We start from the raw sequence: 57,051 nt of genomic DNA, 5'->3' as shown, positions 1-57,051 counted from the left end.
TTTTCATAGTTTTTCCTTATCCGGATACTGTGTAGCCAGACTTATTCGTTAGAAATAAGAATTTTTTACGGGCCGTTTTATTTTTATTCTCTTAGCCAAAACAGGGAGTTTAATAGTTGAAAATAAGAAGTAAACGGTCAGAATTGGGTACGTGTTTGCCAGATATGGAAAGATAATGGATCTCAACGCGACAAAACTCTTTATTGCAGTCGTTCAGGCAGGCAGCTTTTCAGCGGCAAGTGAGAGAACGGCTATCCCCATCTCTACGCTGGTGCGGAAAGTGAACGAGCTGGAGCGGGCACTGGGTGTGCAGTTACTGGAGCGATCAAAGAAAGGGGTCAGGCCGACCTACAAAGGACAACAGTTCTTTGAGCAATCGCGACCTGGCCTGGAATTGCTGGAAGAGGCCACCAAAACGGTCAGGTCTGCGCACAAACTGGCGGGCAAACTGCGAATATCGGTGCCGCCTGACTTCACTATCTGGTGGGAGTTACTGCATGCGTTTCAGCAACGCTATCCTGATATCAAAGTGTTTTGCCACTCAGGGGAAAGAGTGGTGGATCTGTTTGAAGATGGCATTGACGTGGCACTCAGGCTGGGCGAGTTGCATACCGAGGATGTAATTGCGAAACCGGTTATGAATGTCGAGGCATGGTTTGTTGCCACGCCTGAACTGGCTGAACGCTTTGGACATCCGCAGACGCTGGCGGCGCTGGCGACGTATCCGATAGCCAGCTGGGAAGGGCTTAACAGTGGTTCCTTTGAGTGGGTATCCGGAGACGAGAAGGTAAAGTTTGAGCCGTTTTTTTCCTCCAACAACACGCAGGGCCTGCGCCACTATGCACTGAGCAGTGCCGGGGTATCGCTGTTGTTTGATTTTTTAGTTAAACCTGATGTGGAGGGCGAAAAGCTGGTGCGACTGCTGCCTGATTATCCGACTCACTCGATGCCCTTACATCTGGTCTATGTCCGGCACAAACATCCTTCAGCCATCACACTCGCGTATCTGGAGTTTTGTGCTGAATGGGTGAGTCAATACAAGATCGGCTAGGGGCTACACAAAAGGGGCAGAGGCAAAGATGTCCGGCAAACCAGCGCACAGGCGCTGTGGCCTCACCGATGAATGAAAGGGATAAACACAGAAAAAGAAAAGGCGCCCTGAGGCGCCTCTGATAGTGACCCTGACGCCACTATTTACACCAGCTGCTGTGCCGTAGTTTCCACCAATGTCAGCAACACTTTGATATCTTCCAGCGTCACTGTCGGATTCAGCAGGGTCATCTTCAGGCAGGTCACGCCATCGAACTCGGTCACACCAACGTTGGCGCGGCCCGACTCCAGCAGGGCATCACCGATACGCTGATTCAGCAACGCAATATCCGCACTGCTGAAGTGCGCCAGATGCGCCGGACGATAGCGGAACAGCACGCTGGCCAGCTGCGGTTTCATCACCAGCTCCAGCGCAGGCTGCTCATCAACGTACTGTGCAACCTGCTGCGCCAGTGTCACACCGTGATCGATGATTTCGGCATACTGTTTCTGACCCAGCGCTTCCAGACCCATCCACAGTTTCAGTGCATCGAAACGGCGGGTGGTCTGAAGCGATTTGGACACCAGATTCGGCACACCCTGCGCTTCATCAAACTCAGAGTTCAGATAGGCCGCCTGGTAGCGCATCAGCTCATAGTGACGGGCTTCCTTCAGCAGGAAAGCACCACAGCTGATGGTCTGGAAGAACTGCTTGTGGAAGTCCAGGGTAATGGAATCGACCAGCTCAATGCCATCCAGATAGTCACGATACTTTTCTGAGAGCAACAGCGCGCCGCCCCAAGCCGCATCGACGTGCACCCAGATGTTCTCTTCGGCCGCCAGCGCCGCGATTTCGCGCAGGGGATCGATTGCACCGGCATCGGTAGTACCCGCCGTGGCAACAATCGCCAGAATGTTTTCGCCGTTGGCTTTGGAGGCTGCCAGCTTGTGGCGCAGGTCATCCATATCCATGCGGGCAAAGCGATCGCATTTCACTTGCGTCACGGATTGATAGCCCAGACCCAGCAGCGCCATGTTCTTCTGAACCGAGAAGTGCGCATTCTCTGAACAGAAGACTTTAATCTTCTTCAGGTCGCCGGTTAAACCATCCTGCTGAACAGAATGACCCTGGCGGGCAAACCAGGCATCACGCGCCAGCATCAGACCCATCAGGTTACTCTGGGTGCCGCCGCTGGTGAATACGCCCGCGTCGCCGGGCTGATAACCGACCTGGGTACGCAGCCACTCGATCAGCTTCATCTCAATCAGGGTGGCTGAAGGTGCCTGGTCCCACGAATCCATACTCTGGTTGGTGGCATTAATCAGGACTTCCGCCGCCTGGCTGATAACCAGGCTCGGGCAGTGCAGATGCGCCACACACTGCGGGTGATGAACCGACAGGCTGTCTTTGAGGAAGTACTCAATGGCGCGTTCAATCGCGGCCTGGTTGCCCAGGCCCTGAGGATTGAAGTCCAGCTTAATGCGCTCGCGCAGCTCTGCGACGGTTTTTCCCTGATACATCTCAGGTTGTTCCAGCCACTTCACGACGGCCGCGCTACTCTGGGCAATCGCCTGCTGGTAGGCCTCGGTACTCTGTGCTGAGGCCGCCAGAATCGGGTTTAACCGGGACATTGCATTCACTCCACTCAAACTGGTTTCACGCCAGCTGACAGCAGGGCGTTTTCAAATTTATCCATAAACACGTCCAGTTCTGCATCTGTGATCAGCAGGGAAGGCAGCAGACGTAATACGCTGCCGTGACGTCCGCCACGCTCCAGAATCAGGCCGTTCTCAAAACATTTTTTCTGTACCAGCGCGGAGAGCTCGCCGTCTGCCGGGAAGCTGCCCATGTGATCAGCGGCTTCGTCAGGTTTCACCAGCTCAATGCCGATCATCAGTCCCAGACCACGCACGTTGCCGATTACCGGGTAGCGCTGCTGCAGCTCGCCCAGTTTGCCTTTCAGCCATTCGCCCTGTGCAGCAACTTTGTCAGCGATGTTGTTATCTTTCAGCAGTTTCAGCGTAGTCAGGCCGGTCGCCATTGCGAGCTGGTTGCCACGGAAGGTGCCGGTGTGGTGGCCAGGAGACCAGGCGTCGAACTCTTTCTTAATGCCCAGTACCGCCAGTGGCAGACCGCCGCCGACCGCTTTTGACATCACGATGATGTCCGGCTCAATACCGGCGTGCTCAAAGGCGAAGAATTTACCGGTACGGGCAATGCCCGCCTGCACTTCGTCGATGATCAGCAGAATGCCATGCTCTTTGGTCACTTTACGGATGCGCTGCAGCCACTCAGCCGGAGCCGGGTTAACACCGCCTTCGCCCTGAACTGCTTCCAGAATGACGGCTGCCGGTTTACGAACGCCGCTCTCAACGTCGTTGATCAGGTTTTCGAAGTAGTAGGTCAGCGCTTTCACGCCCGCTTCACCGCCAATGCCCAGCGGGCAGCGGTAGAGGTGCGGATAAGGCATGAACTGCACTTCCGGCATCAAGCCGTCGACGGCTTCTTTCGGTGACAGGTTGCCGGTAACCGACAGCGCGCCGTGGGTCATGCCGTGATACGCACCAGAGAAGCTGATGATGCCGGAACGACCGGTGTGTTTTTTCGCCAGTTTCAGCGCCGCTTCAACGGCATCCGCGCCCGACGGGCCGGTAAACTGCAGGCAGTACTCTTTGCCCTGGCCCGGTAATAACGAGAGCAGATACTCAGAGAACGCATCTTTTAACGGCGTAGTTAAATCAAGAGTATGTAACGGCAAGCCGCTGGTAATGACATTTTGAATGCTCTGCAGAACGTCTGGATGGTTATGACCCAATGCCAGCGTTCCGGCACCTGCAAGACAGTCGAGATACTGATTATTCTCGACGTCTGTGATCCAGACACCCTGTGCTTTCGCAATCGCGAACGGCAATTTGCGAGGATAACTTCGAACGTTTGATTCAAATTCAGCCTGACGGGCTAAATAGGTTTCATTGGTTGCGTTTAAGTTCTGTGCATTCAAACTATCAATACGGACTTTATCCGTCATCATATCTCTCCTACAACCGGGACGGGCGTAGCGTCGCAGTTGAATAAATGTATTTAAATTGGGGTATGTGTTTTAAGCGCGGCCAATATAGGTGTTTTTAAGGTCCGACTCAACGTTTAATTTTATCGGCAGATAACAGATTCTTTGCTATAGGAATCAATCATTTGGTGAGTTTGTGAACGTATACATTATTGCCGCTTCGCTAGTCCGTTGTTAATAAGTGGCGTAAAAACACCAGCTTACCCGGCGCGGGGCGTGCTAAGTCAATGATAATAATCTGTGTAAATAGCTGTTTCCGGGGCAAAACGCTATCAAAAAGGGGCCTTTTCAGATGGAAAAAGCATAAGTCAGTTTGACTGAAGAAGCTGCATTTATAGCGGGTTAAAAGCGCAGACCAATTAAAATAATAAACCTTTTATTAACATTTAATTAAAATCTGGCGTTGTTAAAGCCTTTATAACGCGTCAGATCCACGTTACGACAGGAGATGATCAATAAACTGCGTTAAGTCAGCCATCCCTTCGCTTGCCTTTTTCTCCGACGGATTGATGGTCAGCAAATCGGCATAGCCGTTAAGCATCGCACTGATTTGCCGGGCGGTACGTGGGATATCGGCACAACGCAGCGTTCCGTCTGTGACGCCGTCACGAATTATCTCCTCCACGAGTGCCTGCCACGCAGCCGTCATTTGTTCTGCCAGCGCGGCATAGGCTTCGTGATGCGCAGCCATCTGCCAGAATGAAGCATAAAGTTGCCAGGTTGCATCCGGTGCGCTCGGCAGATGACTTTCGAACAGCGTCAGCAACCTCTGGCGGGGTGTGAGTAGAGTCAGGGAGTCAGCAAAATTTTCTAAATCCACGTGCATAAAGCGTTCAAGCGCTGCCAGGCAGAGCGTCTGCCAGTTGCTGAAATAGTGATAAATATGACTGCGTGAAATGCCCACCGACTCAGTGAGTTCCCGAGTGGTCACTTTTTCGATCCCTTTCTCGATAAATAACACTATCGCGGCATCCAGGATTTTGGTTCTCAGTGCTTCAGCTGACTCTTTCATCTCTCTCTCAATGAGTGTCACGTTGACTTTGAGCAACTGCTCAAATAGACTGCTTTTCGTTCTTGAGCAACCGCTCAAGACTCATGATATCAGAAACAGAAACTATGCATTCCTCAAAAACGATCCTGCCGGTAGCAAAACCCCGCAGCGCTATTCTGACATTAAAAATGCTCGGCCGTCGCCATAGCCGCAAGCTGTTCCTCACGCTGCTGCTGGTGGTGGCGGAAAATGTCATGTATCTCCTCTATCCGCTGCTGGCGGGCTTCGCTATTAATGCGATTCTCTCCGGCAGGACCTGGCATGCGGTGCTCTATGCGGTGATGGTGTTTACCATGTGGGCCATCGGAGCGGCACGACGCAGCGTCGATACCCGCACCTTTGCCCGTATTTACGCCGGGCTGGCCGTGCCGGTGATTGTGGCACAGCGTAACGAAAACCAGAGCGCTTCCACCATTGCCGCGCGGGTGGCCTTGTCACGCGAGTTTGTCGACTTTTTTGAGAAACATCTGCCGGTGCTGATTACCTCGCTGGCCTCTATGACCGGCGCCGCGGTGATGCTGCTGGCTATCGAGTTCTGGACCGGCGCGGGCTGTCTGGCGATCCTGCTGTTCTTCGCCTGTTTCCTGCCGGGATTTACCCGCAAAAACGATATGCTGTTTGGTCGTCTGAATAACCGGCTGGAGAAAGAGGTGAGCTTTGTCAGCAACGCTAACGCTGCGTCACTGGACCGTCATTATGGCGTGCTGGCCAGCCTGCGGATCCGTCTCTCCGATCGGGAAGCCTGGGGTTATCTGGCCATCGGTAGCGTGGCAGCGCTGCTATTTGCTGTCACCATTGCGGTAATGTCGAACCGTGGCGGGACCAATGCGGGTCACATCTATTCGGTGATGACCTATATGTGGATGTTTGCCATGAGCCTGGATGATGGCCCACAGCTGCTGGAAAAATATTCCCAGCTGAAAGACATAGGTCGCCGGGTAAATACCGGCACGCACTGATTTGGCCGATTCAGGCGCTGCCTTCTTTTTGGGCGTTGTCTCAGTTGAGGGCTGAAGCAGCCGCCGGAGGGACCGGCGGCAACGGAGGTGAAGAATAACGAGCCGACTCGGGACCGAAAGCGATCACGGCTCAGGGAGGGGCTTAATAATCCAGCTCACCTGGCGCAAATGCTCTGAAAGCGTTATCAGACGGCGTATAGCCCAGCACTTCTCGCGTCTGTGTCAGATCAAAGCGTTTAAAACGGTTATCGGAAATGCCGTAGCCAATAAAGAAGGTGATCTTCTCTGCCTCTACCGCGCCAGTCAGCAATCTGACGGCATCTTCCGGACTCAGCCATGCGCTGTAATCCCGTGCATTATGCAGGCTGTTATCCAGTGCAGGTTCAAACGCCCCGATTCTTAATGCCACACAGCTCAAGCCGTGCTGGCTGGCATAGAAGGCGCAAAGTGCTTCACCATAACATTTGGTGACGCCATACAGATTCGCGGGAGAGACGGCCATGCCGGGATGTATCTGGACATCCGCCGGGTAGCCCTCAATGGTCTGCGCACTGCTGGCAAAGACCAGACGACGACAACGGTGCTCAGCTGCTGCCTTGAGTATCCAGGTCGTAGAGAGAATATTGGCGGGCAGCAGATCGTCGAAACTGGCCTGCGCATCCGGGATACCGGCGAGGTGGATGACGGTATCGACAGGCTCTTCAGCCAGTAATTTCTCCGCCGCACCAGGTTGTGACAGATCCGCCACAATAAAACGATGGGGTGCGGGTATCGTGTAATCCGGCTCACGTAAATCGGTCAGGATAAAACGGTAGTTGTTCTGGCTGGCCGCAAAGAAAGTGCGCCCGATGCGCCCGCTGGCACCGGTAAGAAGGATAACTCTGGTCGTCATCTGCTGATTCCTGTTATGCAAAAGAAGCGCTGAGAGGTCAGTTAAACAGAGATTCACGACTCAGGCCTGCGTAGCTTTCCGGATTGTGATCTTAAACAGGTCGCTATGCGCCAGAGTTGCACGGATAAAGACCCATGTTACCGCAGCCTTCACTGTGCGCCAGATCACATAAATGGGTTGCTAAGCGCAGCCTGACTTTTTATAGTCTGCCCGCTTCAACCGGACGGGAACACGCTCTGCTTTCTCTCTCCGCCTCACTTCAGTTTTTTCAGTTCTGGCCATTGGGAATCAATTTTGTTAAGAAAAAATCATAAAACCGACGATGCCGGTTTTGTCCGCTGGGCATTACTGGCCCTCGCGCTGGGCGGCTTTGGCATCGGTACCGGTGAGTTCATCATGATGGGCCTGCTGCCAGATGTTTCACGCTCCCTTGCGATTACCGAGCCGCAGGCGGGCAACGCCATCGCCAGTTACGCACTGGGCGTGGTGGTCGGTGCGCCGTTTATTGCGGTGCTGGCGGCGCGAATGGCACGTAAATCGCTGATGCTGATCCTGATGGCGCTGTTCAGTATCGGTAATGTTGCCAGCGCGATGGCTGACAGCTATCACGGCCTGCTCGTGGCGCGTTTTCTGACCGGGCTGCCTCACGGCGCCTACTTTGGTGTGGCGTCGCTGGTAGCCGCCTCGCTGGTGCCGATTGAACGTCGTGGCCGCGCGCTGGCGTCACTGATGCTGGGACTGACGGTGGCGACCCTGATTGGTGTGCCGCTGGGCTCCTGGATAGGTCAATTATTTAGCTGGCACGTGGTGTTCACCTTTGTGGGCGCAATTGGTCTGCTGACCTGCCTGCTGATTGGCCGCTATGTCCCTTACACGCCTGGCGATGTGGATGCGCATCCGCTGCGGGAACTGGGCGCGCTGAAAAACGCGCAGGTGCTGCTGACCCTGCTGGTGGGGGCGGTAGGATTTGGCGGGATGTTCGCTATCTTCAGTTATATCGCGCCGACGCTGATTAACATTGCTGGCATCTCTCCCTCGCTGATCCCCTGGGCGATGGTGGCGTTTGGGCTGGGAATGATCATCGGTAATCTGGTGGGTGGCCGTCTGGCTGATGGCCCGGTGCTGAATATTATTGGCTGGACGCTGTTATGGAACGTGCTGGTGATGCTGGCCTTCCCGGTGCTGGTTCAGCATGTGGCAACCGGCCTGCTGGCCACGTTCCTGATCGGCACCTGCTCAGTGCTGCTGCCGTCGTTGCAGATTCGCCTGATGGATGTCGCCAATGAGTCGCAAACCCTGGCGGCTGCGATGAACCACTCGGCGCTGAACATTGCCAATGCGATGGGCGCGTATCTTGGGGGCCTGACGGTGTCGCTGGGCTATGGCTGGATCTCCACCGCGTGGGTGGGTGTTGCGCTGGGCGTGGCCGGTCTGATGGTCTTTGTGCTCACGGCGCGACATGCTGCCCGTCAGCAGACTCAACTGGCCTGATATGAGTAAAGCAGGGCGCAGCGATACTGTTTATCGCTGCGCTTTATTAGTACAGGGCCGCCGTATTATTTTTCAGCAATGATTAACCGCACTATTATTTACTCTCTGACCGTTCAGCGAAAATTATCATTCTGTCATCCCTGATATTTCAAAATGCTCGGAAAATCAACAAGGGCGCTCCGGACGTCTGGATGTTAAAAGTAAATTAAAATAATGTTTGCTAATGTCGGTGAGGCGTGGCTTAATAGCGTCATCGGTTTGGAACACAGACCTTATCAAAGCAGTTTTAGTAAAGCAGTCCTCAGTGCAAGCGATATCACAAGATACCCTTATTCATGAGTCTCCTCCTAAAAGCCTGGTAAGTTACCTTCTGAAAGACAGGCCATCTTCGCCACTTTGTGGCTCATAAATTAAGGAATTATCGATGTCTAATAAAATGACTGGTTTAGTAAAATGGTTTGACGCTGGTAAAGGTTTCGGTTTTATCTCTCCTCAGGATGGCAGCAAAGATGTATTCGTACATTTCTCTGCAATTCAGAGCAACGATTATAAAACTCTGGACGAAGGTCAGCAGGTCGAATTCACTATTGAAAACGGCGCTAAAGGTCCTTCAGCGGCAAACGTTGTCCCTATGTAAGCCTTAATTATCAATGGTGCTTATCAATGCGTGATGGCAATAGCCTCAGCAGATAAGCCTGATATTGATAATTAATTAAAACCCGCCTTGTGCGGGTTTTTTGCGTTTATGATTTGCCTGATGCTTACGCGATGTTTTTTGCCCGCGCCAGATATCGGCGCAGGCCAGTAAAAAAATGTTCAGCGCACGCTGGCGACCAGCCACTGCTGCAATTCTGTCAGCTCCGCGCGTTGCTCCGGAAAATCCGCAATAAGCTGATTCAGCACCGGTTCAAGGGCATCGGGCCGATAGGTCACACCCTGCAACCGCTGCGCCAGCGCTTCCAGCGGCGCAGGGTTGAGGCTGTCGCTGAAAATCTGACAGCGGCTGATCACGCCGCGTTCTACATCGAAATGAATCTCCACACCACCCCAGACAAAACGCTGGTCCAGCAGATGCGAGAAATCGGGTGCCTGACCGAAATTCCACTCCCAGCTACTCTGCTTTGCGGACTGCTCTCTGAAACCCGGCAGATCGGGCAGGGCGTCGGGAGAGATCCTCTCTGGCTCACAGCGCTCACCGTAATAGTTGAAAAATGCGTCCGTCACCGCGGAGCAGATCGCCTGATAGCCGATACCCGGCGTTAACTCCGCCAGATTGGTCACTCTGGCGCGCACTGAGGTAATCCCCTTCGCCTGCAATTTCTTCACATCCGGATTAAGGTAATCCGCCAGGCGGGAGAGGTCGGCATCCATCAGAATAGTGCCGTGATGGAAACCGCGATCCGGCGTTTCACGGTAGGCTGAACCGGATATTTTGCGCAGCCCGTCAGCGGTGTTCACCACTAAGTCATTACGGCCAGAGGCCTCCGCGGGTACGCCAAGCGAAGTCAGTGCGCGCAGGATGATCTCAGTCGAGACGCTTTTATCATACTCCGGCTTGCCGGCCATAAAGGTAAAACAGCAATTGCCGAGATCGTGAAACACCGCGCCACCGCCGCTGCTGCGACGTGCCAGCCGGATGCCATCTTCCGCCATGCGTCGGGTATTGCACTCTTTCCACGGATTCTGTGCCCGCCCGATCACCACCGTTTCCGCATTACGCCACAAAAACAGCACCCGCTGGGTGGCCGGCATCTGGCGGAAAATGCACTCTTCTACCGCCAGGTTAAACCAGGGATCGTTGGATTCAGATAACAGTAAACGCAGCGTGGACATCGGTGACTCCCGTTCCTTAAGAGAAGAGGCCCATAAAGCAGGGCAGAAGGCAGAGTGTACCAGCCGGGAAACGGGACTACATGCCTCTTCATGCCGTGATGCTGCGGCAAAAAAAGATAAAATGCCGTCTGCAGAGTAATCGCGGCAGATTGGTGTACGACATTATGACAATATGGATAAGGAGTGTGCTGATTCCCCTGCTTATTTTCCCTTTTGAGAGAACAAAAATCGTATGAACGCTTCCGCTGGCATAGCGATGAAGATCACCGCTGCATTAAGTAGCACGCTGATGCTGGCCTGTGTAAAAGAACTCGATGGGGCGATACCGGTCGGCGAAGTAATATTTTTCCGCTCGCTGCTGGCACTGGTGCCGCTGTTAATCTGGTTGCGCTTGCAGGGCAGCGTGCTGGATGGCATTCGCACCCGCAATATCCGGGGGCATTTTGTGCGCGGGCTGGCCGGAACCGGTGGACTCTATTTCAGTTATCTGTCGCTGCTCTACATTTCTCTGACCGACGCCACGGCTATCAACTATGCCGCGCCGCTGTTTACCGTGCTGCTGGCGGCGCTATTTCTGCGCGAAAAAGTGCGTCACCATCGCTGGGTCGCGGTCTTTACCGGTTTCAGTGGCATTATGGTGATGTTCTCCGGGCATCTCACACTGACGCGCCAGGCAACATTTTCCCTTTCTGCATCGGCGGGTATTCTGCTGGCGTTGATGGCGGCCTTCTGTACCGCCTGTGCGCTGGTGCAGATCCGCTTTCTTAACGGCAAAGAGAAGCCGGGCGCCATCGCTTTCTGGTTCGCTATCACCACGGCCTTAACGTCGCTGGTCACGCTGCCAGGCGGCTGGGAAGTGCCGCATGGCAATCAGCTGGCGTTACTGGTGGGATGTGGGCTGCTGGGCGGTATTACTCAGATTCTGATGACTCTGAGCCTGCGCTATGCTGAAGCGTCGTTGCTGGCCCCGTTCGACTACACCACCTTAATCTGGTCAGTGGCGGTGGGTTATCTGCTGCTCGGCAATCTGCCAACCTCCACCACGGTGATGGGTGCGATTCTGGTGGTGGCAGGCGGCCTTTACTCGGTGCTGTATGAGCGTTATCGCTTCCGTAAAGCGCGGATAGTTAATGCCAGTCGCTGATCGGCCCGCCCGGCATCGCCTTATTATTTCCAGAGTGATAACGCAGAGTTAATAATTTGTGATCGCGGCGAAGGAACAGTCGGCTGCATTTGTTTACGTTGTGAGCAATCAGAATGTAATCGATTACTTATTCGTGAGGTTCCCATGATTGCAACAGTGCAGGAGAGAGCAAGCCAGCAGATGCAGCATAAGCTGCTGGTGCCGCGCCTCTCTCTGATGATGTTTATGCAGTTCTTTATCTGGGGCAGCTGGTCGGTGACGCTGGGGCTGGTAATGACCCGTCACAACATGCCGTTGCTGATTGGGGATGCGTTTTCGGCCGGACCTATCGCCTCAATTCTCTCGCCGTTTGTGCTCGGCATGCTGGTAGATCGCTTTTTTCCCTCGCAGAAAGTGATGGCGGTGATGAACCTGGCGGGCGCAGCGATTCTCTGGTTCGTGCCCCAGGCGCTAATCGCGGAGAACGGGGCGCAGCTGATCGCACTGTTATTTGGCTATACGCTCTGCTTTATGCCGACGCTGGCGCTCTCAAATAACATCGCCTTTCACAGCCTCGCCAGCAGCGAGAAAAGCTTTCCCATCGTCAGAGTCTTCGGCACCATCGGCTGGATCGTGGCGGGGATCTTTATCGGTGTAACGGGCATTGCTGACAGCGTGGCAGTGTTCCAGCTGGCGGCGCTCTGTTCGGTACTGCTGGCGATCTACAGCCTGACGCTGCCACATACGCCGGCTCCGGCCAAAGGATTGCCGTTAAAAGTTCGCGATCTCTTCTGCGCCGATGCCTTCGCACTGCTGCGACTGCGTCATTTCCTGGTCTTCGCTATATGTGCCACCCTGATCTCTATTCCGCTCGGCACCTACTACGCTTTTACCGCCTCCTGGCTGGCGGATGCCGGTATCCGGGAAGTCAGCACCCTGATGTCACTGGGTCAGATGTCTGAAATTGTTTTCATGCTGATCATTCCACTGCTGTTCCGCCGTCTTGGCGTAAAAGTCATGCTGCTGATTGGCATGACAGCGTGGTTTGTCCGCTATGCACTGTTTGCGCTGGGCATGAGTGATGAGACGCGCACGCTGATTTATCTGGGCATTCTGCTGCATGGCGTCTGCTATGACTTCTTCTTTGTGGTTGGATTCATCTACACCGATCGGATCGCCGGTGAAAAGGTCAAGGGGCAGGCGCAGAGCATGGTGGTGATGTTCACCTACGGCATCGGCATGCTGCTGGGATCGCAAATCTCCGGTGCGCTCTACAATCAGCTGGTGGCGGGTAACGCCAGCGCAGAGAGCTGGGCAATATTCTGGTGGATCCCTGCCGTGGCTGCTGCGGTGATTGCGATTATTTTCTTCTTCTCATTCAAATACCGTGATTAAGCGGTAACTGAAATCAGGAGTCACAGATGAAAACAGTTAAGGGACCCGGCATCTTCCTGTCACAGTTCATCACCACCCAGCCGCCTTTTAACTCGCTGACGGGGCTGGCGGAGTGGGCCGCCGGGCTGGGATACCGGGCACTGCAGATCCCCTGCCACCAGCCCGCTATTTTCGACCTTGAGCAGGCAGCGGTCAGCCAGACTTACTGCGACGAGGTGCTGGGAACACTGGCCGGTTTCGGGCTGGAGATCAGTGAGCTTTCAACGCATCTGGAAGGGCAACTGGTTGCCGTGAACCCCGCATACGATCTCGCTTTTGATAATTTTGCGCCTGCCGCGCTGCGAGGCGATCCCGCCCGGCGCACCGACTGGGCCATCGCTACGCTAAAGCGTGCGGCTGCCGCTTCTGAAAAACTCGGCCTGCGCGCACATGCCACTTTTTCCGGCTCGCTCGCCTGGCCCTGGTTCTATCCCTGGCCGCCGCATCATGAAGCCCTGTTTAATGAGGCGTTTGCTGAGCTGGCGCGCCGCTGGCTGCCGGTGCTGGATAGTTTTGACCATCACGGTGTGGACCTCTGCTATGAGATTCATCCCGGCGAAGACCTGCATGACGGTGTCACGTTTGAGCGATTTCTGTCAGAGGTGAATCACCACCCGCGCTGCAATATCCTGTTCGATCCCAGCCATCTTCTTCTGCAACACATCGACTATCTGCAGTTCATCGACCTCTATCATCCGCGTATCAAAGCTTTTCACGTTAAGGATGCGGAGTACCAGTTAAATGGACGCAGCGGAGTATATGGCGGATATCAGCCGTGGCTTGCGCGCGCCGGACGCTTTCGCTCGCCGGGCGATGGCCAGATCGACTTCAGCCGCATTTTCAGCAAACTGGCCCAGTACGACTATGACGGCTGGGCGGTGCTGGAGTGGGAGTGCTGTCTGAAGGATGGCGAGACCGGGGCGCGTGAAGGGGCGGAATTTATCCGCCGGCATATTATCCCGGTGGCTGACCGCGCTTTTGATGATTTTGCTTTAGCAGAGAACGCCCCTTCGGTGCGCCATCAGCTGGGTCTGGATCGCGACGTCTGAGGCGGCATGGATTCAAAGGTTTTCTGTGGGTGAGTTTTAAAACAGAGGGATCGCTATGTCTATTCAGAAAATCGCCCGGATGGCGGGTGTGTCGGTCGCCACCGTTTCCCGTGTGTTGAATAACAGCGACAGCGTAAAACCGGCTAACCGGCAGAAAGTCCTTGAGGCAATCGAAGAGAGCAACTATCAGCCTAATCTGCTGGCGCGCCAGCTGCGTACGGCGCGCAGCTCGATGATTCTGGTTCTGGTTTCCGATATCTCTAACCCGTTCTGCGCAGAGGTGGTCAAAGGCATTGAGGAGGAGGCGGAGAAAAATGGCTATCGCATCCTGTTGTGTAACTCGGGCGCCGATATTGCCCGTTCGCGATCCAGCCTGCAACTGCTCTCCGGTAAGATGGTGGATGGCATTATCACCATGGATGCATTCAGCAAGCTGCCGGAGCTGAGCCAGCTGATAGGCAGGGCACCCTGGGTTCAGTGCGCCGAACATGATGATAATGGCCAGATCTCCTGCGTCGGGATTGATGATGACGTCGCTGCGCAGTCAGTGGTGCACTATCTGGCCGGACAGGGACGTCAGCGCATTGCGCTGATCAATCACGACCTCCGCTACCGATATGCCCGCCTGCGTCAGCAGGGCTACGCACATCAACTCAAAGAGCAACAACTGGCATGGCAGGCCATCGCTTACGCCAGTGAGTTAAGCTTCAGCGCCGGAAAAGCCGCGATGAATCAGCTGCTGGCGGGCGAGACACGACCTGACGCCGTGTTTGCGGTTTCCGATACGCTGGCAGCGGGTGCCATGGCGGCGATACAGCAGGCGGGTCTGCGGATACCTCAGGACATTGCCGTGGTGGGATTTGACGGCAGTGAACTGGCCGACATGGTATCGCCGCCGCTGACGACTCTGGCTCAGCCCTCCAGGGAGATTGGCCGTCGTGCCTGTGAGCTGGTGCTGCAAAAAATCATCCGGCCAGACTCTCCGCCACAATGTGTGATCATGCAGGGAGAGCTGGTGGTGCGAGCAAGTAGCTGAAGGATTAATCCGCAAAACATATTCCCGCCATAACGTCGTCTTTATTGTCTACTAAAACGCGACAGTCATTGCCAGTTCACGCCATTGTGTGACTACATGGTTTACTTATATGCTGTTTCCATCGAAGGGCATTCGCACTTCCCGAATCAACGAAGGGGCAGAATATGATTGAGCAAAGATTGTCAGAGCAACGCGGCGTGGGCGATCACGGCTGGCTGAATTCACGTCACACCTTCTCTTTTGCAAATTACTGGGATCCAAAGCAGGCGGGCTTCTCAGATCTGCTGGTGATCAACGATGATCGGGTAGCCAAAGGTCGCGGTTTTGGCGCCCATCCTCACAGCAACATGGAGATTATCTCCTATGTCCTGGAGGGCGCGCTGGAGCATAAAGATTCTATGGGCACCGGCTCTGTGATTGTTCCCGGGGATGTGCAGTTGATGAGTGCCGGTAGCGGTGTGACTCACAGTGAGTTCAACCACTCGGGCACCGAGGGTGTTCACTTTCTGCAAATCTGGGTGGTGCCGGCAGAGAAAAATAGCCCGCCAGGCTACCAGCAGGTCTCCGTCAGCGAAGCGGATAAACGCGGTAATCTGCGACTGATTATTTCGCCGGAAGGTGAAAACGGGGCATTGCGGGTGCGCCAGGATATTCGCATCTATGCGGGACTGTTCCAGGGGGATGAGCAGCAGACAATCACTCTGCCGGACGACCGCTATGCGTATATTCATGTGGCGCGCGGCAGTGTCAGGGTAAATGGCCTGCAATTTAATGCCGGAGACGGTGCGCGGGTTCGCAATGAGAAAACGCTGTCGTTCAGTCACGGTGAAGGAGCGGAGGTGTTGTTATTCGATCTGCGTCCCAACGAAGTGAATCATCCAACCCGTTAAAATGAAAACTGCGCGGCTTCCACCGCGCAGTTTTTTTGCATCACTGCGCGTTAAGAAACGCCAGCAGATCCTGATTCAGTTGATCCTGATGCGTCACCGCAAAACCGTGCGGCGCATTGTCATAAACCTTGAGTTCAGCACCTTCAATCATCTCCGCTGCCACTTTGCCGGTGGATTCAAACGGAACGATCTGGTCGTTGCTGCCATGAATCACCAGCGTCGGCACATTCACTTTCGCTACATCAGCACGGAAATCGGTCTCAGCAAAAGCGGTGACGCAATCAACAGTGCTCTTCAGCGAAGCGAGCAGCGCGATGTTCAGCGTTTGCGTCATGACGCCATCAGAAACGGTCTGTCCGGCATTGGTACCATAAAACGGCGTAGCGAACTCTTTGATAAACTGCGCGCGATCCTTAAGCAGGCCATCACGAATCCCTTCAAACACCGACATATCGACACCCTGCGGGTAGTCTGCCGTTTTGCCAAAGATTGGCGTGACGGCACCGAGAAGCACCAGTGCCGCGACGCGATCGCTGCCATAGCTGCCGATATAGCGTGTGACGTCGCCGCCACCCATTGAGAAACCCACCAGCGTCACATTCTGCAGGTCAAGATGGGTGATCAAATCGTTGATGTCAGAAGCAAAGGTATCGTAGTTATTACCGGTCCAGGGCTGATCAGAACGACCAAATCCACGACGGTCAAAGGCGATAACCCGATAACCGTGCTCCGCCAGGAAGTTCATCTGGCTGTCCCACATATCGGCATCCAGCGGCCAGCCGTGGCTGAACAGAACCGGCTTACCGGTGCCCCAGTCTTTAAAGTAGATCTGTGTGCCGTCGGTCGTTTTAAAGGTGCTCATGGTATTGCCCTCTGTATGACGTGATGGATGAAAAGATGGTGTGCCAGTCACGCTGGCGCCACCAGATAGCGAACCTCGGGTGAATGTTCACCCTGATGAAAAGCGAAAACCCGTCGCTCTATCTTTTTGTCGTTGATGGTGTAGCGCTCTTTCTGACGCAGATGCTCAACCCAGGAGCCGACGACAAACGTCTCAACGAAAATGCCGGGCTGCAGAATATCTTCATACAGTGACCAGTTGATGGCGCCACCGCGACGCCTGACCCGCCGCATATCCTGCATGCAGACGGTAAAGGCATGTGCATCATCAATAGTAATCCGGTATTCGTAATTCACCATCACCGGGCCGCGTTCATGACGAATATCCAGTGCGGGCGCGTTGACGCCATCACCAATCATATCGAGATTGAGGTCGGGATCCTGGTCGAGACGCCAGCGCCAGACGGTGCTGCTGGCCAGCACCATGCCCAGTGCGGCGATGCAGAGCGACAGCGGAATGCTGAAGTGCGAGGCGAGCTGTCCCCAGAGTGCGCTGCCGGCGGTCATGGAGCCGAAGAACACCGTCAGATAGACCGCCAGCGCGCGGGCTTTCACCCATTTCGCGGCGCTGCGCTGTGCGCCGAGATTCAGCGTCGAGAGCACGGCAATCCAGGCAAATCCGGTAAAAAATTCAAACGCATTCAGTAGCCAGAAGTGACGTACAAAAGCCAGAGCCAGCATGGTCAGGGCGAAAACAAGACTGGCGAGTACCATCAGGCGATCGGAGCTCAGGCGACGACGCAGGCGTGGCAACAGCACCGCGCCGGAAATCGCGCCAACACCGATACAGGCCAGCATGATGCCGTAGCCGCCAGGGCCCAGGCCGAGTTCACGACGCGCCACCAGCGGCAGCAATGCCCAGCCCGCACTGCCAAACAGGAAGAAGGCAAAGGTTCGCACCAGCACATTACGCAACACCGGTGCCGCGTGAACGTAGCGCAGTCCGGCACGTACCGCCGGAAAGAAGTGTTCGGGCGGGAGGCGCTGCACGCTCGGCTCCGCCTTCCAGCGCCAGAGCACCCAGGCGACGCCCAGCACTGATAGCGCATTGAGCAGGAAGACCATCCAGGGACCAGTGAACGAGAGGATCAGGCCACCCAGCGCCGGGCCGATGGCACGACTGATATTAATACCGAGTGAGTTAAGGGCAATGGCCGCGCCCAGCTCCGGTTTCGACACCAGATCCGGCACTACCGCCTGAAATGGCGGTGAACTCATGGCGGCACCGGCGCTCAGCAAGAAGGCTGCCACCAGCAGCACCTCGGGAGTGACATGGCCGGTCCAGGCGAGCACCGTCAGTCCACAGGCGGCGATAAAGGTCCATAGCTGGGAAAACAGCAGATATTTGCGGCGGTCAACGATATCCGCCATCACGCCTGATGGCAGCGCGAACAGGAACATCGGCAGGCTGCTGGCCGCCTGCACCAGCGCCACGGCCAGCGGATCGGCACTCAGCGTCAGCATGCTCCAGTTCACACCCACATCGTTCATCCATGAACCGATATTGGAGACGACGGTGGCGATCCACAGCATGCGGAACACCGGCCTGCGTAGCGGCTGTAACGGCGAAATCTCGCCAGCGGCCTGAACCTCAGGCTGCTCCTGCTCCAGCTGGTGGATATCATTAACCTGCGCCATGACGAACCCCCTGATGTTTCACCGCGCCGATTCGCCAGCCGCCAGGCCCGGTCAGCGCCAGCGTGGTAAAGATAATCAGCAGCAGCCAGCCGAACTGGCCTTCTGCCAGTGACCAGCCAGGGTGTACCACCAGCATCGCGACCAGCAGCACCGCGATGATCGGCAGGCAGGCAATCCGGCTACCCCAGCCGAGAATAATAAAGATCGGGCAGATGACTTCTGCCACTATCGCTGGCAGCAGGCTCATCATCGGTCCCAGACCAAACGGGTCTTCTATACGCGTCAGTTCTTCGCTGAAATGCAGAATTTTCGGCAGTCCATGCACCTGTAACAGCAGCAGACTGCCGGTCAGGCGCAGGAAGAACAGCCCCGCGTTGATGCGGGGCGATTGAGTGATAGCGTTATTCATGATTAAAACGCGAAGCAGCTGCAGCCGAGCGCGCCCCAGAAGGCGTTATCTTCGGCAACCGGAACGCTGGAACCATGGGCGATCTCATGCGAGTGGCGATGAACACCGCAGGGGCCGCTGCATTGGTGCACAGCGGGCATCATACCCGCACGGCTCTGCGCAACCGGCGGAGCGCTGCGATAGTGACCTGGCACATTCACTACCGGTGACCACTCAGGCAGAACCGGAAGAGCGGGCGGCGCATCCGCGCTGAACGATCCGGCAGCATAGACAATATTGCCATCCACCACCGTCAGCACTGACTCAATGCCTTTAATTTCCTCTTCCGGCACGCTGAAGAAGTCTTTGCTCAGCACGGCCAGATCCGCCAGAAGACCTACCTGAATCCGACCTTTTTTATTTTGTTCGCTGGAGAACCAGGCGCTGCCCTGAGTCCAGAGCATCAGCGCCGTTTCGCGGTCAAGGCGGGCATTGACGTCATACATCTGCATGCCGCCCACGGTGCGTCCGGAAACCAGCCAGTAGAGCGCGGTCCAGGGGTTATAACTGGCGACGCGGGTTGCATCGGTGCCGAGTCCGACCGGGACGCCGGTTTCCAGCATTTTCTGAACCGGTGGGGTATGGCGGGTGGCTTCAATGCCGTAGCGTTCGGCAAAGTATTCGCCCTGGAATGCCATGCGATGCTGCACCGCAATGCCACCGCCCAGCTCTTTGATACGATCGATATTGCGCTGAGTGACGGTTTCCGCGTGGTCAAAGAACCAGTGCAGACCATTGAACGGGATATCGCGGTTGACCTTCTCAAAGACATCCAGCATCCGGCTGATCGACTCGTCATAGGTTGCATGCAGACGGAAAGGCCAGCGATGTTCCACCAGATGACGCACCACGCGCTCCAGCTCATCCTCCATGCCAGGCGCTAAGTCCGGACGTGGCTCCAGGAAATCTTCGAAATCGGCGGCCGAGAACACCAGCATTTCGCCTGCGCCGTTGTGACGGAAATAGTCGCTGCCCTGGCCTGGCGTCAGCATATCCGTCCACTTCTCAAAATCTTCCAGTTCATGCCCCGGACGCTGAGTGAAGAGGTTGTAGGCGATACGCAGCGTCATCTGCTTTTTCTGATGCAGTTCAGCGATCACTTCGTAATCTTCGGGATAGTTCTGGAAGCCGCCGCCCGCATCAATGGCGCTGGTCAGACCCAGTCGATTCAGCTCGCGCATAAACTGACGGGTCGAGTTGATCTGCTGTTCCAGCGGCAGTTTCGGTCCTTTGGCCAGGGTGGCGTAGAGGATCATCGCATTGGGACGGGCGATCAGCAGGCCGGTGGGATTGCCGTTGCTGTCGCGCTGGATTTCGCCACCCGGCGGGTTCGGTGTCTCTTTGGTGTAGCCGACGACTTTCAGCGCTGCGCGGTTGAGCAGGGCGCGGTCATAAAGATGCAGCACGAAAACTGGCGTGTCGGGGGCCGCTTCGTTGATCTCATCCAGCGTCGGCATCCGTCGCTCGGCAAACTGGAACTCGGTCCAGCCGCCTACCACACGCACCCACTGCGGTGACGGCGTGCGCAGCGCCTGCTCTTTCAGCATTCGCAGCGCATCGGCAACCGACGGAACCCCTTCCCAGCGCAGCTCAAGGTTGTAGTTCAGACCACCACGTATCAGGTGCAGGTGGGAATCGTTCAGGCCCGGCACGGCGGTGTGACCTTTCAGATCGATCACTTTAGTGCCGTCGCAGTAATACTCCATCGCCTCTGCCAGTGTCCCTACCGCAACGAATTTGCCATCACGAATCGCAACGGCTTCTGCCACCGGATTGCTGCGGTCAACAGTATGAAATTTGCCATGGGTCAGTATCAGTTCTGCTTTACCCAGCGTAACCATAGATCCTCCTCAACGGGGTTGTCCGACATAGTGCGGGACAGGAAGTGCCGCAGATAACAGGGCACGAATAAGCCGGATTATGGTGAGCGGGTTAATGCGTCGTCTAGTTATACAGAGGGATACCTATACCTTCGTATAGTTATACGCAGAGATAATAGTTTGCCTTCGCCCGTCGCCCTACACTGCGACCAGACAGCCAGCAGCAGGACGTTAAACCTGCACTGACCGTCCTTTTGCTCCGCGCCAATTGGCGAAAATTCCGTTACATAACCTCTATGGGTGAACGCATGTCCAACGCTAAGCTTGAAGTCCTCACGCCACATAACAGCCAGATTATTTTCATCGACCAGCAGCCGCAGATGGCCTTTGGCGTGCAGTCGATTGACCGCCAGGTGCTGAAAAACAACACCGTTGCGCTGGCGAAGGCGGCGAAAGTCTTCAATATCCCTGCCATCATTACCACCGTCGAAACCGAAAGCTTCTCGGGCCACACCTATCCTGAACTGCTGGATGTGTTTCCGGGTCAGGACATTCTGGAGCGCAGCTCAATGAACTCCTGGGATGACCAGAAAGTGCGTGATGCGCTGGCCGCGAACGGCAAGAAAAAAGTGGTGGTGTCCGGTCTCTGGACGGAAGTGTGTAACAACAGCTTTGCGCTGTGCGCAATGCTGGAAGGGGATTACGAGATCTATATGGTGGCGGATGCGTCAGGCGGCACCACCAAAGAAGCGCACGACTACGCGATGCAGCGCATGATTCAGGCGGGTGTGGTGCCGGTCACCTGGCAGCAGGTCATGCTGGAGTGGCAGCGTGACTGGGCGAACCGTGACACTTACGATGCGGTGATGAACATCGCCAAAGAGCATTCAGGTGCCTATGGCATTGGTGTGGATTATGCCTACACCATGGTACACAAAGCGCCGTCACGTCAGAAAAGTGAACACCGTACCCTGGCACCGGTTCACGCACCGGTCCGCTAAGGGGCGTCCTGCTGATCGGCTTACGTCTGCCGGTCAGCAGGCATAACAGGAGTCCGGTTATGAATCCTTTACTGCTTTCTCTGGCTGCAGGGGTATTGATTGGCCTGCTTTACGGCCTGCTAAAGGTGCGTTCACCGGCTCCGCCCGCGATTGCGCTGGTGGGGCTGCTGGGGATGTTGCTGGGTGGGGCGCTGGTGCACGCAGTCTTGCCCGCAGAGCATACGACCACCCTGCAGCGATCGGATGCGCCGTTTGTTACACCTGTTTCGCGGGTAAGCTGAACATGTTGAAATCCTACATTATTTCTCTCACGGTGGGGCTGCTTGCCGGGGTAATCTATGCCCTGATCAACGTGAACTCTCCGGCACCGCCGGTTATTGCTTTAGTGGGACTGTTTGGCATGCTGGTGGGCGAGCAGTTGATCCCGCTGGGTACGCGTCTGTTCCGCCGGCAGCCGGTGACGCTGAAGTGGTTTCGCCATGAGTGTGTGCCAAAAATCAGTGGGACACCGCCACCCGATGGCGATGACCACCCTTAAGTCCTCGCGTGCCGTACGATGAGGCGTTTCAGAGGATAACTGCATGGCGCTGTCACAGCGTATTGTCATTGTGGATGATGAACGCGCGGTCCGCAGTGGACTCAGCAATCTGTTGCATTCAGACGGCTATTCGACCCGATTATTTGAGTCAGGTGAGGCGCTGCTGAGCGATGACGATGCGCTTTCAGAGGTGGGCATGCTGATCATCGATGTCGGACTCAAGGGCATGTCCGGCTTTGAGCTATTCACTATTTTGAAACAGCGGGCAGGTCTGCCACCGGTGATTTTTATCTCAGCAGATCTGGAAGAGACCACCCTGTGGTATGCCATTGCCTTGGGTGCCGTGACTTTTTTGCGAAAGCCGATTGATGTTGATACGCTGCTGACACTGATCCGTTGCGAGTTATCTCAGGGAAAGGTGCGCTGATGAGCATGCTTTCGGTTAATTTTCAGGAGAGTGACGACGCAGGGATCGCGATTGAAGATTTCGACACGCTGACGCCGCTGGCGCAGGATGGCTGCCTGCTCTGGATGCTGGCGCGCCGTCACTCAGGTGAGTCGCTGATAATCGCCACCGGACAGAGTGACGACGTCACGTTTCAGGCGACGCAGCGGCTGAAAAATGAGCGAGCGCTGGCCGCTTATCTTTCGCCCCGCTGGGCCATCACCGCGACGGGCACCACCCGTTACCTCAACCGCTATGCGCTGATCTACCCCACGTTTCCGTTTCGCAGCCTGGCGAATAACCTCGCGACCCCTCCCGATAAAATCGCTGACTTCCTGCAGGTTGCATTGCAGCTTTGCTACACGCTCGGCCAGGCGCATCATCAGGGCATAGTGCATGGGGATATCAAGCCGGGCCATTTTTTTATCAGCGACGATGGCCGGTTCCGGCTGGGCGGGTTTGGTCTCGCCTCGCTGGCGGCGCAATCGGCGGAAAAAAACAGCCTGCGCGTCTCAGGCGGTACGCTGGCCTATATGTCACCTGAACATACCGGCCGCACACCGCATCCGGTCAGTAGCCTCAGCGATCTCTACAGTCTGGGTGTCGTGCTGTATGAGTATCTCACCGGTAAGTTGCCGTTTGGCTCACCGGATGCGGGGGAGGCGGAGTGGATTCATCATCACATCGCCAGTGCACCCCGGCCAGCCGGACAGGTCAGAGAGGATGTGCCGCCGATGCTCTCTGTGATTCTGCTGCGTCTGCTGGCAAAGTCACCTGCTGACGGGTATCAGACCGTGCAGGGGCTGATGGCTGATTTACGCCGCTGTCAGGCGACGCTGACCGCAGAAAACACCATTGCGCCGTTCACGCCCGGTCTGCAGGAGCGGTTCAGCACCAGTTTCCGGCCCGAGACACTGTTCACGCAACATCCGCAGGCTCGCGTACTGTTGACGACGCTGGATGCGGTCAACCGTACCGGCACGCAGAGCCTGGTGATGCTGAGCGGTGCGCCCGGCTCGGGTAAGTCCGCCATTATCGCTTCCGCCCTGAAAACCCTGCAGCACCGACAGATTCTGCTGGCCGCCAGCAAGGCCGATCAACATTCGCCTGCCGCACCTTATGCCGCAGTCGCCTCAGCGTTTCGCACAGTCACGCTTTATCTGCTGGGATTGTCAGCCCTGGAGCTAAGCAAATGGCGGGTTCGCCTGTTGCGCTTGCTGGGTGGCTATACCGATTTAGCCATTGAACTGGTGCCTGAACTAAAACAGCTGCTGAATATCCGGACAGTGCAGCCGGTGGTGCGCCATGCCCCGGACGCCCGCGAGCAGTTTAATCAGATGGCGTCTGCGCTTATCCAGGCCTTTGCCACGCCGGGCCGTCCGCTGGTGATGCTGATTGATGATGTTCACTGGGCAGACAATGCCACGCTGCAACTGCTGGAAAATCTGATTACCCGTAATGAGCATCTGCCTTTTATGCTGGTGCTCGCCTTCCGGGAGGGTGAGTCGATGCCCTGTCCGATGATTGCCGGGTTTCTGCTGCGCCTCAGAGCATCAGCGGCACGTGTCGTGGCGCTGACGCCGCAGCCGCTCAGTGTTAAAAGCATCACCCGCTGGCTGGCGGGAATGCTGCATACCCGTCCCGGCGGCAATCGTGAGCTGGCACAGATTATCTTTGAGAAAACCGGCGGTAATCCGCTCTCGATGCAGGAGTTCTTCCGTCAGGCGGTGGATGATGGGGTGATTGTCTATCGTCAGAACCCGCTGAAGTGGCATTACGACAGCCAGGCGCTGATTGCGCGTCAGTACACCGACAATGTGGCGACGCTGGTATTAAATCAGCTGGCGCGGATGCCGGAGGCTACACGCCAGCTGCTGGGTTCGCTGGCCTGTCTGGGGGCCAGCGGTGAACTGTCGCTGTTAAGTCATATCAACGCGACGTCCGTATCGCGGATTCAGCAGCAGCTTGAGCCTGCCGTCAGCGGCCGTTTTATAACCCTGACTGGCGGGAACTACGCCTTTACCCATGACCGGGTGCATAACGCGGCGTTTTTACTGCTCGACCTCCGGCAGCAACACTCTCTTCATCAACAGGCGGCGGCATGGCTGTCGGCCGCGGTTGTAAATGCCGATCACAGTGAGACGCTGTTCCGCGCGGCTTATCACATCGGCATGATTGCTGAACTGCCGCTTAGTGTCGCAGACCGTGAACGCTATTATCCCCTCTGTTTACGTGCTGCGCAGGGAGCGAAACGTGCCGGAGATTATCTCTCGGCGCTGCGCTATCTGCGCAGCGCCCAGCAACTCAGCCAGCGGATGGTGACCGGCAATGACTTTATGCTGGGCATCGATGAGGCGGAGTGCGAATTTCTGCACGGTAATCTGACGACCGCGCAAAAGCTCTGTACCCGACTGCTGAGTGAACCAGGCACGCTCAGTGAAAAATCGATGGCAGCCTGTCTCTCTGCTGAAATTCATATGCGTCAGTCCGACAACCATCTGGCGCTGGAAACTGCGCTCGCCTGGCTGGCTGTCTTTGGTGTGCATCTCAGGCGTGATCCGGACGACGCGGAGATTGACGCCGCCTGGCAGGCGATCAGGGCGCGGATCGGCGATTCCCCGCAAGCGGCTTTTTCCCGACTGCCACGCAACACCGATCAGGAAACTGAGTCGGTGCTGAACCTGATGGCCAGCACCATTTTTGTCTCTGCCTACGACTGCCCGCAGCTGCATCTGTTGCTGGTCTGCCGGATGCTGGAGATGACGCTGGATCACGGCGTGACCGGTGCTTCTGCGTTTGGTCTCGCCTGGTTCAGCGTGCTGATCAGCGAACGTTATCAGGCCTGGCATTTTGGCTATGCCTGCGGCCGGGTGGCCCGTGAGCTGGTGGAGCAGCATGACTTTACCCGCTATAAAGCCCGCACGCTGCTGCCTCTGGATCAGCTGGGGATCTGGACGCAGCCGCTGGATGTCGCCGTAGAGAGTGCCCGTGAAAGTTTTCGCGTCGCGGTGATGCACGGTGACCGATCCTTTGCCTGCCTCTCGTTGCGTCATCAGATCATGAACACGCTGACACGCGGCGATCACCTGGAGTCGGTCATGACCTCCATTGAGCGCGGACTCGCTTTTACCCGCAAAACCTTTTATCCCGATGTTGAAAACGTGCTGGTCATGCAGAAGCAACTGGTGATGCAACTGCGGAACAGCAACGGGTTCAGGGCAGGCGATCGCGATGGCGCTTTGCCGATGGTGGCGGGCAGCGAGCCGGGCGTGATCTCTGGCCCAAAAGCGATGGTGCTGTTCTGGGCGGGATTGTATCGGGGAATGGCACATTTCTTTGCGGCAGAATACCGGGAGGCGCTGCGCTGTTTTGCAGAAATTCGTCCGCTGACCAGCGCAGTGCCCGCTTACATCTACCTGATGGATATGCATTTTTACAGCGCACTATCCCTGAGCCTGCAGCCCGGTGCGGCTGACAGCAACACGCTGCGCTGCGATCTGGACAAATTTGCGGGCTGGGCCGACCTCAATCCCGGACTCTTTGCTGATAAATATGCCCTGCTCAGGGCAGAGTGTGCCCGTCTTGCGGGCAACACGGGCGAGGCGCTGAAACAGTATGAAAATGCGATCTGTCTCTCCCGCCAGGGGGGATATCTGCACATTCATGCGCTGGCGAATCAGCTGGCTGGCCGCTACTGCAAAGCATTACAGCTAGATACCGCCGCCGATGCCTACGTTAAAGCGTCGATGAGAAGCTGGGAGAGCTGGGGCGCGCTGGCGATGGTGCGCCAGCTTGAGCAGCACTATCCGCATCTGACCACGCCGATGCAAAACAGTGCAGTGGCGACCATTCCCTTTACGCAGGATGCCTCGTTCTACGACCTGGAGAGTGTGCTGACCGCCGTGCGCGCCCTGACGGAGGAGATCAACCTTGATCGGTTGATTCATACCCTGATGCGCATCCTGCTGGAGCGGGCCGGTGCCCAGCGCTGTCGGCTTATCCGGATTCTGGATGGTACGCTTCCGGAAACGCAGGCCTGGGCAGAAAGCACGGCTGATGGCGTGCGGGTGCAGATTGTCAAAGAGCGCCCCGTCGCAACTGACCTGCCGCTATCGGTACTGGCCGCGGTCATCCGTACCGGTCAGGAGATACGTACTGGCAAGCCGGAAGAGTTCAGTCCGTTCAGTCAGGATCCTTACCTGGTGGCCTCGGGCGCTGCGGTGTTATGTGTTCCGATGTTCAGGCAGGCCAATATGGTTGGGGTGCTCTATCTGGAGAATCGCCTGATGCCCGATGCGTTCACGGCTGAGCACTCCCACATTGTTAAAACGTTGAGCGCTCAGGCGGCGGTTTCGCTGGAGACGGCGCGCCTCTACGCTGAACTGCTGGAGGAGAACAACCATCGGCGACGGGTTGAAAAGCAGCTGCGCGCCAGCAAAACCTCACTGATGCTCGGCGAGAAGATCAGTCATACCGGTACCTGGCGCTGGGAAGTGGCAGAGGACATGATGATGGTGTCTGAAGAGTATGGCCGTATTCTGGGCCTGCCAGCCCATCAAAAAGGGTTGTCGATGGCAGATTTTCTGACCCGCGTTCATCCCGATGATTATGAGTGCATCAGCGAACTGGTGACCCACAGCGTCAGTCAGGGACGTAGTATGCAGGCTGAGTTCCGTGTGCTCAGGCCGGATGGGGAATGCCGTTATATCAAAGGCATCGGAGAGCCGGTAGAAAACTTCCCCGAGGTGAAAGAGTACTTCGGCACCATTTCCGATATCACCTCGCAGCGCCAGGCAGAAGATGCCGCGCGCATGGCACAGGCGGATCTGGCCCGTGTAACGCGCGCCACCACAGTCGGGCAACTGACTGCCTCAATCGCGCACGAAATTAACCAGCCACTGATGTCGATCGTGGCCAATGCCGGTGCCAGCCTGCGCTGGTTAAAGCGTGAACCGGTGATGCTGGAGAATGCCAGCAGCAGTCTGGATGAAATTATCAAAGAGGGAAAACGTGCCGGAGAGATAATTCGTGGCCTGCAGGCGCTGACCCGCAATCATGAATCGAGCTTTGCCTCGGAAAACCTGCATCTGATCGCCCGCGATATCCTGGCGCTCTCCAGAGTGGAGCTGGAGCGACGCGGAATTTCGCTGGAGCTGAAACTGAGGGCCGGAAAGGCGGATATCTATTGCGACCGCGTTCAGATTCAGCAGGTGCTGCTGAATCTGGTAATCAATGCCATCGATGCCATGTCCGACGATTTACCACGCGCGGCGCTTTTGCGGCTGACGTCAGAGAACCCTACGCCGGACACGCTGCGTTTTGAGGTGCTGGATAGCGGCTGCGGCTTGCCGGATGGCGTGCGTGAACGGATCTTTGAGTCGTTCTACACCACGAAGAAAAGTGGCATGGGCATGGGATTAACCATCAGCAAAGGGATTATCAAAAAGCATTGTGGTGAATTAGGCGCAGAGAACCGGGCGGAAGGCGGCAGCCGTTTCTGGTTCACTCTGCCACTGGGATAATCGTATTGAGGCCAGGTGTCTGCCTGGCCTTAGCGGCGTCGGGTATGATCAATATTGAGCCGCTCTGCCGCCCGCACCAAATCGGTGAGCGACCGTGCATTCATCTTCTCCATCACCCGCCGCTTATGAACTTTAGCCGTGATCTCACTGACGCCCATTTCGGCGGCGATCTGCTTATTCAGCAGGCCGCTAATCGCCAGCAGCATGACCTCGCTTTCACGCGGTGTCAGGGTCTGATGTCGCTCCAGTATCTCCCTTCGCTCCTCGGAAGAGGCCATATTCTGCCCGGCGATCTGTAAGGCTTCTGAAACCGCCTGCAAAATACGATCGGGATCGACAGGTTTAGTCAGAAACTCATAAGCACCGGTTTTCATCGCCCGCACTGTGACCGGAATAGTCCCGAAGCCGGTTAAGAAGATAGTGGGAATGGCGTAGCCACGATCGATCAATGCCTGTGCGACATCAAATCCATCTGCGCCAGGCAGATTAATATCCAGAATCAGGCAACAGGGAAGGGGAGTAAAAGCGTGAGCCAGGAAATCATCAGCCGAAGAAAAAGAGATAACCGTGTAATCGTCGGCAGTGAGCAGATTACGCAGTGCAGCAGTCACAGCAGCGTCGTCGTCAACGATATAAACGATGGGATTCATAGGGACCTCATTTCAGCCAGGTATTTACTGATAATTTAATTAAGCATGACGCGTAAAGAGGCCCTGATGAGAAAGTGTCGGGCAGGGTTAACAGGATATTACCATAACAGTTATCATTATCATCTTATAATTATCAGCTTGTTAAAATTAAGATAAATGGCTGATAGGTATGACTAAAATGTGAGCGTCAACTCTGGGGTGGAGCGCCACTGTTCTGGGCGTAAATGCTGATAACTGTCATTTGATCGACATAGCTATGCCATAAATTGTTCGCTCACTCACGGGCAGGAGAATAGTCCCGTTTAATAGCTAAAATAATCCATAAACCCGTTATCCAGATTAAATCGTTTAAGCCTGATATGTACCGGAATAAGTTAGTGGCGGTACGTAATTAATTCGGAAGTAGTCTGTTAACTCGCGGCGGTCCTGATAATTAATTTGTCTGAGGGCAAAACGACGGATTGATAAGCGTACCGATCTTTACCCTGCGTCTTATAGCGAAAGAATATAGTTGATTATATAGTTACAACATACATTATGCTTGGTTATTAACCCTCAACTTCACCATTGTGCGGCCAGTGCTTATCAACGCGAAGCCTCTGTGCCAGATTCTGACGATCAGCCGGGTAAACCTGACCCGTATTTAGCCGGTAAGAAGTCATTACATTTAAAAAAGCCTTATCTGTCAGCAAGTAACCTTGATAAGCGTAGCGGTATTCATGGCGTGGCTGCTAATCCTCACTAAGCTTGTGAAGCAACCCTTTAAATAGAGGGAGATTTTCCATTCGGTAGCTCGTCGCAATGTCGTCATGAGGCTTATATGAGTCAAAATTACTGCACCATAATCTACAATGGTGAACGGTTAAAAGGGTTAGCTGATCAACCGCTAATCGATTTTCTGGATGCTCAAGGGAAAAAACTACCTCATGTCTGTTACCACCCGGCGTTGCCACCGCTGCAAAGTTGTGATGTCTGCTGGGTAGATGCCAACGGCGAGCGGGTTCGCGGCTGCACGCTCCGCACTGAAGAGGGGCTGGAGGTGCAGAGTGAAGGCAGTGCGCTTAAGGCCGCGCAGCAGGAGGGAATGGATCGGCTTCTCAATCGTCATGAGCTTTACTGTACCGTCTGTGAGCACAACACCGGCGACTGCACGCTACATAATGCCGTGGCTGATATGCACATTCCGATTCAGTACTATCCTCATGAGCCCAAGCCCTACGCGAAAGATCATTCCAATCCTTTTTACACCTACGATCCTGACCAGTGCATCTTATGCGGTCGCTGTGTCGAAGCGTGTCAGAATGTCGAGGTCAATGAGACGCTGTCGATTGACTACACCCAGGCGCATCCTCGCGTGCTCTGGGATGGCGGAACGGAAATCGCCGGTTCCAGCTGCGTTAGCTGCGGACATTGCGTCACAGTTTGCCCATGCAATGCGCTGCTGGAAAAAACCATGCAGCCAGACGCAGGCCCCTTTACCGCGATGGATGAAGGGCTGAAGCGTCCGCTGATCGACTTTGTTAAAACGCTTGAAAACAGCATCGGCATGGAGCCGATTACCGGCGTTTCGAAAATCGATGTGGCGCTGCGCCAGTCTGAGATCAAACGCACCAAAACCGTCTGCACCTATTGCGGTGTAGGCTGCAGCTTTGAGATCTGGACCCGCGACCGCCATATCCTGAAAGTTCAGCCGGTCGCCGAAGCCCCAGCCAACGGCATCTCGACTTGCGTTAAAGGTAAGTTCGGCTGGGACTTCGTCAACAGCCCGGAGCGCCTGACTACGCCGTTGATCCGCGAGAATGGTCGTTTCCGGCCCGCCAGCTGGGATGAAGCTTTGCAGCGGGTAGCCGAAGGTTTACAGGGTATCGCTCAGAATTATGGAGGCGATGCGATTGGCTTTATCGGCTCCAGCAAGGCCAGCAATGAAGAAGCCTATCTGACCCAAAAAATCGCCCGTTTAATTTTTGGCACCAACAACGTTGATAACTCCTCGCGCTATTGTCAGAACCCGGCCACAGAAGGGCTGTTCCGCACGGTGGGCTACGGCGGAGATGCCGGGACGATTGAGGATCTGCAACAGACCGATTTGATCGTGCTGGTCGGCAGCAACCTGGCCGAGAACCATCCGGTCATTGCTTCTCACATCAAACAGAGCCACAAACATCGCGGTCAGAAACTGCTGGTCGTTGATCCGCGCCGTCATGAAATGGCGGAACGTGCTGACTGCTATCTGCGTATCCGACCGGGTACTGACCTGGTCTGGGCCTCGGCGATGGCAAAATATATGTTCGATCACGGTTATGCGGATGAGGCTTTTCTGGCCCAGCGGGTCAACCAGGTTGATGAGTACCGCGCGTCACTCGCTCCCTTTACGCTGGCCTTTGCCAGTGAGACATGTGGACTGAGTGAATCAGAACTGATAGAAGCAGCGGAAATGATCGGCCAGGCGGGCAGCGCCTGTGTGTTGTGGGCGATGGGAATTACCCAGCACAGCCACGGGGCAGACACCAGTACGGCGCTGTCGAACCTGCTGCTGGTCACCGGCAACTATGGCCGACCTGGCACCGGCGGTTATCCGATGCGCGGACACAACAACGTACAGGGCGCCAGCGACTTTGGCTGCCTCAGTAATCTCTATCCCGGCTATGAAAAAGTCACTGACCCAGCGGTGCGCGAAAAATGGGCGCGCGCCTGGGGCGTCTCACCTGAAGCGCTTTCCGATCAGCCTGGTGCTGATAATTTCAAAATGGTGCAGCAGGCCGGTGAAGGCAAAATTCGCGCGATGTATATCACCGGTGAAGAGACGGCGTTTGCGGATGCCGATGCCACTTCGGTGCATGCCGCCTTCAGCAAGCTGGAATTTATGGTCGTACAGGACATTTTCATGTCACGCACTGCCGAATTTGCCGATGTGGTGCTGCCCGGTGCGCCCAGCGTGGAGAAAGAGGGCACCTTTGTGAACACCGAGCGGCGGATACAGCACTTTTCACCCGCCATGAAGCCGCTGGGTGATTGTCGGCCCGACTGGGAGATCTTTACCGATCTCGCCGCCCGTCTCGGTCATCCGTGGCATTACCCGAACCCAGGCGCGATTATGGCGGAAGCGGCAGGCATCGCAGAGATTTTCGCGGGTGTCAGCTATGAGCAACTGGTCGACTGGCAGTCCCAGCTATGGCCCGTCAGCGCCGCAGGCGAAAGCACGCCGCGACTCTACACGGAACGGTTTAATTTCCCGGATGGCAAAGCGCGACTCTATCCGCTGAGCTGGCAGCCGCCCGCCGAGCAGGAGGATTCACAGTATAATCTGCTGCTGAATAATGGCCGGATGCTGGAGCATTTCCAGTCGATGAATCAGACCGGGCAGGGTGGCCGCATGATGTCGCTGTCGCCTAATGCCTTTGTTGAGATCTCACCGGAGCTGGCTGCCGAGCGCGCGCTGAACGAAGGAGAGTGGGTACGCATTACCTCGCGGCGCGGATCGCTGGATGTGCCTGTTGTGATCACTGAGCGTGTGGCAGGCAACGTGCTGTTTATGCCGATTCATCATGGCAAAGATGGCGTCAACGCCCTGACTGGCGAACATCACGATCCCGACGTCAACACACCAGCTTATAAAGAGATTGCCGTAAATATGAAGCGCGTTGATCGCCGGTCGCAGCCTAATCCGGTGCCACTACACAACTTCCGTCACGGCAGTCGTACGCCGCTGGATCACCTGCCGATAGAGCAAAAATGGCAGCAGGCTGGCTATCGGGAACCGCCTGAACATGTCGAAAAACCGGAGAAATTCTAATGGCAGAACGGATGAAATATCAGGTCCCGCCGACACCTACCGAGCCGACCGCCCGGGAGGCGATGGATGAGCTAATCGAAAATCTTCACCAGCACGGTTTTCTGCGGCTGGCGAACGATCTGGTTAAATCAAACAGCGAGGTGGGGAAAATCCTGGTTTCGGGCCTTAATCAGCCGGGTACGCAGAACGCGCTGCAGAATCTCTCGATACTGATGATGACGCTGGGCAGCGTGCCGCCAGAACGGTTTAATCATCTGCTGTTGGCCGTTCGCGATGCCGCGATGGCCGTTAAACCGGCGCGCGATGAGGCCCGTCAGGAAAAAGCCGCGCCGGGAATCCGCGGCATTATCCGGTTACTCAATGATGAGGATCTGTGGCGCGGACTGCGCCCCATCTTCGCGGCGCTTGAAGTCTTCTCACAACAGATCGACCGTGAAGAGCAAAAGCCGATTACCCGCTTCAGTGGCAAGCCCACACGGGAGTAGTTCAGCCTGCGATCGTTCAGGATTGCGTGGGGGTGTAGATCAGATGACCGGCTACACCGCCCGCGCCGCCATCTTTTGGATGATTGATACCATCGGAGACCGGGACATCGGTGAAATCAAACGGCGAAACCCCCTCAAGGCAGGCGACATTCACCCCGAACTGATCGGGCTGTGAGCGGCTCTGATGAAAGGTGTAAATGCCGCAAACGGAACAGAAGTAGTGGCCCACCTCTTTGCTGTTGAAACGATACTCTGTGAGCTGCGCTGCACCCCGGGTCAGCTCCACCTTTGTCGCAAATACCACCACCGCGCCGCGCATCCGGCAAAACGAGCAGTTGCAGCGGCGCACCGTATTAAATCCATCCTTGAGCGTCACCCTGTACGCCACCGCGCCACAGTGGCATTGTGCTGTCATTTCATTTTGCATCGTGATCTCCTGTGTAGTGAAACCAACCAGCTTTCAGCCTACGCTAAAGCCTGGAATTTGGCAGCATCGGGTGCGGATTTGTCGACCATTAGTACAGCCAGGGCAGGGTGCGTTTATCGGGTTCGTCTGCGACATGATTTATTTCATCACCCCGTATCAGACAGTAATAAGCGTTATCTCTTCCTCTTCAAACGCCTCAAGCAGTTCTTTATCGAGCTTCTCTTCCACGACGAGCGTTGAGATTTCACGGCATTTCGCCACGCTGAATCGCGCTACTGCGGGGATTTTATCCGCTGTCAGCCCGACAATGACCTGATTGCTTTGCGCCATAGCAACTTTCTTGAATTCGCAATCCGCATAGTTAAAACCGGTCAGACCGGCCTCCGGACTCATGGCACAGCCGCCAATAAACGCCTGATCAAACAGAATCCCCTGGATCTGGTTGATCGCGGTTTGCCCGACCGCGCCGCCGGTGCTCTTCTGTATCTGCCCGCCCAGCATAATCACCTCCGCAGCAGTATGGTTGATCAGTAGCGCAGCAATATCGGGTGCATTGGTGACGACGGTGATATTCAAATCTGGTGATAGCGCCTGTGCCAGCGCAAGATTGGTCGTACCGGCATCAATAAAAATGCAGCTATTGGTTTTCACCAGGCTGGCACAGCGCTGCGCGATCAGGGCTTTTGCTGCGTGATCGTGAGCTTTCCGGCTGACAAAGCTGCCCGCCTCCTGCAGCTGTAACACCGCACCGCCATAGACCTTTTTACATAAACCCTCTTTACTGAGTTCATGAAGATCGCGGCGGATAGTGTGCTCTGACACGGCCAATTGCCTTGCAAGGTCAGCGCAGACCACACGTCCTTTGTCCTGCAATATCTCACGAATCAGCGCTTGTCGCTGCTGCGGGAAAGATGCATAATCGAGCATATAAACCTCAAAATATTCACAATCGAGCTATAGTGAGCATAATCGTTCACTGCCGGGCAGGGAGTCAATAGCGATCTCTCGGTCCTGTCAGCTCTCCCCGACATCCCTCAAAGGAATGCAATGGCTAATAACGTCTCTTCCACGCTGGCAACACGCATCATCTTTTTTATAGCCGGATTTATCACCGCGACCTGGGCGGTGATTGTGCCTTTCGCCCGCGGCAATACCGGCGTTAATGAGGCGCAACTCGGCACCTTGCTGCTTTGTCTTGGCGTCGGCGCGCTGATTGCGATGCCGGTGACGGGCTGGCTGACCAGCCGCTTTGGCTGCCGCCGGGTGATTCTGGTCGCTGTCGCGCTGGTCATCATCAGTACGCCATGGCTATCGGTGCTCAGCGACCCGCTGTTGCTGGCGCTGGCGTTGCTGGTTTTTGGCGTCGGCATCGGTGTGACCGACTGCGCCATGAACATCCAGGCGATTCTGGTGGAGAAGCAGGCGGCGAAGCCAGTCATGTCCGGCTTTCACGGCATGTACAGCGTGGGCGGCATTGCCGGGGCGGGCTTTATGACGCTGCTGCTGGCGATGGGTTTTAGCGTGCTGACCGGCTGTTTGCTGGCGGTCGCGGCGGTGATTATCATGACGCTGGTCAGCGCACCGGGCTTACTGACCTACGCGAACCCCGCTGAAGGCCCGGTGTTTGCTGTTCCGCGCGGCAGCGTGCTGATTATCGGCATCATCTGCTTTGCCGTCTTCCTGACCGAAGGCACCGTGCTGGACTGGAGTGCTGTCTATCTGACCGATGTCCGGGCCATTCCGGCATCACTGGGCGGACTGGGCTATACCTGCTTTGCCATTGCGATGACCGTGGCGCGTCTGACCGGGGATCGGATTATCTCATCGCTGGGACGTTTACCGGTTGTGCTGGGCGGCGCACTGATTGCCGCCGCTGGCATGGCGATGGTGACCTTTATCGCCTCCTGGCCGATGGCGTTGCTGGGCTACACCCTGGTCGGCGCAGGCTGCGCCAATATCGTGCCGGTAATGTTCTCCGCCGCCGGACGTCAGACGGTGATGCCGCAGGCGGTCGCCGTGCCTGCCATTACTACTCTGGGCTATCTGGGGGTCCTGAGCGGGCCAGCCGTGATTGGCTACGTGGCGCATTACACACATCTCGCTTTCTCGTTTTCACTGATTATGGCGCTGATGCTGGTTGTCGGTGCGGTCTCTCTGACCCTGGATCTGGGCCGTAGCCGCGCGGGGGAGAATGCATAAAATTACCCAATCCGCGCTCCTGACAGAATTTCATTGAACGGGGCGCGGAGTCATCTTCAGGAGGAACGGAAGCGGCGTGCCATTACTCTCCCAGCCTGACCCAGCGGCGGCCTGCCAGCACCGTCAGCGCCACGATGGTGATGCCCGCAGCCAGATGCATAGAAAAATCGATGGCGTGCAGATGGGTATCGTGGCACAACGACAGCAGCATCGATGAGGTAAACGCACTGCCGCAGCCGCTCAGCGCCAGACTGCGCGCCGGATAGAGGGATCGGGTGCGCTGCAGGGCGAACACGGACATCAGCATCATCGGGACACTGGCCGACAGCATAAACAGATAGCAGTGCATCCCTTCACCCAACCGGTTCGCGCCCGATGGCGGTGCTGAAGATGACATATTGATCAGATTCAGAACCAGCCACATCATCGCCATCAGCAGCGGCCAGCGCAGGCTGATCGGTTTTCTGCCTGCAATACTCAGCGTAAAGGCTGCCGCCAGCGTGCTGCCCGCGATGATGAGTGACAGCAGCAGGGCAACCAGCGCGAAAAACGCGCCAGGCTGCGACCAGTCAGTGAAACGGCTGTGAAATGCCCAGCTGGTCAGCGCGCCACAGGGCAGGGCAAGGGCAATCCAGCCCGCAACGCGCCAGGCGGTGGGCCAGACGCGCTGCACCGGCTGGGCAGACGCGCTGAGCTGATTAATTAACTGGTCATGATTTCTCATGATGACCCCGTCCATATTTACGAAGGTTGACCATTGCGCGATGCAACAGAGATTTAACCGCAGAGAGCGACTGATTGGTTTCAGCTGCTGCCTGCGCCAGGCTCTGCTCGCGCAGATGCACAGATTCGACGATCTCCCGCTGGCGCAGCGGAAGGTTATCCAGATAACCGGAGAGGATATCCGTATCGGCTGAGGACTCTGCACTTGCAGCGGGTTGTCGTTGCAGCTCTTCCTCATCCTGTACTTCCTGGCGACGGCCGCGATGGCGCAGCGCATCTATGGCGCGGGCAGAGGCGATGGCAGCAACCCAGGGGAGTATCGGACGCTGCGGATCGTAAGTATGCCGCACCCGATGAATCGCCAGCAATGTCTCCTGAATGACATCCTCAACCAGTCCCTCATCACGGATTTTTTTGCATACCAATGCCCGGATGGCCGGAACCATCGCTTTCAGTAACTGGTTATAGGCAGCTCTGTCACCCGCCTGCGCCCGGGCCATTAATGCTGGCCACTGCTGTGCGCGTTGATCAGTTTCTGGCATCGATCATCAGCAGTTCAGCATGCTGTCGCCGCGCCCTGGCCACGCGCCAGGCAATCGTTTCATCAGTAATCTCAGGATTTATTTCCTTTTTCTGTTGCCTGATTCAGCGCTGAAATCACAATGCCAGGCGTCAGCACCTGCGGCAGTACCTCAGGTTTACCGCCGTCAGCCGGATAGACCACGTAGAGCGGTAATCCACCGCGCCCGAAATCGCTCAGCGCCTGTTCAACATCGGGATTGTATTTGGTGGAATCCGCGACCATATAAATGGTGTTGGTTCGCGCCATCGCCGCTTTTACCGCCTGCGTCGAAAGCGAAGTACGATCGTTAACCTGGCAGGTAATACACCATGATGCGGTAAAGTTCACCAGTATTGGCTTGCCCTGACCTTTGATGGCATCAACGTTCTGGGGCGACCACGCCACAGCGGCAGCAGCCTGTGAGGCGGTTGCCGTTTCAGCCGGAGCTTCGGCAAACCTGTTCAGGTTCAGTAACGGCACCACGACCAGCGCCAGGAAGAATGCGGTCGCCACATGCAGCACCCAATGACGCTGTCCCATCATACGGCGTTTCTGCGCCATGCCATACAGCCAGGCGGCGAAACTAAACAGTAAACAGCAGGCCAGAATGGCAGCCAGCGCCGCCGATCCCGCCTGGCGTTCAAGTACCCAGATCAGCCAGCCCACCGCGCCCAGCATGGGAAACGCCAGCCCCTGCTTTAACGTAATCATCCAGGCACCCGGTTTTGGCAAAATTCGCGCCAGCACCGGGAAGAATGAGATGAGGGTGAAGGGCGCAGCAAAGCCCAGCGCCAGTGAAATAAAGATCACCAGACTGATTAGCGGAGGCTGGGTAAGCGCATAGCCTACCGCGCTGGCCATAAAGGGCGCGCTGCAGGGAGTGGCGACAATGATGGCCAGCGCGCCAGTCAGAGCTGAACCGACTAAACCACCGCGATCGCCTCCCACTTCGCCAACCCGCTGTACCGATAATCCTACTTCAAACAGACCGAGCAGGTTCAGCGCCGACCCAAGCATCACCAGAATCAGCGCGGCGATGACCAGCGGCGATTGCAGCTGGAATCCCCAGCCCACCGATGCACCGCCCGCCCTGGCCAGCAACAGAACTGCGGTCAGAGCGACCATCATCACGACTACGCCCAGCAGAAAGGCCAGGCCTTCGGCTCTGGCGTGGGAAGGTGATTCGTGATGGCGGATCAGGCTCAGTGCTTTCAGCGAGATCACCGGAAACACGCAGGGCATGAGGTTCAGAATAATGCCGCCCAGGAAGGCGGCTGCAATCGCAGTCAGCATGATGTACCTGCTCTGAAGATGAAGTTATGCCGGATTGGCCTGACGGTATTTTTTAACGGCATCCATCGCTTTCTGGATATGCGTATCAGGATTTTTATCGGTGAAGCTCAGCAGGATTTTGCCATCGGGCGCAATCACGTAAGAGGTACGGTCTGAAAGCTTCTGACCTTTCATCTCCATGGTGCTCTTATATTCTGCCGCCACTTTGGCACCGGGATCGGCTGCGACGGTAAATTTGTCACGGCATTCAAGCTGCGAGAATTTCGCAATCTGATCGGTATTGCCCGCCGTCACGCCAATGACGGTCGCACCCTGCTTTTTAAATTCATCGGTCGCTTCAGCAAAATCGTGTGCTTCCAGCGTACAGCCTGCACTGAAAGCAGCAGGGAAGAAGTAGAGGACAACCGGGCCTTTCTGCAGCGCCTGTTGCAATGAGAAGGTGGTCGATTTACCGGCCAGCGCGGCTTCCAGTTTAAAGTCCGGTGCTTTTTCACCGACCTGTAACGCTGCAAAAGCAGATGTTGCCGGAACACTCAGTGCCAGCAGCGTAGCGACGGCCAGGGTTTTCAGGGTGTTTTTCATTGGCTTTACTCTCTCCATTGACGAACAGACGGAGTTGTCTGACGTCCCTGATAACAGGTTCGTTTAAAAATGGAAAAAGTTGCGCGTTTGAAGATTTTTTTTAAATTATTTTTTAAATAGCGCTTCATCCGCCGTCGTTATCAGATCCCTCTTTTTGAGCTGAATCGAATAAAGCTAATGTCAGCAAATTTCACCTGATTCGCTGTAGTTATTCCTCTCTGGCCGTAATCACTGTGATTTGGCCCACAATAATAGGTCTGAGTCGCTGCCTTTTCCCAACAGGTGAGCATCATCACGTTTATCTTCAGTTCCATTAAGTAAATTTCCCTTACGGAATGAAAAAACGATTCAGCTAATGGGGTGAAGGATGAAGATTAAACTGGCGTTAACGGTACTGGCAGTGCTGGTTTCAGGCTCTGCAGCGGCGAAAACCTGGGTGCTGACGAGTGCTGAACAGGGCACCGAGCAGGGAAACTGGAAGATTTCCAGCAGTGAGCTGAAGTCTCAGGGCAAACCGTTCAGCATCGAACAGAAAGTCCTGCATGGCGGCAAGCAGGAAGGCAGTAAAATACTGACGATCCGCAGCGAGGACGGCCTGACGATTACGCTAAGCCCGACCCGTGGCATGAACTTACTGCGTGTTGAAGGCTTTGGCACCCGCATGGGCTGGGATTCACCGGTTAAAGAGGTCGTCAATCCTGCCTACATCAATCTTGAGAGCCGCAACGGTCTGGGCTGGCTGGATGGTTTCAACGAGATGATGGTGCGTTGCGGCTACGAATGGACCGGCCATCCGGTCACCGATGAAGGCCGAATCTATACTCTGCACGGTAAAGCAGGGAATACGCCGGTTTCTCAGCTGGAAGTTGAAGTGGCTGATGCGGCACCACACGAAATTCGTATTCGCGGCCTGATTAAAGAGAGCACCTTTAAGAAAGCTGATTTGCAGACCATGACCGAACTGCGTTACGTGCCAGGCAGCAACAGTTTCAGCCTGCATGATGTGTTAACAAACCATGCCGACTATCCGCACGATTACCAGATCATCTATCACAGCAACTTCGGCAAACCTATTCTTGAAGAGGGCGCACGCTTCCTGGCGCCGATGTCCGGCATCAGCCCGTTCAATGACTACGCGAAAGCCGGGTTAAAAGAGTGGCAGACCTATAAAGGTCCGACCAAAGACTTCGATGAGATGGTGTTCAACATCAAGCCGCTTTCAGACAGCAATCATCAGACCGTCGCTGCGGTGATAAATAAAGCGGGCAACAGCGGCGCATCCATTCAGTTCGATACGCGTCAGCTCCCGATGCTGACCTTATGGAAAAATACCGACACCCTGAAACAGGGCTACGTGACCGGCATCGAACCTGGTACCAGTTACGCCTATCCGGTCACCATTGAACGTGAACAAAAACGTGTGAAGCAACTGCAACCGGGTGCGAGCACAACATTTGATCTGACGTACACCTTGCTGCACAGCAGCGAGCAGGTTAATGACGTTGAGAAACGCATTAAGGGCATTCAGGGTGACACGAAGATTGATGTAAGCGAGACGCCGATAGCGAAAGAGTAACGACCCATCATAACCCCAGCTAAATTGTTGGGGTTTTTAGTTTACAGGTCAGCGTTCCGTCACGGGATGACAACACAAATGCGGGAAAGAGGCAAAGATCTGCGCAGGATACTGGCGATGCTATAAGGTCGCGGGGTTGGTCAACGCAAAGTTACACGCAGGTAAACATCCGGCAAACCTGTGGAAGGGTGTTAAGCCGAAAGTTGATAGAGAAGAGTAACTCTGAAATACTAACAGTTAATAACTGATAGTAATTCAGCGGGAGAGGAATCATGCCAACCAGCGTAGCACTCAGTCCTTATTTCGAAGCGTTCATCCGCGAACAGATTGAAAGCGGGCGATATAACAACACCAGTGAAGTGATCCGTGCGGGCCTCAGGGCACTGGAAGAACGGGAGCAGCAGATGAAACTTGATGCTCTGCAAACAGCGGTCAGCGCAGGTATAAACAGCGGCGAAAGCAAAAACGCGGAAGAGGTATTTGGTCGCCTGTCGCAAAAATATCGGCGGCAGGCCGAAGGTGGTAAAGCGTAATGAAACTGGGTATTTCGCCTCTGGCAGAACAGGATATGGAGGCCATCGGTGATTATATCGCGCAGGATAACCCGGTGCGCGCGGTGAGCTTTACGGAAGAACTATACCAGCAATGCTTGCTGATAGCCGAGTCGCCGGTTATCTACAAAGAAAGACCGGAACTGGGACAGAGCGTCAGAAGTTGTACTTACGGGCGCTATCTCATCGTGTTCAGGGTGCTGGACACCGAAGTCCGTATAGAGAGGCTGCTACATGGTTCGCGGGATATTATCACGCTGTGCTCTGAACAGGAGGCGTCGGGAAGCTCTCGCTGAGCAGGGTGCTCCCGTACACGTCAGAGCGTGCCGTCCGTAGTAATCATCCAATAAATAATCTTGCAGATTAGTTGCGATACATCCTCCTGTGTCTAAAGTGAAAACCCGAAGGGGGGGTGAATTGAGCTTACTTAAGACATGTGCGATATGTAATTTAACATAAGATAGATTATGCGCACTTAAGGCAAGACGGTAACATAAAGGCTAAAGCTCTAATCTAACCTTATCCGGGCGCTTCAGACAACCTGCTGAAGCCCCTTGTATAACGGCCTCTGGTGCGGAATTTTCACGATCAATAAAGCCGTCACCTCACCACCACTGTATCTCTCACGGCGATCGGTTCAGGATAGACAGTGGCGATGATCGCTGGTTTAAGAGCACGCTGTTGCTCTCAGCCCGTCGCGCCCTGACACACTGCGAATCGACAGCCTCTATCACTGCGGCAATGAAGTCTCGTGCAGATGTCGCCACAAAACCTTGCCAGCATTATTTACCTCGAACACAACCGTAGAAAACCGCAGCGTGGCCTCCTGACCCGGAAGCTGCTGCAACTCCTTATATACCACAGTGGCGTTTCCTTCACTCTCAGCAACCATCTGCATGTCGCAGATATCAATCGCTAAACCCGGACGTGCACCGCGCTGAGTGCGGAAAAACCCATTTAGTGTCGTGAAATCCAGTAAGGCACCGCCCGGTGTCACCATGGAATATGCAGGACTAAAACGCGCTAAAAGTTCCTCACAAACCTCATCATGTGCTTCTTTGTTACCCAGCCAGTTGCGAATCAATTCGTGGGCGTCCAGTACTTCCTTAAAATAACGGTTCATTTTTGGTCCCTTTTAAGCATAGAAATAACCTTCTGATTTGAAATGCGTAAACAGCACAGAAGCGGAATCACAGCGCTGAATGCCGCTATAACAAAACAGAGGTGATAAGCGTGTTCTTCAGGCATGCCGCTATTCGCAATCAGATTGAATAGCAGGCTGACCAGCGTAACGCCGAGACAAAAACTGAGCTGGCGATTGATATTCCAGAGTGCGCTGGCATCAGCAAGTTCGCTGTCGGTGATGTGAATAAAAGCAGAACTCTGGGCCGTGCTGCTGCACAGGCTGCCGCCAAATCCCATCAAGGCGAAAGCAAGTACAAAGACTAAGGTGTCCGATGTCTGGCCAGTCAGCGCCAGCAGGCCAATACCCAGCGCCTGAAACAGACAGCCGGTGATAAATAGCGGGCGTGGTCCCCAGAAGTTGAACGTCTTACCTGTCAGACTAATTGCCGCAAAGGAAGCCAGAGACCATGGCAGCATGAGCGCGCCGACATTTCTGGCATGCATACCCAATTCATTTTGCAGGTATAGCATAGTGATCATACTGACGCCGGTGAACACGCCTGGTATAAACTGATAGATCAGCATTGCTGTTTGTAAGAGCGGATCCTTTATCAGATGCAGGTTAATGAGTGGATGGCTTTTTCGAAGTGCGTTCCACACATAGCCCGCCAGAGTAAGGACGCCAGCAAGCAGCATCATCGCCCCCTGATAAAGCCTGTCAGCATCGCCCAGGTAAGTCAGCCCGAGAAGGATCAGCGTGAGCGCGGTACAACCACTGACTAAACCCACCAGGTCCAGCGGTTCAGATGAGTTCGCCGGTTTGTCTGCTTTGAGCCAGCATCCCGCCAGCAGCAATGCCCCAACCGCGAGCGGCAGGCTCACAAGAAAAACCCAGCGCCAGCTAAGGCTCTCAACCACTATTCCACCAACAGCTGGCGACAAGGCGGGTGCCAGCAATGCAATTAACATCACGACTGACGATAACTTCGCACGTTCATTGCTCCTGTATAACGCATAGGTCATCGTCTGACCGATGGGGATCAACAGTCCGCCGCCGATGCCCTGTATCCATCGGAAGGCGATGAGCTGAGAAACTGACGCTGATGCCCCCACACCACAGGTGCCCGCAATGAAAATAAGCAGTGAGAGCATGAACAGACGTTTTGCGCCCATGCGCCGTACCAGCCAGCTACTGAGCGGTATGACCAGCGTCAGGCCTAAGATGTAGCCATTACTGATCCATGCCAGCTGGTTAACGGGGGCATCAAAATGTCTGCCAATCTCAGGATAAGCAACATTGGCGATAAACATGTTGACCAGATCAATAAAAAATCCCAGCAAATAGACACTGGCTACGCGCACACGATAGCTCATTTTTTTCCCAGACAGATCAGCGTAAGGCGCGCAGTATAGGTGCTTAAATTATCGGGATAAATTCACTTTCTGTTGTTACACTGTCAAAGATATTTTGACAATGAGATGTCGTTAACGGAGTTCAGGATGATCAATATGCAACGGCTGGGGATCTTTGTCGCAGTTGTCGAGGCAGGCAGTTTTACAGGTGCAGCTCAGACACTCGGGTTAACTAAAGCCGTTGTGAGTTTCAATATTAAACATCTCGAAGAGGAGCTGGGTGTCTCGCTCCTTATCAGGAGCACCAGACGCGTTTCAGCCACGGATACGGGTGAAAGATTTTATCATCGTTGCCTTCAGCTTCTTCAGGATGCGGAAAGCGTATTAGAGGATGTGAGAAGTGATCACGCTGGATTAAGCGGGACACTCCGGATCACAACCACTCTGGAATATGGCGCTCGTGTGATCGTCCCTGCCCTTGCTGACTTTGCAGCCCAACACCCGCAGTTACGCATACATCACGTCTCTTCATCAAAAAATGACGACCTGATTGCCGGCCGCTTCGATGTGGCGATACGACTTGGGCATCTTGCCGATTCCAGTCATCACGCCCGCCTTATCGATCAGTTTGATATCCTGGCGGTCGCTGCACCTTGTTATCTCAACAGACTGAATGAAGCGTCTATCCGGGATCTTTCACATCTCGCGTCAGCAAAATGGATTGCGCATAGCCGTTTATCGACGCCACTCAGCTGGCAGGTGACCACGCCCGAAGGTGAGTCTGTGCTGATGAGCGCATTTCAGCCTGCCATGATCACAGCTGACAGTGCCTCTTCTTTACTCGCTTTTGCTTTAGCCGGTGCTGGCGTGGCGATTCTGCCCGCCTGGCTGGTACAGGATGAGATTGAAAAAGGTGGATTAGTACGGCTACTGCCCGATCATCAATTCCCCCGTCAGGGAATTTACGCGCTCTACCCTAATACGCGTCATGTGCCAGAAAAAGTACGCGCGTTTATAGATTTCCTGCATGAACGTTTAGCGCTCTACAGCAGAAAATAAGCGCATCCATCACATTATTCTGATGGGCTAACCGTTAATTTATCTCAACTGATTTAAATCCCATAAACTTTATTTTATGCAGGGCGGGAAGGTAAATATTTACTGTCTGGCTAATGACAATTCAGTTTAACGCAGGCGCATTACTTAATTCCCTGTCCTGATAAATCACTGCTGCGCGATAACCTGAAAACTGGCGCTGGGGCTTGTCTTGTTATCCCAACCCCAGCGCCTGCGGCTTCAGGCCCGGACCTGCGCCATACCCTGGTATGGCTCAGTCATTTGATGCACACTATTAAGTAAAAATTAACGCCGTATAAATAATTCGCACAGTCACTTAATAACATAAGATTTTAATCTGGATGATTGCGTTTTATTCGCTGGCAGGAAAACAGGTCGCATGTTATTAAATTTGAATGTCGCGCTTAAATTCATTTGCATCCGGGAATTAAAACATGAAAAAGAGCTTATCCCTCGCATTACTGTTTTCGCTCACAACAGTTAGTCACGCGGCACTGGCGCAGCAGACCCTGCGCTTTGGCGTTGACCCTACGTTCCCACCGTTTGAATTCAAGGCGGCTGATGGATCATTGCAGGGCTTTGATGTTGATCTGGGCAATGCCATCTGCGTTCAGGCAAAGGTGAAGTGCCAGTGGGTGCAAATGGGTTTTGATAGCAGCATCCCTGCCCTTCAGGCGAAGAAATTTGATGCCATCCTGTCAGCGATGTCGATGACCGATAAGCGTCGTCAGCAGGTGGCTTTCAGCAATATGTTGTACAACACGCCCAGTGCTTTACTGGCACCGGCTGCCAGCACGCTGACGACCGATGTTGCCTCATTGCGCGGTGAGACGATCGGTGTGGCACAGGGCACCATCCAGGAAACCTATGCCAAAACCAAATGGGAGCCGGAGGGCGTTAAAGTCATCTCCTATCCTAACCAGATGGAAGTTTATCCGGATCTGGTCGCCGGGCGTCTTGATGGCAGCCTGGCCAATGCGGTCTCTGCTGAACAGGGATTCCTGACCTCAGCCGAAGGCAAGCCGTACGCCATCAAAGGGACCCTGGTGGATAAAGTGATTTTTGGTGATGGCGTGGGTATCGCGCTACGCAAAGGAGATGAGGCAAACCTGAAGATGATTAATGCGGCACTGGCGGAGATTCATAAAAACGGGACTTATGACCAGCTCACCAAAAAATATTTTAAATTCAGTGTTTATCCCTGATCCGCACAACGTGAAGAATCGCAGGAGTATGAAGACTATGGCGTTGCCCGACTACCACGTTCAGCGCGCGCGGTTTATGGCAGCGGCGCAGAGCAAAGGTGCTGAAACGACCTCTTATCCGCATCCTCTGCCTGGTCCTCTGGGAGAAGCTCTGTATACAGACGTGGCACGGATAGGACCGGCCAGCGCATCACGTCTGATGCTGGTCGTTTCCGGCACTCACGGCGTTGAAGGCTATTATGGTTCCGATTGCCAGATAGCCTGGCTCGAGACGCTGGATGAAAAAGCGTTGCCCGCTGATACCGCGCTGTTGCTGATTCATCTGCTCAATCCATGGGGCGCGGCGCATTTACGGCGCGTGAACGAAGACAATATTGATCTGAACCGTAACTTTATCGATTTCAGTCAGCCACCTCCTGCTAACCCGGATTATGCACAGTGGCACGGTATTTATCATGGCGACCGTGCAAGCGCCGATCGGCAACTGGCCGACGCACTCGAGGGCGCAGGCTGGCAGGCGGTTAAACGTGTCACAGAAGCCGGACAGTATAGTTTTGCTGACGGCTTTTTTTTCGGCGGTGAGAAGCCCTGCTGGTCACACCTTACGATGGCGGCGATCGTTGACCAGCATCTCTCTGTAGCGAAAACCATCATCAGCTTTGACCTTCATACCGGGGCTGGCGCATGGGGGCATCCGATGCTGCTCTCTATTGCGGAGCAGCGTTATCCGGCGCATGACTGGGGCAAAGCCATTTACGGTGAGTGGCTGACCTTATTGTTTACTGGTGCCGGACGTGACAGTGTAACTGGAATTACAGCAACGGCAACAGGCTATCTGTCGCACTATCTGCTGACGTCACTGGCTGACACCCGGATTTTGCCTCTGGTGGTGGAATGCGGGACTTACGAGGGTCAGGATATGCATCAGCGGGTGCGTGAAGATCACTGGCTGCACCTCTATGGCGACCCTGCCAGTGCGGGCGGCCAGGTGATAAAGCAGCAACTGGTCGAGGGGTTCTGGCCAGAAGATGCGGACTGGCGTGCATTGGTGGCTTTCCGCACGCAGCAAATCTTTCTGCGCGGCTGGCGTGCCCTTGCAGACACGCCATGATGTCATAGTCTGCCGTAAAAGGTCATACGCGCGGTTTCTGACAACGCAATATCCGGCTGCGTATTGTAAGCCAGCACGGCCAGCATCCGGGTGACCTCGCCTTCAGTTGGGGTCACGCGGTGCAGGGAATTACGGCCACGAAACAGCACCAGATCCCCGGCATCTATCTCCAGCGCGTCAACAGTCTGGCGTTCTTCCAGCACTGCGTCGACACCGGCAAAGTTCATCTCACCGGCATCGGCATCCCGCAGATCTTTCACATACTGAAACACGCCGCCCGCCAGCGGTTTCTGTACCAGTAAGGTGATCGCAAATGAGGAGTTGTCGAAGTGCCAGCCCAGCTCCTGGCCGTGTGATGCATAGTGCAGATTGATCGAGGAAAGCGGGTCAGCATAGGGATAGAGTGCTTTTTCACCCAGTACATCGCACAGGAAATGTTTGAACAACTCATCATTATAAAGCTGACGCAGCGGCGAGTCAGCAGCGATAACATCATCAGTGATGCAGCCTTTGGTGCTGATCACATCCCTGTTACGCGGATGCTCAGCACTGAAAGCGTCATCAGGTTTCATCAGATAGACATTGTGCATGCTGCGGGTGTGATAAGCCTGGTGACGTTGTGCATTGCCCTCTTCGATGATCGCCTCTAAAGCGTGTGGTTTTAAAAACTGACGCAGTACCAGCGCGCCGGACTGGTTTAACTGCTCACGACAACGTTGACGCCAGCCATGATCGGCCAGTGGATGAAGATCGAGACGGACAAGGGAACCAGACATAGCAACAATTCTCATGATGAGCAGGTGTGATGTTACTCTACCGGTCGCCTGCAACGCTGCGTAACGATAAAAACTTAATGCCCTGATAAGGAAGTGTTAATGCCTGCCCAATTGCCAAGGTTGCCAAAGATCAGCGTCATACAGTCATTTAAAGTGGCTGCCGAACTGGGCAGCCTGGCAAAAGCGGCCGCTCAACTGGCCTTAACCCCGGCGGCAGTCAGTCAGCAGATTCGCCAGCTGGAGGAGCAACTCGGCAGTGCCCTGTTTTTACGTACGCAGAGCGGCGTGATGCTGACCGAAACCGGAAAAGAGTATCTGCGCTATGTCACCGAGGCGTTTGATATTCTGCATCTCGGTCAGCAAAACATCCGCCATGCGGCCAGCGCGCCAAAACTCACGGTTTACACATTGCCGGCGCTGGCGTCCAAATGGCTGTTGCCCCAGCTGGCGAGCTGGCGCGACCATTGCCCGAATATCGATCTCTCGTTACACGGTACGCATTCTCAGGTCGATTTCACCGCGATGCCCGCCGATTTTGTGATCTGCTTTGGTGAGGATCGTTACCCGCAGTCAGATAAGCTGAAGTTGTTTCATGATGACGTGCTGCCGGTGGCCAGTCCTGCTCTGTTACATCGCTTTACGCCGGAAACGATCTTAAGCCAGGCGCCGCTGATCCACCTCGACTGGGGTAATGAAGGCCGTTTTCTGCCGGACTGGCGAAGCTGGTTTCAGGCTAAAGGAATGGACGAACCTCTGCCGCAGCCCGCGTTCAGCTTTAATCTGACCTCGCTGGCGATTGATGCGGCTGTCGCGGGAGCTGGTGTGCTGCTGGGGCAGCGACGCCTTATCGCGGCGGAACTGGCACGTGGCGATCTGGTGGTAGTGGATGATCTTTGCCTGCCGCTGAGCAAACCCTATTACCTTGTCTGGCCGCAACGCACCCTGAGCCAGCCAGGCAGTGAGGCGATGATCAGCTGGTTAAGCCAACTGGGCGCGAGCTGCGAATAGCCCTTCGCCGTGATCGGACTCGCCTGCGCCCGCCAGTCTGGAACCATCAGCGGGCACAGGGTCAGATTATCACTGCGCCACCAGGCGATCAGGTGTCATCATCCCTCCGCATTATCCTCAACAATCACCGCCACGCGTTGCCCTGCACGTACAGCGCTGCCTGGCTGCACGCTGACCTGCTGAACAATGCCGTCGCACGGCGCCAGAAGCGGGATCTCCATCTTCATCGACTCCAGCACCACCAGTGTATCCCCTTCCTTCACCCGGCTGCCCGCCGTCGCCTGCACCTGCCATAAATTGCCGGAAACCGGGCTTTCAACCCCCTGCTCGCCTGGCTGCAGCGGCGCGTCGCCGCCTTCATCGGCCACACTTTCCTGACTGTCAAAATGGGCCTGTCCGCTGGCGATCCAGCGGTCACGTTCCGCATGGAACGCGGCTTGCTGGTGATGGCGAAACAGACCGATGCTCTGCGCTTCACGGGCGAGGAAATCCTGATATTCCGCCAGCCGCAGCGTGCTGTGCTCAATGCGCAGCGGATAGCGACCGAGGGGAAAATCGCGGCGAATCTGCAACAGCTCACTGGCTGAAACCGGATAAAAACGGATCTGATCGAAAAAGCGCAGCAGCCAGGGTTTACCGCCAAAATCGGCGACTTCATGATACCGGTTCCACATCTGCAGCGTGCGGCCGACAAACTGATAGCCGCCTGGCCCCTCCATGCCATACACACACAGATAGGCACCGCCGATGCCAACCGAGTTTTCCGCCGTCCAGGTGCGGGCCGGATTATATTTTGTCGTCACCAGCCGATGACGGGGATCCAGCGGCGTGGCGACCGGCGCGCCGAGGTAGACATCGCCCAGCCCCATCACCAGATAGCTGGCTTCAAAGACCGTGTTCCAGACAGCCTGCTCATCAGGCAGATCGTTTATCCGGCGGATAAATTCAAGATTACTCGGGCACCACGGCGCATCCTGCCGCACGGTGGTCATATATTTTTCGATGGCCTTCTGACAGGCCGGATCGTCCCAGGAGAGCGGCAGATGCACCACGCGTGTGGGAACCTGAAGGTCATCACTCGTGCAGACCCTCTCCCACTCACCGCGCACCCACATCAGCAGCACGTCGGGCGTCAGCGTCTCCGGCTGAAAGTGGATTTGCAGCGAGCGGATCCCCGGCGTGATATCAATAATGCCGTTGCGGGATTGCGCTTCCAGCGCCTGCATCAACGCATGAATGCGAAAACGTAACACCAGATCCAGTTCCGGCTCGCCAGCCTCCAGCAGCAGATGCGTATCACCAGAGAGGCGCGCCACCAGGCGTTTATCCGCTGCGCCGCAGGTCATCACGATGGGCGAAATCAGCGGCGCAGGCTGCCAGTCTGTTTCCTGTGGCTGGAGCGTGGTCAGCTCGGTGCGTCGGCCCTCTGCCAGTCGGCGGGCGGTAGGAATATCCACCGCGACAAACTGCACTTTGTCACCGGCTTTGAGCTGTCCCAGTTGCCAGAGGTCCGCCTCGATTACCGTCACCGGGCAGACGAACCCGCCAAGGCTCGGGCCATCCGGCCCCAGGATCACCGGCATATCACCGGTAAAATCGACCGCGCCGATCGCGTACGGGTTGTCATGGATGTTTGAGGGGTGCAGCCCTGCTTCACCGCCGCTGTCGCGGGTCCAGATTGGCTTTGGCCCGATCAGTCGAACGCCGGTGCGGCTGGAGTTAAAATGCACTTCCCATTCTGTGGCAAAAAACGTCTCCATATACTCCGGCGCAAAAAACTCAGGCGCACCGTGCGGACCATAAATGACGCGCAGCGTGCGCACCGTGGCAAGCTCTGTGTGTAGTCCGACGGGCAGTTCCGTTCCGGTTGCGCTTGCAGAACGCGGAGCGAGATGCAGCACGTCACCACTTCGCAGTGCCCGTCCGGCATGTCCGCCAAACTGACCAAGGGTAAAGGTGCTTTTGCTGCCTAAATAGTCCGGCACCTGAATGCCGCCGCTCAGACAGAGATAACTTCTGACGCCCGCGCCACTTATCGCGCCCAGCTTCAGCGTTGCCCCGGCCGGAATGGTAAAAACAGAATTCATTGACTGTCCGACGCCATCCAGTGTGACAGTGAGCGGCGCGCCAGAGATCACCGCCTGAATCTCAGTGTTAAATTTCAGGGTGGGTCCATTCAGGGTGATTTCCAGCGCGGCGTCACCCTCCTCATTGCCCAGCAGACGGTTGCCCAGACGCAGTGCGCGATCATCCATCGGCCCCGACGGCGGCACGCCCACCGCCCAGTATCCCAGACGTCCAGGATAGTCCTGAACGCTGGTCTGGGTTCCGGCACTCACCACTTCAACCGTTGCCGCCTGATAGGCGAGCTGCTCCAGGCCGCGGGTCCAGGGTTCGCCAGCCGTGAAGGGCGAGAAGGCCAGAATCTGCAACAGATAGAGACGATTGGTTTCTACGCCATAGAAACGGGTCTCAGCCAGCGCCTGTGCCAGTGTGGCGATGGCTTCCTCGCGGGTGGGGCGCCAGGTGATAACTTTTGCCAGCATCGGGTCGAAGAATGGCGGGACTTCGCACCCCGCTTCCACCCAGCGGTCAATACGCAGGGTTTTACCGTCGGCTGCCGGAAAGAGGACCTGGGTTAACAGCCCTGGCGAAGGCTGGAACTGCCGCCCCGGATCTTCCGCGTAAATTCGCGCCTGTACGGCATGGCCCTGAGGATTCAGCGCGGCGGCTAACGCGTGAAGCGGAGGAAGATCGCCTGCTGCCAGCTCAATCATCCACTGCACCAGGTCAACGCCCCACACCTGCTCCGTGACGCCATGTTCAACCTGCAGACGGGTATTCACTTCAAGAAAATAGAACTGCTGCGCCACGCTGTCATAGACAAACTCAACCGTTCCGGCGCTGCGATAGTTCACCGCTTTTCCCAGCGCGATAGCCGCCGCGCATAAAGCCCCCGCCATACCTGCGGGCAGATTCGGCGCTGGCGTCTCTTCGATCACTTTCTGGTTACGCCGCTGTACCGAGCAGTCGCGTACGCCCAGCGCTATTACCTCGCCCTTTCCGTCACCGAAAATCTGCACTTCAAGATGACGGGCGCGTTCGATATATTTTTCGAGAAATACCCCGGCATCGCTGAAGTTGTTCTGGCCGAGGCGCTGGACCGTTTCAAACGCCTCTGACAGCGCATTCGCATCACGACAGACACGCATACCGATGCCACCTCCGCCCGCGGTGCTTTTGAGCATTACCGGATAGCCGACCCTCTCTGCGGCGCGGCGGGCTTCACTGATATCTGCCAGCAGTTCACTGCCTTCCAGCAACGGCACCCCTTCGGCTTCCGCCAGCGCGCGGGCCGTGTGTTTCAGGCCAAAAGTCCGCAACTGCTGCGGTGTGGGGCCGACAAAAATCAGACCGGCAGCCTCGCACGCCTCAGCAAAGGCGGCGTTTTCCGAAAGGAAACCGTAGCCAGGATGAATCGCTTTCGCCCCGCTCTGCTGCGCGGCGGCGATGATCTTTTCCGTCACCAGATAGGTTTGTGCAGCCGGGCCTTCGCCAAGGCTTAGCGCCACATCCGCCTCGCGGATATGTAAACTGCTCAGATCGGCTTCGGAGTAAACGGCGACCCCTTTCACCTGCATGGCACGCAGCGTGCGCAGGATGCGACAGGCGATAGCACCGCGATTAGCAATCAGTAAGGTATCAAACATAAGCGAACTCTCAGGGATGCGGGTCGTCCCGCAAAATTCGATATTCCCTGGGGCCGTCCCCGGGGCTGACCGGCACGTAACAGGCGTGCGCCGGTGGTGTTTTGAGAGGTCTGACGCAAAAGACTGAGAAACTCAGTCCCGCTTGTCGCCATGGCAACGCTGACTCAGTTCCACACCAGCACTTCAGCGGGCGTCGGGTTCCAGCCGTTACAGGGGTTATTCAGCTGCGGGCAGTTGGAGATCAGCACCATCACATTGCATTCGGCTACCAGCTCAACGTATTTGCCGGGCGCCGATAGCCCATCCTCAAAGGTCAGACCGCCTTCCGGCGTGACCGGAACGTTCATGAAAAAGTTGATGTTGGCACCGATATCACGTTTGTGAAGGCGGCCATCGTGCAGGCAGGCGCAGAGAAAGTTATCCCGACAGCTGTGCATGTAGCGCTTATCCTGGGCATAGCGCACGGTGTTGCTCTCCTGCGAGCAGGCTCCGCCCAGGGTATCGTGACGGCCGCAGGTGTCGGCAACGATAGTCAGCAGCGGATTGCCGAGATTCGAATAGAGCACGCTGCCGGTGGTCAGATAGACGTTTCCCTGACGACGCAGCGTGCGCTGAGGATCGTAGCGTTCCCGCGGGTTATCGCTGTTATAGAACAGGGTATCAATTGCCTGATTCCCTTCGAGGTCGAGGAGGCGCAGCGTCTGCCCTTTTTTCACTTCGAACAGCCACGGCTCGCCTGCCGGTATCACGTGGCGATAGACGGCATCTTCAGGACGACGATCAGAGTTAATAAGGGTCATCGCAGCCTCCTTACAGGGCAAAAAGTTGGGTGTTATGAAGCGCGCGCTGGTTTTCACCACGCGTGACCATCGCTTCGCTGACGGCCTGCATATCGTCGGCCTGATACCAGCTCAGCTGAACCGGTCGCGGGAGATAGTCAGCGGCGGGATCCTGCGGATGTGGCAGCGCGGTCAGCACCATCAGCACGTCCATGGGTGCGTACAGTTCAGTGAAATCGCCGGCGCGGCTGTTGCCCGCGCTAAACCGGAAGCGGCCCTTCTCATCAACCGTGACCTTGCTGAAAAAATTGACGACCATCAGCAGATCTTCCAGGCCCAGATCCCATTTGCCCATCTCAACCAGCAGATTATCTGTGCCGTTGCGGTAGAAGCCGTTGCGCAGCTCCTGATAGCGTCCGGCTCCATACTTATCGTGCGCTTCCGCCGCGTTGAGAACGCCGCCAAACGGGTCGTGCCAGCCGCAGCTATCCGCCACGATCGCGGCCAGTACGCGTCCCATGTCGGAGTAGAAACAGTGCCCGGTGGTCAGGCGAGCCGTATGCTGGCCTTTCAGGGTATCCGGCAGATTCAGGCGTTCACTTTTCTCGTGGGGATTGAGCATCATCATGCTGACGTTCGCGCCGCCCTCGATGTCGGTCAGGCGCAGGATTTGCCCTTTGCGCAAAATCAGCGAGGTGTGCCCTCCGCCAGGCAGCTGCTCTTCGCGCAGGCTCGGAGCTGAATGAAAAAGTGCGGTCATTGAGCGGTCTCCTTGAGGGAATAAATGTTGTTTTTGTTGCGGGTTGCCAGCTGCGACAACCGCGTTTCATTAAGCGGGATGTCGTAAGTGATACGCGCGCCCCAGGCATTGGGGGCCTGAGGATCGATGCGCACTTTGTCGAAAACCAGCAGCCGGGTGCCAAGATTGAATCCTTCGGCAAGGTCGTGAGTGACCATAAACACCGTCATGCGGGTTTCGCTCCAGAGCTGGAGCAGCAGCGCATGCATATCTTTGCGGATGCCGGGGTCCAGCGCGCCGAAGGGCTCATCCAGCAGCAGTACGCGCGGCTGCATGACAAAAGCCTGCGCAATCGCCAGCCGCTGCTGCATCCCGCCCGAAAGCTGCGCCGGATATTTATCGAGAGAATGGCCCAGCCCGACTTTCTCCAGCATCTGTTTTGCCTGCTCACGGGCATGGCGTTTTCGGGTGCCAAACAGTCGGCCAGTAAACGGTGAAGCCGGAAGTTCGAGGCCAATGGCGACGTTATCCAGCACGTTGAGATGAGGGAAAACGGAGTAACGCTGAAACACCACGCCACGGCTGCGATCGGGTTCCGCGCGCAGCTGTTCGCCATCCAGCGTGATCGATCCCCGTGTCGGCTTTTCCTGACCCAGCAGCAGGCGTAAAAACGTCGACTTACCACAGCCGGATGCCCCCACCAGCGAGCAGAATTCACCTTCTTTGACCTGCAGATTGATGCGTTCCAGCACCACGTGGTCGCCATACTCCTGCCAGATATTTTTGATATCGATAAAACTCATTCCCGGCCTCCTTCCGCCCAGGGGAAACAGGCTTTGTGCAATTGACGCAGCGCGAGATCCATCAGCCACGCCAGCAGCGTGATCCAGATGACATAGGGAATGATCACATCCATCGCCATATAGCGACGAACCAGGAAAATGCGATAGCCCAGTCCGGCGGTTGCGGAAATCGCCTCGGCGGAGATCAGAAAGAGCCATGCGGATCCCAGCAACAGCCGCAGCGAGGTGATCAGCCGCGATAAGAGCTGCGGCAGCACAACCCGCAGCACCACCGTCCAGCTGTTCGCCCCCAGAGTTTGTGCTTTGATAAACAGCTCTGCGGGGATTTCCCGCGCCCGATGTTCCAGGTCGCGCGCCAGCATCGGCGTAATCCCGATAACAATCAGCATCACTTTTGACAGCTCATCCAGCCCGAAGACGATAAACAGCATCGGCAGGAGCGCCAGCGGTGGGATCATCGACACCACGGTCATAAAGGGTGACAGCGCCGCGCGACTCATCGGGAAGACACCCGCAGCAACACCGATGCAGAGACCAATCAGTGAAGAGATCGCCAGGCCGGTCAGCAGACGGCTTAAGCTAATCCACGTATCCGCCCACAGCAGATATTCACCGCTGCGCTTATCGGGCGTGAAGGCCATCCGATCAATGGCGGCGATCATCTGTGACAGTCCGGGCAGCAGCTTGTCGTGTGGGTTGGCTTCAAGACGCACCGCCGAACTGATAAACCAGACGGCGATCAGCAATACAAAAGGTAATAGCATCAGCGTCAGGCGCATTCCCTGCCGGGGATAGCGGTTGATGTGGCGCATGGCAAATACTCCTGAGATCGGTGATTACAGCTTGCCCGCAGCGGCCATCTTCAGATAGCTGTCGTCAAAGCGCAGTTTGATGTTCGCTGTATCACCGACGGTGATGTTGCCAGGGAAGCTCATACCGATGAAGTCAGCGCTTTGTGCACCCTCGCCCAGTAATCCCTTATCAAAGGAGAACGCGGCGACGCGCTGCATGGTTTTCGCCAGATCAGGGGAAGAAACAAATGTCTGGGTTTCGGCTGGAGTCCAGAACAGGTGGGTGGTTTTCAGCTGCGCCTTGTATCCGGCGAGGTCAGTACCGGAATCGGCAGCCATCGCGCTCAGCGCCTGCGCATCTCCGGCCTGCATTTTCGCCATCATCTCAAACCAGGCTCCGGTCAGTGCCTTACCCAGCGCGGGGTTATCTTTCAGGGTCTCTGTATTCACCACCATCATGTCAATCAGTTCGCCCGGTACGGCCGAAGAGCTGAACACCTCTGTGGTTTGCGGGGTTTTCTTGATCACTGAAAGCTGTGGATTCCAGGCAACCGCCGCCTGCACGCCGCTGGTACCAAAGGCGGAGACGATATCGGCATCGGAGGTGTTCACGACCTTAACGTCTTTTTCATGTAAACCGGCCTTCTCCAGACCGCGAACCAGCAGGTAGTGCGAAACCGACAGCGCAGGAAGATAGACAGACATCCCTTTCAGGTCGCTGAGTTTTTTATTTGCGCCTTTCAGCACCACACCGTCATTGCCATCGGAGAAGCTGCCGGTGATCAGCGCTGTGGAATCAATGCCGCCCGCCGCAGGAATAGTCAGCGCATCCATGTTGGTCATGGTGCAGCCGTCGAACTGACCCGCGGTGTACTGGTTGATCGACTCGATATAGTCATTGAGCTGGGTGATATGAATTTTGATGCCGTATTTGCTGGCCCATTTATCGATGATTTTCTCGTTGCTGATGGTGCCCCATGGCATCCAGCCAGCATAGATGGTCCAGCAGATATTGAACTCTTTTTTGACCGCGGCGAAAGATGGCGCGCTGACCAGCAGCGTCAGCGACAGAATAAGCGTCAGGAGGGGTGATTTTTTCATGGTTGACCTCTGGTTGGCACAAAAAAACGGGAGCAGCGCAAGACACCATTTGGTGCCGCTGTCTCCCGGGCTTTTGTCCCGCCGTGTAACCTCGCAGAGGTCGCCAGCTCTCGGACCAGACATTCACCTGCGTGAACCGGAACCCTAGCCAGCTATTTGCTATCAATTGTGTCGAACGCTGCTTACTGTTCAGACTTCAGCAAATGGCGTGCCAGAAATTAACTTACGTAAAATCAGAGAAATAGAGAGAGCATAATCCAGAAGGCACCGGGATGGTGAGTCAGTAACGGGCGTTGCACATTATCAGTGCCGGGCAGGCAAGAGTTGTCAGAACCCGCGCTCAGTCTCTTTTCTTACTCACATCTATGCCGGAATGCAGACCCGGACCGTGACGCCCATCACTTATCGCTATATAATCCAATGCATAACGTATTTGAGGATAGTTAATGAAGCGCTTCTGGCAGG

51 protein-coding genes and 1 riboswitch (2 of these 52 only partly in view) are annotated in these 57,051 nt (G+C 55.6%); of the genes, 25 read left to right on the top strand and 26 right to left on the bottom strand.

Annotated elements, in window-relative coordinates:
- Positions 1–7, bottom strand: partial view of a nitronate monooxygenase family protein gene (locus HFD87_RS07645; protein ID WP_167423194.1) — the 5' portion only. Its footprint begins 998 nt before the window's first position; the window shows 7 of its 1,005 coding nt (coding positions 1–7); it begins with the start codon at positions 5–7; its stop codon lies beyond the left edge, outside the window.
- A 168-nt stretch (positions 8–175) separates the two neighbouring features.
- Here HFD87_RS07645 and HFD87_RS07640 point away from each other — a divergent pair, with 168 nt between their 5' ends.
- A complete protein-coding gene (locus tag HFD87_RS07640) occupies positions 176–1,051 on the top strand; it encodes a LysR family transcriptional regulator (protein WP_167423193.1) in 876 nt (291 codons plus the stop codon).
- 143 nt (positions 1,052–1,194) lie between these two features.
- Here HFD87_RS07640 and HFD87_RS07635 read toward each other — a convergent pair whose 3' ends face one another.
- From HFD87_RS07635 to HFD87_RS07625, 3 genes are all read right to left on the bottom strand, one after another.
- Complete coding sequence (locus tag HFD87_RS07635; protein ID WP_039389056.1) at positions 1,195–2,661, bottom strand: aspartate aminotransferase family protein; 1,467 nt, start codon at positions 2,659–2,661, stop codon at positions 1,195–1,197.
- Between the two features lie 14 nt (positions 2,662–2,675).
- Positions 2,676–4,061, bottom strand: coding sequence for a diaminobutyrate--2-oxoglutarate transaminase (locus tag HFD87_RS07630; protein ID WP_022624771.1), 1,386 nt, complete (start codon positions 4,059–4,061; stop codon positions 2,676–2,678).
- A gap of 472 nt (positions 4,062–4,533) precedes the next feature.
- Complete coding sequence (locus HFD87_RS07625) at positions 4,534–5,109, bottom strand: TetR/AcrR family transcriptional regulator (RefSeq protein WP_010670320.1); 576 nt, start codon at positions 5,107–5,109, stop codon at positions 4,534–4,536.
- A 104-nt stretch (positions 5,110–5,213) separates the two neighbouring features.
- Between HFD87_RS07625 and HFD87_RS07620 the strand changes: the two genes are divergently transcribed.
- Positions 5,214–6,107, top strand: a complete 894-nt coding sequence (locus HFD87_RS07620) for an ABC transporter six-transmembrane domain-containing protein (protein ID WP_167423192.1) — start codon at positions 5,214–5,216, stop codon at positions 6,105–6,107.
- A gap of 142 nt (positions 6,108–6,249) precedes the next feature.
- Here the strand turns inward: HFD87_RS07620 and HFD87_RS07615 are convergent, their stop codons facing one another.
- Positions 6,250–6,999: an NAD(P)-dependent oxidoreductase gene (locus tag HFD87_RS07615; RefSeq protein ID WP_052271581.1), complete on the bottom strand. Its 750-nt coding sequence runs from the start codon at positions 6,997–6,999 to the stop codon at positions 6,250–6,252.
- A 294-nt stretch (positions 7,000–7,293) separates the two neighbouring features.
- Between HFD87_RS07615 and HFD87_RS07610 the strand changes: the two genes are divergently transcribed.
- Positions 7,294–8,490 carry an MFS transporter gene (locus tag HFD87_RS07610; RefSeq protein ID WP_167423191.1) on the top strand — a complete coding sequence of 399 codons (1,197 nt, stop codon included), beginning with the start codon at positions 7,294–7,296 and terminating at the stop codon, positions 8,488–8,490.
- Positions 8,491–8,914: 424 nt separating this feature from the next.
- Entirely contained in the window at positions 8,915–9,127 is a 213-nt protein-coding gene (cspA, locus tag HFD87_RS07605) for an RNA chaperone/antiterminator CspA (RefSeq protein ID WP_003855207.1), read from the top strand.
- A gap of 179 nt (positions 9,128–9,306) precedes the next feature.
- On the opposite strand, the gene HFD87_RS07600 is transcribed toward cspA, so the two are convergent.
- Entirely contained in the window at positions 9,307–10,323 is a 1,017-nt protein-coding gene (locus tag HFD87_RS07600; RefSeq protein ID WP_167423190.1) for a lipoate--protein ligase A, read from the bottom strand.
- A gap of 232 nt (positions 10,324–10,555) precedes the next feature.
- Here HFD87_RS07600 and HFD87_RS07595 point away from each other — a divergent pair, with 232 nt between their 5' ends.
- The 5 genes from HFD87_RS07595 to HFD87_RS07575 all read left to right on the top strand — a co-directional run bounded on the left by HFD87_RS07595 (position 10,556) and on the right by HFD87_RS07575 (position 15,855).
- Positions 10,556–11,467, top strand: coding sequence for a DMT family transporter (locus tag HFD87_RS07595; RefSeq protein WP_167423189.1), 912 nt, complete (start codon positions 10,556–10,558; stop codon positions 11,465–11,467).
- Between the two features lie 144 nt (positions 11,468–11,611).
- On the top strand, positions 11,612–12,841 hold the full coding sequence (locus HFD87_RS07590) for an MFS transporter (RefSeq protein ID WP_167423188.1): 1,230 nt from the start codon (positions 11,612–11,614) through the stop codon (positions 12,839–12,841).
- Between the two features lie 26 nt (positions 12,842–12,867).
- The gene (locus HFD87_RS07585) at positions 12,868–13,929 is read left to right on the top strand and encodes a sugar phosphate isomerase/epimerase (RefSeq protein WP_167423187.1); all 1,062 of its coding nucleotides are present in this window, start codon (positions 12,868–12,870) and stop codon (positions 13,927–13,929) included.
- 55 nt (positions 13,930–13,984) lie between these two features.
- Positions 13,985–14,965 (top strand): LacI family DNA-binding transcriptional regulator, encoded by a 981-nt coding sequence (locus HFD87_RS07580; RefSeq protein ID WP_167423186.1) that lies wholly within the window; start codon positions 13,985–13,987, stop codon positions 14,963–14,965.
- A gap of 164 nt (positions 14,966–15,129) precedes the next feature.
- Positions 15,130–15,855, top strand: a complete 726-nt coding sequence (locus HFD87_RS07575; RefSeq protein ID WP_031590637.1) for a pirin family protein — start codon at positions 15,130–15,132, stop codon at positions 15,853–15,855.
- A gap of 40 nt (positions 15,856–15,895) precedes the next feature.
- Here HFD87_RS07575 and HFD87_RS07570 read toward each other — a convergent pair whose 3' ends face one another.
- Genes HFD87_RS07570 through HFD87_RS07555 form a run of 4 tightly spaced genes read right to left on the bottom strand, consistent with a single transcriptional unit; the run spans position 15,896 to position 20,682 of the window.
- Positions 15,896–16,717, bottom strand: coding sequence for an alpha/beta fold hydrolase (locus HFD87_RS07570; protein ID WP_010247190.1), 822 nt, complete (start codon positions 16,715–16,717; stop codon positions 15,896–15,898).
- Between the two features lie 47 nt (positions 16,718–16,764).
- On the bottom strand, positions 16,765–18,393 hold the full coding sequence (locus tag HFD87_RS07565; protein WP_050679367.1) for an MFS transporter: 1,629 nt from the start codon (positions 18,391–18,393) through the stop codon (positions 16,765–16,767).
- The gene (locus HFD87_RS07560; protein WP_010670329.1) at positions 18,380–18,802 is read right to left on the bottom strand and encodes a DoxX family protein; all 423 of its coding nucleotides are present in this window, start codon (positions 18,800–18,802) and stop codon (positions 18,380–18,382) included. Before HFD87_RS07560 ends, HFD87_RS07565 begins: the two co-directional genes overlap by 14 nt.
- 2 nt (positions 18,803–18,804) lie before the next feature.
- Complete coding sequence (locus HFD87_RS07555) at positions 18,805–20,682, bottom strand: amidohydrolase (RefSeq protein WP_167423185.1); 1,878 nt, start codon at positions 20,680–20,682, stop codon at positions 18,805–18,807.
- Positions 20,683–20,969: 287 nt separating this feature from the next.
- On the opposite strand from HFD87_RS07555, the gene HFD87_RS07550 reads away from it, so the two are divergent.
- Genes HFD87_RS07550 through HFD87_RS07530 form a run of 5 tightly spaced genes read left to right on the top strand, consistent with a single transcriptional unit; the run spans position 20,970 to position 28,167 of the window.
- Positions 20,970–21,662, top strand: coding sequence for a hydrolase (locus HFD87_RS07550; RefSeq protein WP_010247179.1), 693 nt, complete (start codon positions 20,970–20,972; stop codon positions 21,660–21,662).
- A 59-nt stretch (positions 21,663–21,721) separates the two neighbouring features.
- The gene (locus HFD87_RS07545) at positions 21,722–21,943 is read left to right on the top strand and encodes a XapX domain-containing protein (RefSeq protein WP_033773924.1); all 222 of its coding nucleotides are present in this window, start codon (positions 21,722–21,724) and stop codon (positions 21,941–21,943) included.
- Positions 21,944–21,945: 2 nt separating this feature from the next.
- A complete protein-coding gene (locus tag HFD87_RS07540; RefSeq protein ID WP_010247172.1) occupies positions 21,946–22,200 on the top strand; it encodes a XapX domain-containing protein in 255 nt (84 codons plus the stop codon).
- A 43-nt stretch (positions 22,201–22,243) separates the two neighbouring features.
- Positions 22,244–22,627 carry a response regulator transcription factor gene (locus HFD87_RS07535; protein WP_010670332.1) on the top strand — a complete coding sequence of 128 codons (384 nt, stop codon included), beginning with the start codon at positions 22,244–22,246 and terminating at the stop codon, positions 22,625–22,627.
- Positions 22,627–28,167: an AAA family ATPase gene (locus HFD87_RS07530; protein ID WP_167423184.1), complete on the top strand. Its 5,541-nt coding sequence runs from the start codon at positions 22,627–22,629 to the stop codon at positions 28,165–28,167. The genes HFD87_RS07535 and HFD87_RS07530 overlap by 1 nt, the downstream gene beginning before the upstream one ends.
- Before the next feature lie 29 nt (positions 28,168–28,196).
- Here HFD87_RS07530 and HFD87_RS07525 read toward each other — a convergent pair whose 3' ends face one another.
- Complete coding sequence (locus HFD87_RS07525) at positions 28,197–28,817, bottom strand: response regulator transcription factor (protein WP_022624303.1); 621 nt, start codon at positions 28,815–28,817, stop codon at positions 28,197–28,199.
- Between the two features lie 820 nt (positions 28,818–29,637).
- On the opposite strand from HFD87_RS07525, the gene fdhF reads away from it, so the two are divergent.
- Both fdhF and HFD87_RS07515 read left to right on the top strand, forming a co-directional pair.
- On the top strand, positions 29,638–32,610 hold the full coding sequence (gene fdhF, locus HFD87_RS07520; RefSeq protein ID WP_167423183.1) for a formate dehydrogenase subunit alpha: 2,973 nt from the start codon (positions 29,638–29,640) through the stop codon (positions 32,608–32,610).
- Positions 32,610–33,095, top strand: coding sequence for a DUF1641 domain-containing protein (locus HFD87_RS07515; RefSeq protein ID WP_010247157.1), 486 nt, complete (start codon positions 32,610–32,612; stop codon positions 33,093–33,095). Before fdhF ends, HFD87_RS07515 begins: the two co-directional genes overlap by 1 nt.
- Before the next feature lie 16 nt (positions 33,096–33,111).
- On the opposite strand, the gene HFD87_RS07510 is transcribed toward HFD87_RS07515, so the two are convergent.
- Positions 33,112–33,522: a GFA family protein gene (locus HFD87_RS07510; protein ID WP_010247156.1), complete on the bottom strand. Its 411-nt coding sequence runs from the start codon at positions 33,520–33,522 to the stop codon at positions 33,112–33,114.
- 156 nt (positions 33,523–33,678) lie between these two features.
- Positions 33,679–34,449, bottom strand: coding sequence for a DeoR/GlpR family DNA-binding transcription regulator (locus tag HFD87_RS07505; RefSeq protein WP_167423182.1), 771 nt, complete (start codon positions 34,447–34,449; stop codon positions 33,679–33,681).
- A 120-nt stretch (positions 34,450–34,569) separates the two neighbouring features.
- Here HFD87_RS07505 and HFD87_RS07500 point away from each other — a divergent pair, with 120 nt between their 5' ends.
- The gene (locus HFD87_RS07500) at positions 34,570–35,721 is read left to right on the top strand and encodes an MFS transporter (protein ID WP_167423181.1); all 1,152 of its coding nucleotides are present in this window, start codon (positions 34,570–34,572) and stop codon (positions 35,719–35,721) included.
- Positions 35,722–35,803: 82 nt separating this feature from the next.
- On the opposite strand, the gene HFD87_RS07495 is transcribed toward HFD87_RS07500, so the two are convergent.
- The 4 genes from HFD87_RS07495 to HFD87_RS07480 form a co-directional block, all read right to left on the bottom strand.
- Positions 35,804–36,445, bottom strand: a complete 642-nt coding sequence (locus HFD87_RS07495; RefSeq protein ID WP_010247152.1) for an NrsF family protein — start codon at positions 36,443–36,445, stop codon at positions 35,804–35,806.
- Positions 36,432–36,986, bottom strand: coding sequence for a sigma-70 family RNA polymerase sigma factor (locus tag HFD87_RS07490; protein ID WP_010247151.1), 555 nt, complete (start codon positions 36,984–36,986; stop codon positions 36,432–36,434). Before HFD87_RS07490 ends, HFD87_RS07495 begins: the two co-directional genes overlap by 14 nt.
- A gap of 71 nt (positions 36,987–37,057) precedes the next feature.
- Complete coding sequence (locus HFD87_RS07485) at positions 37,058–38,299, bottom strand: protein-disulfide reductase DsbD (RefSeq protein WP_167423180.1); 1,242 nt, start codon at positions 38,297–38,299, stop codon at positions 37,058–37,060.
- A 24-nt stretch (positions 38,300–38,323) separates the two neighbouring features.
- A complete protein-coding gene (locus HFD87_RS07480) occupies positions 38,324–38,881 on the bottom strand; it encodes a peroxiredoxin (RefSeq protein ID WP_010670341.1) in 558 nt (185 codons plus the stop codon).
- A gap of 367 nt (positions 38,882–39,248) precedes the next feature.
- On the opposite strand from HFD87_RS07480, the gene HFD87_RS07475 reads away from it, so the two are divergent.
- The 3 genes from HFD87_RS07475 (at position 39,249) to HFD87_RS07465 (ending at position 41,304) form a co-directional block, all read left to right on the top strand.
- Complete coding sequence (locus HFD87_RS07475; protein ID WP_039389105.1) at positions 39,249–40,457, top strand: aldose 1-epimerase family protein; 1,209 nt, start codon at positions 39,249–39,251, stop codon at positions 40,455–40,457.
- A gap of 272 nt (positions 40,458–40,729) precedes the next feature.
- Entirely contained in the window at positions 40,730–40,990 is a 261-nt protein-coding gene (locus HFD87_RS07470) for a type II toxin-antitoxin system ParD family antitoxin (protein WP_010670343.1), read from the top strand.
- A complete protein-coding gene (locus HFD87_RS07465; RefSeq protein ID WP_157353081.1) occupies positions 40,990–41,304 on the top strand; it encodes a type II toxin-antitoxin system RelE/ParE family toxin in 315 nt (104 codons plus the stop codon). The genes HFD87_RS07470 and HFD87_RS07465 overlap by 1 nt, the downstream gene beginning before the upstream one ends.
- 434 nt (positions 41,305–41,738) lie before the next feature.
- On the opposite strand, the gene HFD87_RS07460 is transcribed toward HFD87_RS07465, so the two are convergent.
- Positions 41,739–42,131: a DUF4440 domain-containing protein gene (locus HFD87_RS07460; protein WP_167423179.1), complete on the bottom strand. Its 393-nt coding sequence runs from the start codon at positions 42,129–42,131 to the stop codon at positions 41,739–41,741.
- Positions 42,128–43,507: an MFS transporter gene (locus HFD87_RS07455; protein ID WP_167423178.1), complete on the bottom strand. Its 1,380-nt coding sequence runs from the start codon at positions 43,505–43,507 to the stop codon at positions 42,128–42,130. The genes HFD87_RS07460 and HFD87_RS07455 overlap by 4 nt, the downstream gene beginning before the upstream one ends.
- 126 nt (positions 43,508–43,633) lie before the next feature.
- Between HFD87_RS07455 and HFD87_RS07450 the strand changes: the two genes are divergently transcribed.
- From HFD87_RS07450 to HFD87_RS07440, 3 genes are all read left to right on the top strand, one after another.
- Positions 43,634–44,545 (top strand): LysR family transcriptional regulator, encoded by a 912-nt coding sequence (locus HFD87_RS07450; protein ID WP_167423177.1) that lies wholly within the window; start codon positions 43,634–43,636, stop codon positions 44,543–44,545.
- A 452-nt stretch (positions 44,546–44,997) separates the two neighbouring features.
- A complete protein-coding gene (locus HFD87_RS07445) occupies positions 44,998–45,768 on the top strand; it encodes a transporter substrate-binding domain-containing protein (protein WP_167423176.1) in 771 nt (256 codons plus the stop codon).
- A 37-nt stretch (positions 45,769–45,805) separates the two neighbouring features.
- On the top strand, positions 45,806–46,879 hold the full coding sequence (locus tag HFD87_RS07440) for a DUF2817 domain-containing protein (RefSeq protein ID WP_167423261.1): 1,074 nt from the start codon (positions 45,806–45,808) through the stop codon (positions 46,877–46,879).
- A gap of 2 nt (positions 46,880–46,881) precedes the next feature.
- Here the strand turns inward: HFD87_RS07440 and HFD87_RS07435 are convergent, their stop codons facing one another.
- Positions 46,882–47,655, bottom strand: coding sequence for a 2OG-Fe(II) oxygenase family protein (locus tag HFD87_RS07435; protein ID WP_033780229.1), 774 nt, complete (start codon positions 47,653–47,655; stop codon positions 46,882–46,884).
- 99 nt (positions 47,656–47,754) lie between these two features.
- Here HFD87_RS07435 and HFD87_RS07430 point away from each other — a divergent pair, with 99 nt between their 5' ends.
- Complete coding sequence (locus HFD87_RS07430; protein WP_010670351.1) at positions 47,755–48,663, top strand: LysR substrate-binding domain-containing protein; 909 nt, start codon at positions 47,755–47,757, stop codon at positions 48,661–48,663.
- A gap of 98 nt (positions 48,664–48,761) precedes the next feature.
- Here HFD87_RS07430 and uca read toward each other — a convergent pair whose 3' ends face one another.
- From uca to HFD87_RS07400, 6 genes are all read right to left on the bottom strand, one after another.
- Positions 48,762–52,373, bottom strand: a complete 3,612-nt coding sequence (gene uca, locus HFD87_RS07425) for an urea carboxylase (protein ID WP_167423175.1) — start codon at positions 52,371–52,373, stop codon at positions 48,762–48,764.
- Between the two features lie 164 nt (positions 52,374–52,537).
- The gene (locus HFD87_RS07420) at positions 52,538–53,173 is read right to left on the bottom strand and encodes an urea amidolyase associated protein UAAP2 (protein WP_010670353.1); all 636 of its coding nucleotides are present in this window, start codon (positions 53,171–53,173) and stop codon (positions 52,538–52,540) included.
- A gap of 10 nt (positions 53,174–53,183) precedes the next feature.
- Entirely contained in the window at positions 53,184–53,912 is a 729-nt protein-coding gene (locus HFD87_RS07415; protein WP_111534139.1) for an urea amidolyase associated protein UAAP1, read from the bottom strand.
- Positions 53,909–54,694 carry an ABC transporter ATP-binding protein gene (locus HFD87_RS07410; protein ID WP_167423174.1) on the bottom strand — a complete coding sequence of 262 codons (786 nt, stop codon included), beginning with the start codon at positions 54,692–54,694 and terminating at the stop codon, positions 53,909–53,911. The genes HFD87_RS07415 and HFD87_RS07410 overlap by 4 nt, the downstream gene beginning before the upstream one ends.
- The gene (locus HFD87_RS07405; RefSeq protein WP_010247123.1) at positions 54,691–55,506 is read right to left on the bottom strand and encodes an ABC transporter permease; all 816 of its coding nucleotides are present in this window, start codon (positions 55,504–55,506) and stop codon (positions 54,691–54,693) included. Before HFD87_RS07405 ends, HFD87_RS07410 begins: the two co-directional genes overlap by 4 nt.
- A gap of 24 nt (positions 55,507–55,530) precedes the next feature.
- Positions 55,531–56,586, bottom strand: coding sequence for a putative urea ABC transporter substrate-binding protein (locus tag HFD87_RS07400; RefSeq protein ID WP_010670356.1), 1,056 nt, complete (start codon positions 56,584–56,586; stop codon positions 55,531–55,533).
- 60 nt (positions 56,587–56,646) lie between these two features.
- Positions 56,647–56,745, bottom strand: a riboswitch (guanidine-I (ykkC/yxkD leader).
- Between the two features lie 287 nt (positions 56,746–57,032).
- Between HFD87_RS07400 and HFD87_RS07395 the strand changes: the two genes are divergently transcribed.
- Positions 57,033–57,051: the start of an ABC transporter substrate-binding protein gene (locus HFD87_RS07395; protein ID WP_167423173.1), read on the top strand. It continues 1,031 nt past the right edge of the window; the window shows 19 of its 1,050 coding nt (coding positions 1–19); its start codon is at positions 57,033–57,035; its stop codon lies beyond the right edge, outside the window.

This window comes from Pantoea sp. EKM21T, from assembly GCF_011800405.1.
Classification (GTDB): Bacteria; Pseudomonadota; Gammaproteobacteria; order Enterobacterales; family Enterobacteriaceae; genus Pantoea; species Pantoea agglomerans.
Note: the sequence above shows the minus strand (reverse complement) of the source record. Positions and strands in the feature narration are given on the sequence as shown.

What these genes read in the sequence shown, in the direction of transcription:
- HFD87_RS07640 (WP_167423193.1), top strand. Translation starts at nt 176, where the DNA reads ATGGATCTCAACGCGACAAAACTCTTTATTGCAGTCGTTCAGGCAGGC.
- HFD87_RS07635 (WP_039389056.1), bottom strand. Translation starts at nt 2,661, where the DNA reads ATGTCCCGGTTAAACCCGATTCTGGCGGCCTCAGCACAGAGTACCGAG.
- HFD87_RS07630 (WP_022624771.1), bottom strand. Translation starts at nt 4,061, where the DNA reads ATGATGACGGATAAAGTCCGTATTGATAGTTTGAATGCACAGAACTTA.
- HFD87_RS07625 (WP_010670320.1), bottom strand. Translation starts at nt 5,109, where the DNA reads ATGAAAGAGTCAGCTGAAGCACTGAGAACCAAAATCCTGGATGCCGCG.
- HFD87_RS07620 (WP_167423192.1), top strand. Translation starts at nt 5,214, where the DNA reads ATGCATTCCTCAAAAACGATCCTGCCGGTAGCAAAACCCCGCAGCGCT.
- HFD87_RS07615 (WP_052271581.1), bottom strand. Translation starts at nt 6,999, where the DNA reads ATGACGACCAGAGTTATCCTTCTTACCGGTGCCAGCGGGCGCATCGGG.
- cspA (WP_003855207.1), top strand. Translation starts at nt 8,915, where the DNA reads ATGTCTAATAAAATGACTGGTTTAGTAAAATGGTTTGACGCTGGTAAA.
- HFD87_RS07600 (WP_167423190.1), bottom strand. Translation starts at nt 10,323, where the DNA reads ATGTCCACGCTGCGTTTACTGTTATCTGAATCCAACGATCCCTGGTTT.
- HFD87_RS07595 (WP_167423189.1), top strand. Translation starts at nt 10,556, where the DNA reads ATGAACGCTTCCGCTGGCATAGCGATGAAGATCACCGCTGCATTAAGT.
- HFD87_RS07590 (WP_167423188.1), top strand. Translation starts at nt 11,612, where the DNA reads ATGATTGCAACAGTGCAGGAGAGAGCAAGCCAGCAGATGCAGCATAAG.
- HFD87_RS07585 (WP_167423187.1), top strand. Translation starts at nt 12,868, where the DNA reads ATGAAAACAGTTAAGGGACCCGGCATCTTCCTGTCACAGTTCATCACC.
- HFD87_RS07580 (WP_167423186.1), top strand. Translation starts at nt 13,985, where the DNA reads ATGTCTATTCAGAAAATCGCCCGGATGGCGGGTGTGTCGGTCGCCACC.
- HFD87_RS07575 (WP_031590637.1), top strand. Translation starts at nt 15,130, where the DNA reads ATGATTGAGCAAAGATTGTCAGAGCAACGCGGCGTGGGCGATCACGGC.
- HFD87_RS07570 (WP_010247190.1), bottom strand. Translation starts at nt 16,717, where the DNA reads ATGAGCACCTTTAAAACGACCGACGGCACACAGATCTACTTTAAAGAC.
- HFD87_RS07565 (WP_050679367.1), bottom strand. Translation starts at nt 18,393, where the DNA reads ATGGCGCAGGTTAATGATATCCACCAGCTGGAGCAGGAGCAGCCTGAG.
- HFD87_RS07560 (WP_010670329.1), bottom strand. Translation starts at nt 18,802, where the DNA reads ATGAATAACGCTATCACTCAATCGCCCCGCATCAACGCGGGGCTGTTC.
- HFD87_RS07555 (WP_167423185.1), bottom strand. Translation starts at nt 20,682, where the DNA reads ATGGTTACGCTGGGTAAAGCAGAACTGATACTGACCCATGGCAAATTT.
- HFD87_RS07550 (WP_010247179.1), top strand. Translation starts at nt 20,970, where the DNA reads ATGTCCAACGCTAAGCTTGAAGTCCTCACGCCACATAACAGCCAGATT.
- HFD87_RS07545 (WP_033773924.1), top strand. Translation starts at nt 21,722, where the DNA reads ATGAATCCTTTACTGCTTTCTCTGGCTGCAGGGGTATTGATTGGCCTG.
- HFD87_RS07540 (WP_010247172.1), top strand. Translation starts at nt 21,946, where the DNA reads ATGTTGAAATCCTACATTATTTCTCTCACGGTGGGGCTGCTTGCCGGG.
- HFD87_RS07535 (WP_010670332.1), top strand. Translation starts at nt 22,244, where the DNA reads ATGGCGCTGTCACAGCGTATTGTCATTGTGGATGATGAACGCGCGGTC.
- HFD87_RS07530 (WP_167423184.1), top strand. Translation starts at nt 22,627, where the DNA reads ATGAGCATGCTTTCGGTTAATTTTCAGGAGAGTGACGACGCAGGGATC.
- HFD87_RS07525 (WP_022624303.1), bottom strand. Translation starts at nt 28,817, where the DNA reads ATGAATCCCATCGTTTATATCGTTGACGACGACGCTGCTGTGACTGCT.
- fdhF (WP_167423183.1), top strand. Translation starts at nt 29,638, where the DNA reads ATGAGTCAAAATTACTGCACCATAATCTACAATGGTGAACGGTTAAAA.
- HFD87_RS07515 (WP_010247157.1), top strand. Translation starts at nt 32,610, where the DNA reads ATGGCAGAACGGATGAAATATCAGGTCCCGCCGACACCTACCGAGCCG.
- HFD87_RS07510 (WP_010247156.1), bottom strand. Translation starts at nt 33,522, where the DNA reads ATGCAAAATGAAATGACAGCACAATGCCACTGTGGCGCGGTGGCGTAC.
- HFD87_RS07505 (WP_167423182.1), bottom strand. Translation starts at nt 34,449, where the DNA reads ATGCTCGATTATGCATCTTTCCCGCAGCAGCGACAAGCGCTGATTCGT.
- HFD87_RS07500 (WP_167423181.1), top strand. Translation starts at nt 34,570, where the DNA reads ATGGCTAATAACGTCTCTTCCACGCTGGCAACACGCATCATCTTTTTT.
- HFD87_RS07495 (WP_010247152.1), bottom strand. Translation starts at nt 36,445, where the DNA reads ATGAGAAATCATGACCAGTTAATTAATCAGCTCAGCGCGTCTGCCCAG.
- HFD87_RS07490 (WP_010247151.1), bottom strand. Translation starts at nt 36,986, where the DNA reads ATGCCAGAAACTGATCAACGCGCACAGCAGTGGCCAGCATTAATGGCC.
- HFD87_RS07485 (WP_167423180.1), bottom strand. Translation starts at nt 38,299, where the DNA reads ATGCTGACTGCGATTGCAGCCGCCTTCCTGGGCGGCATTATTCTGAAC.
- HFD87_RS07480 (WP_010670341.1), bottom strand. Translation starts at nt 38,881, where the DNA reads ATGAAAAACACCCTGAAAACCCTGGCCGTCGCTACGCTGCTGGCACTG.
- HFD87_RS07475 (WP_039389105.1), top strand. Translation starts at nt 39,249, where the DNA reads ATGAAGATTAAACTGGCGTTAACGGTACTGGCAGTGCTGGTTTCAGGC.
- HFD87_RS07470 (WP_010670343.1), top strand. Translation starts at nt 40,730, where the DNA reads ATGCCAACCAGCGTAGCACTCAGTCCTTATTTCGAAGCGTTCATCCGC.
- HFD87_RS07465 (WP_157353081.1), top strand. Translation starts at nt 40,990, where the DNA reads ATGAAACTGGGTATTTCGCCTCTGGCAGAACAGGATATGGAGGCCATC.
- HFD87_RS07460 (WP_167423179.1), bottom strand. Translation starts at nt 42,131, where the DNA reads ATGAACCGTTATTTTAAGGAAGTACTGGACGCCCACGAATTGATTCGC.
- HFD87_RS07455 (WP_167423178.1), bottom strand. Translation starts at nt 43,507, where the DNA reads ATGAGCTATCGTGTGCGCGTAGCCAGTGTCTATTTGCTGGGATTTTTT.
- HFD87_RS07450 (WP_167423177.1), top strand. Translation starts at nt 43,634, where the DNA reads ATGATCAATATGCAACGGCTGGGGATCTTTGTCGCAGTTGTCGAGGCA.
- HFD87_RS07445 (WP_167423176.1), top strand. Translation starts at nt 44,998, where the DNA reads ATGAAAAAGAGCTTATCCCTCGCATTACTGTTTTCGCTCACAACAGTT.
- HFD87_RS07440 (WP_167423261.1), top strand. Translation starts at nt 45,806, where the DNA reads ATGGCGTTGCCCGACTACCACGTTCAGCGCGCGCGGTTTATGGCAGCG.
- HFD87_RS07435 (WP_033780229.1), bottom strand. Translation starts at nt 47,655, where the DNA reads ATGTCTGGTTCCCTTGTCCGTCTCGATCTTCATCCACTGGCCGATCAT.
- HFD87_RS07430 (WP_010670351.1), top strand. Translation starts at nt 47,755, where the DNA reads ATGCCTGCCCAATTGCCAAGGTTGCCAAAGATCAGCGTCATACAGTCA.
- uca (WP_167423175.1), bottom strand. Translation starts at nt 52,373, where the DNA reads ATGTTTGATACCTTACTGATTGCTAATCGCGGTGCTATCGCCTGTCGC.
- HFD87_RS07420 (WP_010670353.1), bottom strand. Translation starts at nt 53,173, where the DNA reads ATGACCCTTATTAACTCTGATCGTCGTCCTGAAGATGCCGTCTATCGC.
- HFD87_RS07415 (WP_111534139.1), bottom strand. Translation starts at nt 53,912, where the DNA reads ATGACCGCACTTTTTCATTCAGCTCCGAGCCTGCGCGAAGAGCAGCTG.
- HFD87_RS07410 (WP_167423174.1), bottom strand. Translation starts at nt 54,694, where the DNA reads ATGAGTTTTATCGATATCAAAAATATCTGGCAGGAGTATGGCGACCAC.
- HFD87_RS07405 (WP_010247123.1), bottom strand. Translation starts at nt 55,506, where the DNA reads ATGCGCCACATCAACCGCTATCCCCGGCAGGGAATGCGCCTGACGCTG.
- HFD87_RS07400 (WP_010670356.1), bottom strand. Translation starts at nt 56,586, where the DNA reads ATGAAAAAATCACCCCTCCTGACGCTTATTCTGTCGCTGACGCTGCTG.